Annotated in this window: 50 protein-coding genes (1 of these 50 running past the window's edge); 31 read left to right on the top strand and 19 right to left on the bottom strand. The window is 54.7% G+C overall.

The window, feature by feature from the left end; all coding sequences use genetic code 11:
• From cra to mutT, 20 genes are all read left to right on the top strand, one after another.
• Positions 1-850, top strand: partial view of a catabolite repressor/activator gene (gene cra, locus PUZ33_RS11055; protein ID WP_013095565.1) — the 3' portion only. It extends 155 nt beyond the left edge of the window; 850 of the gene's 1,005 nt are visible here — the last part of the coding sequence; the start codon falls outside the window, past its left edge; it ends in the stop codon at positions 848-850.
• Positions 851-1,454: 604 nt separating this feature from the next.
• Positions 1,455-1,913 carry a division/cell wall cluster transcriptional repressor MraZ gene (gene mraZ / locus PUZ33_RS11050; RefSeq protein ID WP_014830641.1) on the top strand — a complete coding sequence of 153 codons (459 nt, stop codon included), beginning with the start codon at positions 1,455-1,457 and terminating at the stop codon, positions 1,911-1,913.
• Between the two features lie 2 nt (positions 1,914-1,915).
• Positions 1,916-2,857 carry a 16S rRNA (cytosine(1402)-N(4))-methyltransferase RsmH gene (gene rsmH / locus PUZ33_RS11045; RefSeq protein WP_013095568.1) on the top strand — a complete coding sequence of 314 codons (942 nt, stop codon included), beginning with the start codon at positions 1,916-1,918 and terminating at the stop codon, positions 2,855-2,857.
• Positions 2,854-3,219 (top strand): cell division protein FtsL, encoded by a 366-nt coding sequence (gene ftsL / locus PUZ33_RS11040; RefSeq protein ID WP_008501989.1) that lies wholly within the window; start codon positions 2,854-2,856, stop codon positions 3,217-3,219. Before rsmH ends, ftsL begins: the two co-directional genes overlap by 4 nt.
• A 15-nt stretch (positions 3,220-3,234) precedes the next feature.
• Positions 3,235-5,001, top strand: a complete 1,767-nt coding sequence (locus PUZ33_RS11035; protein WP_023620014.1) for a peptidoglycan glycosyltransferase FtsI — start codon at positions 3,235-3,237, stop codon at positions 4,999-5,001.
• Positions 4,988-6,475, top strand: a complete 1,488-nt coding sequence (gene murE, locus PUZ33_RS11030; RefSeq protein ID WP_013095570.1) for a UDP-N-acetylmuramoyl-L-alanyl-D-glutamate--2,6-diaminopimelate ligase — start codon at positions 4,988-4,990, stop codon at positions 6,473-6,475. Before PUZ33_RS11035 ends, murE begins: the two co-directional genes overlap by 14 nt.
• Positions 6,472-7,830 carry a UDP-N-acetylmuramoyl-tripeptide--D-alanyl-D-alanine ligase gene (gene murF, locus PUZ33_RS11025; protein ID WP_058681534.1) on the top strand — a complete coding sequence of 453 codons (1,359 nt, stop codon included), beginning with the start codon at positions 6,472-6,474 and terminating at the stop codon, positions 7,828-7,830. Before murE ends, murF begins: the two co-directional genes overlap by 4 nt.
• Positions 7,824-8,906: a phospho-N-acetylmuramoyl-pentapeptide-transferase gene (gene mraY / locus PUZ33_RS11020; RefSeq protein ID WP_008501985.1), complete on the top strand. Its 1,083-nt coding sequence runs from the start codon at positions 7,824-7,826 to the stop codon at positions 8,904-8,906. The genes murF and mraY overlap by 7 nt, the downstream gene beginning before the upstream one ends.
• Before the next feature lie 2 nt (positions 8,907-8,908).
• Positions 8,909-10,225 (top strand): UDP-N-acetylmuramoyl-L-alanine--D-glutamate ligase, encoded by a 1,317-nt coding sequence (gene murD / locus PUZ33_RS11015; protein ID WP_058681535.1) that lies wholly within the window; start codon positions 8,909-8,911, stop codon positions 10,223-10,225.
• Positions 10,225-11,469, top strand: coding sequence for a cell division protein FtsW (gene ftsW / locus PUZ33_RS11010; RefSeq protein ID WP_013095573.1), 1,245 nt, complete (start codon positions 10,225-10,227; stop codon positions 11,467-11,469). Before murD ends, ftsW begins: the two co-directional genes overlap by 1 nt.
• Positions 11,466-12,530, top strand: coding sequence for an undecaprenyldiphospho-muramoylpentapeptide beta-N-acetylglucosaminyltransferase (gene murG / locus PUZ33_RS11005; RefSeq protein WP_058681536.1), 1,065 nt, complete (start codon positions 11,466-11,468; stop codon positions 12,528-12,530). The genes ftsW and murG overlap by 4 nt, the downstream gene beginning before the upstream one ends.
• Before the next feature lie 58 nt (positions 12,531-12,588).
• Positions 12,589-14,064 carry a UDP-N-acetylmuramate--L-alanine ligase gene (gene murC / locus PUZ33_RS11000; protein ID WP_013095575.1) on the top strand — a complete coding sequence of 492 codons (1,476 nt, stop codon included), beginning with the start codon at positions 12,589-12,591 and terminating at the stop codon, positions 14,062-14,064.
• Positions 14,057-14,977 carry a D-alanine--D-alanine ligase gene (locus tag PUZ33_RS10995; RefSeq protein ID WP_058681537.1) on the top strand — a complete coding sequence of 307 codons (921 nt, stop codon included), beginning with the start codon at positions 14,057-14,059 and terminating at the stop codon, positions 14,975-14,977. The genes murC and PUZ33_RS10995 overlap by 8 nt, the downstream gene beginning before the upstream one ends.
• A gap of 1 nt (position 14,978) precedes the next feature.
• Complete coding sequence (gene ftsQ, locus PUZ33_RS10990) at positions 14,979-15,821, top strand: cell division protein FtsQ (RefSeq protein ID WP_013095577.1); 843 nt, start codon at positions 14,979-14,981, stop codon at positions 15,819-15,821.
• Positions 15,818-17,074, top strand: coding sequence for a cell division protein FtsA (gene ftsA / locus PUZ33_RS10985; protein ID WP_006173845.1), 1,257 nt, complete (start codon positions 15,818-15,820; stop codon positions 17,072-17,074). The genes ftsQ and ftsA overlap by 4 nt, the downstream gene beginning before the upstream one ends.
• Before the next feature lie 63 nt (positions 17,075-17,137).
• Positions 17,138-18,289 carry a cell division protein FtsZ gene (gene ftsZ / locus PUZ33_RS10980; RefSeq protein ID WP_008501978.1) on the top strand — a complete coding sequence of 384 codons (1,152 nt, stop codon included), beginning with the start codon at positions 17,138-17,140 and terminating at the stop codon, positions 18,287-18,289.
• A 101-nt stretch (positions 18,290-18,390) separates the two neighbouring features.
• Complete coding sequence (lpxC, locus tag PUZ33_RS10975; RefSeq protein ID WP_013095578.1) at positions 18,391-19,308, top strand: UDP-3-O-acyl-N-acetylglucosamine deacetylase; 918 nt, start codon at positions 18,391-18,393, stop codon at positions 19,306-19,308.
• 280 nt (positions 19,309-19,588) lie between these two features.
• A complete protein-coding gene (gene secM, locus PUZ33_RS10970; protein ID WP_029882703.1) occupies positions 19,589-20,092 on the top strand; it encodes a secA translation cis-regulator SecM in 504 nt (167 codons plus the stop codon).
• Positions 20,093-20,151: 59 nt separating this feature from the next.
• The gene (gene secA / locus PUZ33_RS10965) at positions 20,152-22,857 is read left to right on the top strand and encodes a preprotein translocase subunit SecA (RefSeq protein WP_013095581.1); all 2,706 of its coding nucleotides are present in this window, start codon (positions 20,152-20,154) and stop codon (positions 22,855-22,857) included.
• 56 nt (positions 22,858-22,913) lie between these two features.
• Complete coding sequence (gene mutT, locus PUZ33_RS10960; RefSeq protein WP_013095582.1) at positions 22,914-23,306, top strand: 8-oxo-dGTP diphosphatase MutT; 393 nt, start codon at positions 22,914-22,916, stop codon at positions 23,304-23,306.
• A 34-nt stretch (positions 23,307-23,340) separates the two neighbouring features.
• On the opposite strand, the gene yacG is transcribed toward mutT, so the two are convergent.
• From yacG to coaE, 3 genes are read right to left on the bottom strand one after another with little or no spacing between them, the layout of a single operon-like run.
• Positions 23,341-23,535 (bottom strand): DNA gyrase inhibitor YacG, encoded by a 195-nt coding sequence (gene yacG, locus PUZ33_RS10955; protein WP_003856332.1) that lies wholly within the window; start codon positions 23,533-23,535, stop codon positions 23,341-23,343.
• A gap of 9 nt (positions 23,536-23,544) precedes the next feature.
• Positions 23,545-24,288 carry a cell division protein ZapD gene (gene zapD, locus PUZ33_RS10950; RefSeq protein WP_013095583.1) on the bottom strand — a complete coding sequence of 248 codons (744 nt, stop codon included), beginning with the start codon at positions 24,286-24,288 and terminating at the stop codon, positions 23,545-23,547.
• Positions 24,288-24,908 carry a dephospho-CoA kinase gene (gene coaE / locus PUZ33_RS10945; protein ID WP_058681539.1) on the bottom strand — a complete coding sequence of 207 codons (621 nt, stop codon included), beginning with the start codon at positions 24,906-24,908 and terminating at the stop codon, positions 24,288-24,290. Before coaE ends, zapD begins: the two co-directional genes overlap by 1 nt.
• A gap of 228 nt (positions 24,909-25,136) precedes the next feature.
• Between coaE and PUZ33_RS10940 the strand changes: the two genes are divergently transcribed.
• Positions 25,137-26,180: a GMP reductase gene (locus PUZ33_RS10940; RefSeq protein WP_023620004.1), complete on the top strand. Its 1,044-nt coding sequence runs from the start codon at positions 25,137-25,139 to the stop codon at positions 26,178-26,180.
• Positions 26,181-26,212: 32 nt separating this feature from the next.
• Here PUZ33_RS10940 and hofC read toward each other — a convergent pair whose 3' ends face one another.
• From hofC to nadC, 4 genes are all read right to left on the bottom strand, one after another.
• Complete coding sequence (hofC, locus tag PUZ33_RS10935; protein ID WP_058681540.1) at positions 26,213-27,397, bottom strand: protein transport protein HofC; 1,185 nt, start codon at positions 27,395-27,397, stop codon at positions 26,213-26,215.
• Complete coding sequence (gene gspE, locus PUZ33_RS10930) at positions 27,387-28,769, bottom strand: type II secretion system protein GspE (protein WP_058681541.1); 1,383 nt, start codon at positions 28,767-28,769, stop codon at positions 27,387-27,389. The genes hofC and gspE overlap by 11 nt, the downstream gene beginning before the upstream one ends.
• 12 nt (positions 28,770-28,781) lie before the next feature.
• On the bottom strand, positions 28,782-29,219 hold the full coding sequence (gene ppdD, locus PUZ33_RS10925; RefSeq protein ID WP_023620000.1) for a prepilin peptidase-dependent pilin: 438 nt from the start codon (positions 29,217-29,219) through the stop codon (positions 28,782-28,784).
• Between the two features lie 175 nt (positions 29,220-29,394).
• On the bottom strand, positions 29,395-30,288 hold the full coding sequence (nadC, locus tag PUZ33_RS10920) for a carboxylating nicotinate-nucleotide diphosphorylase (RefSeq protein WP_058681542.1): 894 nt from the start codon (positions 30,286-30,288) through the stop codon (positions 29,395-29,397).
• A gap of 87 nt (positions 30,289-30,375) precedes the next feature.
• On the opposite strand from nadC, the gene ampD reads away from it, so the two are divergent.
• Positions 30,376-30,927 carry a 1,6-anhydro-N-acetylmuramyl-L-alanine amidase AmpD gene (gene ampD / locus PUZ33_RS10915; RefSeq protein ID WP_047352025.1) on the top strand — a complete coding sequence of 184 codons (552 nt, stop codon included), beginning with the start codon at positions 30,376-30,378 and terminating at the stop codon, positions 30,925-30,927.
• Positions 30,928-30,936: 9 nt separating this feature from the next.
• Entirely contained in the window at positions 30,937-31,791 is an 855-nt protein-coding gene (ampE, locus tag PUZ33_RS10910) for a beta-lactamase regulator AmpE (RefSeq protein ID WP_020688508.1), read from the top strand.
• An 18-nt stretch (positions 31,792-31,809) separates the two neighbouring features.
• Here ampE and PUZ33_RS10905 read toward each other — a convergent pair whose 3' ends face one another.
• The 3 genes from PUZ33_RS10905 to aroP form a co-directional block, all read right to left on the bottom strand.
• Positions 31,810-32,760 (bottom strand): glycoside hydrolase family 43 protein, encoded by a 951-nt coding sequence (locus PUZ33_RS10905; protein WP_058681543.1) that lies wholly within the window; start codon positions 32,758-32,760, stop codon positions 31,810-31,812.
• Positions 32,753-34,165, bottom strand: coding sequence for a glycoside-pentoside-hexuronide (GPH):cation symporter (locus PUZ33_RS10900; protein WP_058681544.1), 1,413 nt, complete (start codon positions 34,163-34,165; stop codon positions 32,753-32,755). The genes PUZ33_RS10905 and PUZ33_RS10900 overlap by 8 nt, the downstream gene beginning before the upstream one ends.
• A gap of 166 nt (positions 34,166-34,331) precedes the next feature.
• Positions 34,332-35,702 carry an aromatic amino acid transporter AroP gene (gene aroP / locus PUZ33_RS10895; RefSeq protein ID WP_013095594.1) on the bottom strand — a complete coding sequence of 457 codons (1,371 nt, stop codon included), beginning with the start codon at positions 35,700-35,702 and terminating at the stop codon, positions 34,332-34,334.
• Positions 35,703-36,239: 537 nt separating this feature from the next.
• On the opposite strand from aroP, the gene pdhR reads away from it, so the two are divergent.
• The 4 genes from pdhR (at position 36,240) to lpdA (ending at position 43,320) form a co-directional block, all read left to right on the top strand.
• Entirely contained in the window at positions 36,240-37,004 is a 765-nt protein-coding gene (pdhR, locus tag PUZ33_RS10890; protein ID WP_013095596.1) for a pyruvate dehydrogenase complex transcriptional repressor PdhR, read from the top strand.
• A gap of 123 nt (positions 37,005-37,127) precedes the next feature.
• A complete protein-coding gene (gene aceE, locus PUZ33_RS10885) occupies positions 37,128-39,791 on the top strand; it encodes a pyruvate dehydrogenase (acetyl-transferring), homodimeric type (RefSeq protein ID WP_013095597.1) in 2,664 nt (887 codons plus the stop codon).
• A 14-nt stretch (positions 39,792-39,805) separates the two neighbouring features.
• Positions 39,806-41,698 carry a pyruvate dehydrogenase complex dihydrolipoyllysine-residue acetyltransferase gene (aceF, locus tag PUZ33_RS10880; protein ID WP_023620930.1) on the top strand — a complete coding sequence of 631 codons (1,893 nt, stop codon included), beginning with the start codon at positions 39,806-39,808 and terminating at the stop codon, positions 41,696-41,698.
• A gap of 197 nt (positions 41,699-41,895) precedes the next feature.
• The gene (lpdA, locus tag PUZ33_RS10875; RefSeq protein WP_014830669.1) at positions 41,896-43,320 is read left to right on the top strand and encodes a dihydrolipoyl dehydrogenase; all 1,425 of its coding nucleotides are present in this window, start codon (positions 41,896-41,898) and stop codon (positions 43,318-43,320) included.
• A 52-nt stretch (positions 43,321-43,372) separates the two neighbouring features.
• Here the strand turns inward: lpdA and PUZ33_RS10870 are convergent, their stop codons facing one another.
• Both PUZ33_RS10870 and PUZ33_RS10865 read right to left on the bottom strand, forming a co-directional pair.
• Entirely contained in the window at positions 43,373-44,164 is a 792-nt protein-coding gene (locus PUZ33_RS10870) for a DUF2950 family protein (RefSeq protein WP_058681545.1), read from the bottom strand.
• Between the two features lie 10 nt (positions 44,165-44,174).
• Positions 44,175-45,719 (bottom strand): DUF3300 domain-containing protein, encoded by a 1,545-nt coding sequence (locus tag PUZ33_RS10865; protein WP_058681546.1) that lies wholly within the window; start codon positions 45,717-45,719, stop codon positions 44,175-44,177.
• A gap of 890 nt (positions 45,720-46,609) precedes the next feature.
• Here PUZ33_RS10865 and acnB point away from each other — a divergent pair.
• Entirely contained in the window at positions 46,610-49,207 is a 2,598-nt protein-coding gene (acnB, locus tag PUZ33_RS10860; RefSeq protein ID WP_013095602.1) for a bifunctional aconitate hydratase 2/2-methylisocitrate dehydratase, read from the top strand.
• 189 nt (positions 49,208-49,396) lie between these two features.
• On the top strand, positions 49,397-49,759 hold the full coding sequence (gene yacL, locus PUZ33_RS10855) for a protein YacL (RefSeq protein WP_057071081.1): 363 nt from the start codon (positions 49,397-49,399) through the stop codon (positions 49,757-49,759).
• Positions 49,760-49,806: 47 nt separating this feature from the next.
• On the opposite strand, the gene PUZ33_RS10850 is transcribed toward yacL, so the two are convergent.
• The 4 genes from PUZ33_RS10850 to PUZ33_RS10835 form a co-directional block, all read right to left on the bottom strand.
• Positions 49,807-50,778, bottom strand: coding sequence for a hypothetical protein (locus PUZ33_RS10850; protein WP_058681547.1), 972 nt, complete (start codon positions 50,776-50,778; stop codon positions 49,807-49,809).
• Between the two features lie 18 nt (positions 50,779-50,796).
• A complete protein-coding gene (locus PUZ33_RS10845; RefSeq protein WP_013095605.1) occupies positions 50,797-51,246 on the bottom strand; it encodes a lysozyme in 450 nt (149 codons plus the stop codon).
• A complete protein-coding gene (locus PUZ33_RS10840) occupies positions 51,239-51,946 on the bottom strand; it encodes a DUF2589 domain-containing protein (protein ID WP_045902556.1) in 708 nt (235 codons plus the stop codon). Before PUZ33_RS10840 ends, PUZ33_RS10845 begins: the two co-directional genes overlap by 8 nt.
• A gap of 79 nt (positions 51,947-52,025) precedes the next feature.
• A complete protein-coding gene (locus tag PUZ33_RS10835) occupies positions 52,026-52,691 on the bottom strand; it encodes a DUF2589 domain-containing protein (RefSeq protein WP_058681548.1) in 666 nt (221 codons plus the stop codon).
• Positions 52,692-53,001: 310 nt separating this feature from the next.
• Here PUZ33_RS10835 and PUZ33_RS10830 point away from each other — a divergent pair, with 310 nt between their 5' ends.
• Entirely contained in the window at positions 53,002-53,622 is a 621-nt protein-coding gene (locus PUZ33_RS10830) for a LuxR C-terminal-related transcriptional regulator (RefSeq protein ID WP_013095608.1), read from the top strand.
• Between the two features lie 67 nt (positions 53,623-53,689).
• On the opposite strand, the gene speD is transcribed toward PUZ33_RS10830, so the two are convergent.
• The 3 genes from speD to PUZ33_RS10815 form a co-directional block, all read right to left on the bottom strand.
• The gene (gene speD / locus PUZ33_RS10825) at positions 53,690-54,484 is read right to left on the bottom strand and encodes an adenosylmethionine decarboxylase (protein WP_058681549.1); all 795 of its coding nucleotides are present in this window, start codon (positions 54,482-54,484) and stop codon (positions 53,690-53,692) included.
• Positions 54,485-55,354: a polyamine aminopropyltransferase gene (gene speE / locus PUZ33_RS10820; protein ID WP_058681550.1), complete on the bottom strand. Its 870-nt coding sequence runs from the start codon at positions 55,352-55,354 to the stop codon at positions 54,485-54,487.
• Positions 55,355-55,468: 114 nt separating this feature from the next.
• The gene (locus tag PUZ33_RS10815; RefSeq protein ID WP_014830675.1) at positions 55,469-55,816 is read right to left on the bottom strand and encodes a YacC family pilotin-like protein; all 348 of its coding nucleotides are present in this window, start codon (positions 55,814-55,816) and stop codon (positions 55,469-55,471) included.
• A gap of 145 nt (positions 55,817-55,961) precedes the next feature.
• On the opposite strand from PUZ33_RS10815, the gene cueO reads away from it, so the two are divergent.
• Positions 55,962-57,521: a multicopper oxidase CueO gene (gene cueO / locus PUZ33_RS10810; protein ID WP_058681551.1), complete on the top strand. Its 1,560-nt coding sequence runs from the start codon at positions 55,962-55,964 to the stop codon at positions 57,519-57,521.
• The last annotated feature ends 150 nt before the right edge of the window (positions 57,522-57,671 follow it).

Below are 57,671 nucleotides of genomic sequence, written 5' to 3'. Positions count from 1 at the left end.
CGCAGCGGGCTTACGTGCCGGGCGCACCCGATCGATTGGTCTGGTGATCCCCGATCTGGAAAACACCAGCTACACCCGCATCGCTAACTATCTTGAACGTCAGGCTCGCCAGCGGGGCTATCAGCTCCTGATTGCCTGCTCTGAAGATCAGCCTGATAACGAAATGCGCTGTATTGAGCATCTGCTCCAGCGTCAGGTTGATGCGATCATCGTTTCGACCTCCTTGCCACCCGAGCATCCCTTCTATCAACGCTGGGCGAACGATCCGTTCCCAATCGTTGCACTGGATCGCGCCCTGGACAGAGAGCATTTTACCAGTGTCGTCGGTGCCGATCAGGATGACGCGGAAATGCTGGCCGCGGAGCTGAGAACCTTTCCGGCTGAAACCGTGCTCTATCTTGGGGCGTTGCCTGAGCTTTCTGTGAGTTTCCTGCGTGAGCAAGGCTTCAGAACGGCGTGGAAAGACGACCCGCGCGAGGTTCACTACCTTTATGCCAACAGTTATGAACGCGAAGCCGCTGCGCAGCTGTTCGAGAAATGGCTGGAGACGCACCCGATGCCTCAGGCGCTGTTCACCACTTCATTTGCGTTGCTGCAGGGGGTGATGGATGTCACTTTGCGTCGTGATGGTAAGCTGCCTTCCGATCTCGCTATCGCCACCTTCGGTGATAACGAACTGCTCGACTTCCTGCAATGTCCGGTCCTGGCCGTCGCGCAGCGCCATCGTGATGTGGCGGAGCGCGTGCTGGAGATCGTTCTCGCGAGCCTTGATGAACCACGTAAACCGAAGCCGGGGCTGACGCGCATCAAACGTAATCTCTACCGTCGCGGAATTTTAAGCCGCCATTAATGAAATGAGAGGGGGCAGCGAAAACTGTCCCCTCTTTTTTCTGGATAATTCTGTCAAATAATTCCCGGAGAAAAATTAGGACGATTCCTTAGGAATCAGAACCTGCTATTTTTTTTATTCTTTCAGGCTTTTTAAAATGCCTTTGAAAGAACATTTATACGATTTATAAAGCCTGTCTTTGTATTGTTTTGTTACAAAGCTGCCCGGTCGATGAATATTCAGACGTTTTTCCCCTGCTCCAGCGTGCTCGCCTGCCAGTCGGTTCGTTCATTGCGCATTGTGGTGAATGTGGCGCTGTTATCCCCTGTGAATATGTCTTAAAATGCTGCCCGCGTCGCAAACTGACACTTTATATTTCGATGCGATGATATTGAGTGAGCCTTAACGCTAGTGTGCATATTCGGTTTTTTTCTTACAAATATTCATAACGTTAATTTTGCCTCGCCAGTTGTGCAGTTATTAACCAGGACTGTTTATCTCTGTAAATAGAGCCCTTTCGGGTTCGTATAGAGAGAGTCCTGGCTTGACAAGCTTTTCCCTCGCTCCGTAAACTCCTTTAGGTGGGAATTTGTGGGTTAAAGTGGTGAGGAGGGGTGAGACTGGCATGTTCCGTGGAGCAACGTTAGTCAATCTCGACAGTAAGGGGCGTTTATCGGTACCAACCCGATACCGCGACCAGCTGATCGAGAACGCTTCGGGTCAACTGGTTTGCACCATTGACATCAACTCCCCCTGCCTGCTGCTTTATCCTTTACCTGAATGGGAAATTATTGAGCAAAAGCTGTCGCGACTGTCGAGTATGAACCCACAGGAACGCCGCGTGCAGCGGTTGTTATTGGGGCATGCCAGTGAGTGTCAGATGGATAGTGCTGGGCGATTACTGATTGCGCCTGTGCTGCGGCAGCATGCCGGTCTGACCAAAGAAGTGATGCTGGTCGGTCAGTTCAACAAGTTTGAACTGTGGGACGAAACGACATGGTATCAACAGGTCAAGGAAGATATCGACGCTGAGCAGTCTGATTCCGCTACCTTGTCGGAACGGCTGCAGGACTTGTCTCTATAAATATGATGGAAAATTATAAACATACAACGGTGTTGCTGGATGAGGCCGTCAACGGCCTGAATATTCGTCCGGACGGCATCTACATTGATGGCACTTTTGGTCGCGGTGGCCACTCGCGTTTGATCCTCTCCCAGCTTGGAGCGGAAGGACGTCTGCTGGCAATTGATCGCGATCCGCAGGCGATTGCTGTTGCGCAAACCATCGATGACCCACGCTTTTCCATCGTGCATGGACCTTTCTCTGCGCTGGCGGATTACGTTGCTGAGCGCGGCCTGACGGGCAAGATCGACGGGATTCTTCTCGATCTTGGCGTCTCTTCACCCCAACTTGATGATGCTGAACGCGGCTTCTCCTTTATGCGTGACGGCCCGCTGGACATGCGCATGGATCCCACGCGCGGTCAGTCTGCCGCCGAGTGGTTACAGACCGCAGATGAAGCCGATATCGCCTGGGTGATCAAAACCTTTGGCGAAGAACGTTTTGGCAAGCGCATCGCGCGCGCCATTGTTGAGCGCAATCGTATTGAGCCGATGACCCGCACGAAAGAGCTGGCCGAGGTGATTGCGGCGGCAACACCGGTGAAGGATAAACACAAACACCCCGCGACCCGTACCTTCCAGGCGGTTCGCATCTGGGTAAACAGTGAACTGGAGGAAATAGAGCTGGCGCTAAAAAGCTCGCTCGACGTGTTGGCCCCGGGAGGGCGGTTGTCCATCATCAGCTTCCATTCGCTGGAGGACCGTATTGTGAAACGCTTTATGCGTGAACAAAGCCGCGGTCCACAGGTGCCAGCAGGGCTGCCGATGACGGAAGAACAACTCAGGAAGCTGGGTGGCCGTCAGTTGCGAGCATTAGGCAAGTTGATGCCGGGCGAAGAAGAGGTGGCAGAGAATCCACGCGCCCGTAGTTCAGTGCTGCGTATTGCAGAGAGGACGAACGCATGATCGGCAGAGTGACAGAGACCCTAAGCAAAGTTAAGGATTCGTTAGGAAGCAACGAGCGCCATGCCTTGCCTGGCGTGATCGGCGACGATCTTTTGCGGTTTGGGAAGCTGCCACTCTGCTTGTTCATTTGCATCATTGTGACGGCAGTAACGGTGGTGACGACAGCCCACCACACACGTTTATTGACTGCGCAACGCGAGCAGATGGTACTGGAACGCGATGCGCTGGATATTGAATGGCGAAACCTGATCCTTGAAGAAAACGCGCTCGGCGATCACAGCCGGGTCGAGCGGATCGCAACAGAAAAGCTGCAATTGCAGCATGTTGATCCTTCCCAGGAAAATATCGTAGTACAAAAATAAGGGAAAACGCGACGCATGAGAGCAGCGGCAAAAACGCTAAAACCAAAACGTCAGGAAGAACAGGCCAACTTTATCAGTTGGCGTTTTGCGTTGCTTTGCGGCTGCATTTTACTCGCGCTGGGCTTCCTGCTGGGACGTGTGGCGTGGCTACAAATCATCGCGCCTGACATGCTGGTGCGCCAGGGCGATATGCGCTCTCTGCGCGTACAGGAAGTCTCCACATCTCGCGGGATGATCACCGATCGTTCCGGTCGTCCGCTGGCGGTGAGCGTACCGGTGAAGGCGATCTGGGCCGATCCGAAAGAGCTGCACGATGCCGGTGGTATCACGCTCGACAACCGCTGGAAAGCGCTGTCTGACGCCCTGAAAATGCCGCTGGATCAGCTTGCCTCCCGCGTTAACGCCAACCCGAAAGGGCGCTTTATCTATCTGGCGCGTCAGGTTAACCCTGACATGGCCGATTACATCAGAAAACTGAAGCTCCCGGGTATCCATCTTCGCGAAGAGTCTCGCCGTTACTATCCTTCCGGCGAAGTAACCGCTCACCTCATTGGTTTTACCAACGTCGACAGCCAGGGGATTGAAGGGGTTGAAAAAAGTTTCGATAAGTGGCTTACCGGCCAGCCGGGTGAGCGAATCGTGCGTAAAGACCGCTATGGTCGCGTGATTGAAGATATCTCTTCCACAGACAGCCAGGCCGCGCATAACCTGGCGTTGAGCATTGATGAACGCCTGCAGGCGCTGGTGTATCGCGAACTGAACAATGCCGTGGCCTTTAACAAGGCGGAGTCGGGCAGCGCCGTGCTGGTGGATGTCAGCACTGGTGAAGTGCTGGCGATGGCCAACAGCCCGTCCTACAACCCGAACAACTTTACCGGTACTGCCAAAGATGCGATGCGCAACCGGGCTATTACCGACGTGTTCGAACCTGGCTCCACGGTGAAGCCGATGGTGGTGATGACGGCGCTGCAACGCGGCATCGTCAATGAGAACACGGTTCTGAACACGATCCCTTACCGAATCAACGGCCACGAGATTAAAGACGTGGCGCGCTACAGCGAATTGACCCTGACCGGGGTATTACAGAAGTCGAGTAACGTCGGTGTTTCAAAGCTGGCGTTAGCGATGCCGTCCTCAGCGTTAGTAGAGACTTACTCACGTTTTGGGCTAGGAAAGGCGACCAATTTGGGGTTGGTCGGAGAACGCAGTGGCTTATATCCTCAAAAACAACGGTGGTCTGACATAGAGAGGGCCACCTTCTCTTTCGGCTACGGGCTAATGGTAACCCCGTTACAGTTAGCGCGAGTCTACGCAACGATTGGCAGCTATGGCGTCTATCGCCCACTGTCGATTACCAAAGTTGATCCACCGGTTCCGGGCGAGCGTATCTTCCCGGAATCTATCGTTCGTACCGTTGTGCATATGATGGAAAGCGTGGCGCTACCTGGCGGTGGCGGCGTGAAGGCGGCGATCAAAGGCTATCGCATCGCCATTAAAACCGGTACGGCGAAAAAAGTGGGGCCAGATGGCCGCTACATCAACAAATACATTGCCTATACCGCAGGCGTTGCGCCTGCAAGCAATCCGCGTTTTGCGCTGGTGGTCGTCATTAACGATCCACAGGCGGGTAAATACTACGGCGGCGCCGTTTCAGCGCCTGTGTTCGGCGCCATCATGGGCGGCGTATTACGCACCATGAACGTTGAACCGGACGCGCTGGCAACGGGCGAAAAAAGTGAATTTGTAATTAATCAAGGCGAGGGTACAGGTGGCAGATCGTAATTTGCGCGACCTTCTCGCTCCGTGGGTGCCAAACGCACCTGAGCGAGCGCTACGGGAGATGGTACTGGACAGCCGTGTGGCTGCTTCCGGCGATCTTTTTGTGGCTGTAGTTGGTCATCAGGCGGACGGGCGTCGATATATCCCGCAGGCGATTGCGCAAGGTGTAGCTGCCATTATTGCTGAGGCTAAAGATGAGGCAACCGACGGTGAAATCCGTGAAATGCACGGTGTGCCGGTTATCTACCTTAGCCAGTTGAATGAGCGACTCTCCGCACTGGCGGGACGTTTTTATAACGAGCCTTCAGACCAGCTGCGTCTGGTGGGCGTGACGGGTACTAACGGAAAAACGACGACCACCCAATTGATGGCGCAATGGGCGCAGCTGCTGGGAGAAACCGGCGCCGTAATGGGCACCGTGGGGAATGGGCTGCTGGGTAAAGTGAGCCCGACGGAAAACACCACCGGCTCCGCGGTTGACGTACAACATGTGATTGCCGGTCTGGCAGGGCAGGGTGCGACCTTTGCCGCGATGGAAGTCTCCTCTCATGGTCTGGTACAGCATCGTGTGGCGGCGTTGAAATTTGCCGCCTCCGTGTTCACGAACCTGAGTCGCGATCATCTTGATTACCATGGTGATATGGAGCATTACGAGGCCGCGAAATGGCTGCTCTTCTCCACGCATCACTATGGACAGGCCATTATCAACGCTGATGACGAAGTGGGGCGCCGCTGGCTTGCGAAGCTGCCGGATGCGGTTGCGGTGTCGATGGAAGACCATATCAATCCGAACTGCCATGGCCGCTGGCTGAAGGCGGTTGAGGTTAATTATCACGACAGTGGCGCGACGATTCGCTTTGCTTCTTCCTGGGGTGAAGGCGAAATTGAAAGCCGCCTGATGGGGGCGTTTAACGTCAGCAACCTCCTGCTGGCGCTGGCAACGCTGCTGGCGTTGGGCTATCCGATGGCCGAACTGCTCAACACCGCAGAGCGTCTGCAGCCCGTCTGTGGCCGTATGGAAGTGTTTAGTGCACCAGGTAAACCGACCGTTGTTGTCGATTATGCCCACACGCCGGATGCGCTGGAAAAAGCGCTTGAAGCGGCACGTCTGCACTGCGCCGGTAAGCTCTGGTGTGTGTTTGGCTGTGGGGGCGATCGTGACAAGGGCAAGCGTCCGTTGATGGGTGCCATCGCCGAACAGTTCGCGGATATTCCGGTTGTGACCGATGACAACCCGCGTACTGAAGAGCCGCGCGCCATTATCAACGATATCCTGGCCGGTATGCTGGACGCAGGACGTGCCCGCGTGGTGGAAGGCCGTGCGGAAGCCGTGACCAACGCCATCATGCAGGCGCAGGAGAACGACGTCGTGCTCCTGGCGGGTAAAGGCCATGAAGATTATCAGATTGTTGGCAATCGTCGTCTGGACTATTCGGACCGTGTAACGGCAGCGCGTCTGTTGGGAGTGGTGGCATGATCAGCTTAACGCTCGGCAAGGCGGCAACCCTCCTGCAGGGTACGTTACATGGTCAGGATCTGACCATCGACGCCGTGACGACAGATACCCGTAAAGTGACCGCCGGGTGCCTGTTTGTGGCGCTGAAGGGCGAACGTTTTGACGCCCACGATTTTGCTGAACAGGCGAAAGAGAATGGTGCGGGTGCGCTGCTGGTGAACCGCAAACTCGATATCGATTTACCGCAGATTGTGGTGAAGGATACGCGCCTTGCCTTCGGTGAGCTGGCAGCATGGGTTCGTCAGCAGGTGCCAGCTCGCGTTGTTGCTCTGACGGGGTCTTCGGGCAAAACATCAGTAAAAGAGATGACGGCGGCGATCCTCAGTCAGTGCGGTAACACGCTTTACACCGCAGGCAATCTAAATAATGACATCGGCGTGCCGATGACATTGCTTCGCCTCACCAAAGAGCATGACTTTGCGGTGATTGAATTAGGGGCAAACCACCAGGGTGAAATTGCCTGGACGGTCAGCCTGACGCGTCCGGAGGCTGCGCTGGTGAACAACCTGGCCGCCGCGCATCTGGAAGGTTTCGGTTCACTTGAAGGCGTGGCGAAAGCCAAAGGTGAGATCTATACCGGCCTGCCGGATAACGGTATTGCCATTATGAATGCCGATAATAACGACTGGTTGAACTGGCAGAGCATCATCGGTTCACGTAAGACATGGCGCTTCTCGCCTAATGCGGCAGACAGTGATTTTACCGCGACCCAGATCCATGTGACTTCGCATGGCACGGAATTCACGCTCAATACCCCAACGGGAGGCATTGAGGTTCTGCTGCCGCTGCCGGGTCGCCATAACATCGCTAATGCGCTTGCTGCCGCGGCGCTGTCGATGGCCGTCGGCGCAACACATGACGCGATCAAAACTGGCCTTGCGAATTTAAAAGCCGTACCGGGACGTCTGTTCCCAGTCCAGCTTGCAGAAAACAAACTGCTGCTGGATGACTCCTACAACGCGAACGTCGGTTCGATGACGGCAGCCGTACAGGTGTTGTCCGAAATGCCAGGCTATCGCGTGATGGTGGTTGGCGATATGGCCGAGTTGGGCGATGAGAGCGAAGCCTGTCATATCCAGGTGGGTGAAGCCGCGAAAGCGGCCGGGCTGGATTGCGTACTGAGCGCAGGAAAACTGAGCCAGGCGATTAGCCATGCCAGCGGTGTTGGCGAACATTTTGCCGATAAAGCCGCACTGATTGAACGTCTGAAGACGTTGATTACTGAAAAACAAATTGTGACTGTGTTAGTGAAAGGTTCACGTAGTGCCGCCATGGAAGAGGTAGTGCACGCATTACAGGAGAACGGGACATGTTAGTTTGGCTGGCCGAACATTTGGTCAAATATTACTCAGGCTTTAACGTCTTTTCCTATCTGACGTTTCGCGCCATTGTCAGCCTGCTGACTGCGCTGTTCATCTCGTTGTGGATGGGCCCGCGCATGATTGCCCGTCTGCAAAAACTCTCTTTCGGCCAGGTTGTGCGTAACGATGGTCCGGAATCGCACTTCAGCAAGCGCGGTACGCCAACCATGGGCGGGATTATGATCCTGACCGCGATCGTGGTTTCCGTGCTGCTGTGGGCCTATCCATCCAACCCGTACGTCTGGTGTGTGCTGACTGTGCTGGTGGGCTACGGAATCATTGGGTTTGTTGATGATTACCGCAAAGTGGTACGTAAAGACACGAAAGGTCTGATCGCCCGCTGGAAATATTTCTGGATGTCGGTGATTGCGCTGGGCGTGGCCTTCGCGCTGTATCTGGCCGGAAAAGACACTCCCGCTACCGAGCTGGTGGTGCCGTTCTTTAAAGACGTCATGCCGCAACTGGGGCTGTTCTACATTCTTCTGGCGTACTTCGTGATTGTGGGCACCGGTAACGCGGTGAACCTGACCGATGGTCTGGATGGCCTGGCCATTATGCCGACGGTGTTCGTGGCCGCAGGTTTCGCGCTGGTGGCGTGGGCGACCGGCAACATGAACTTTGCCAACTATTTGCACATTCCTTATCTGCGTCACGCGGGCGAGCTGGTGATCGTCTGTACGGCCATTGTCGGGGCGGGGCTGGGCTTCCTGTGGTTCAACACCTATCCGGCCCAGGTCTTTATGGGTGACGTCGGTTCACTGGCTCTGGGCGGCGCGCTGGGCATTATTGCCGTGCTGCTGCGCCAGGAGTTCCTGCTGGTCATCATGGGCGGGGTATTTGTGGTTGAGACCCTGTCGGTGATCCTGCAGGTCGGTTCCTTTAAGCTGCGCGGCCAGCGCATCTTCCGTATGGCACCGATTCACCATCACTATGAACTGAAAGGCTGGCCAGAGCCGCGCGTCATCGTGCGCTTCTGGATTATTTCGCTGATGCTGGTGCTGATTGGCCTGGCAACGCTGAAGGTACGTTAATCATGGCAGATTACCAGGGCAAAAAAGTCGTTATCATCGGGTTGGGCCTTACTGGCCTGTCCTGCGTGGACTTTTTCCTTGCGCGCGGCGTGACGCCGCGGGTGATGGATACGCGTGTTTCTCCGCCGGGTCTGGACAAACTGCCGGAACAGGTTGAACGCCACCTTGGTGGTCTGAATGATGACTGGCTGCTGGCAGCCGATCTGATTGTGGCCAGCCCCGGTATGGCGCTGGCGCACCCTTCACTGAGCGCCGCAGCCGATGCGGGCGTTGAGATTGTCGGTGATATCGAGCTGTTCTGCCGCGAAGCGCAGGCGCCTGTTATCGCCATTACCGGCTCTAACGGAAAAAGCACCGTCACTACCCTGGTGGGTGAGATGGCGAAAGCGGCGGGCAAAAATGTCGGCGTTGGCGGCAACATTGGTTTGCCCGCGCTGATGCTGCTGGACAAAGGCTGCGAGCTGTACGTGCTGGAACTCTCCAGCTTCCAGCTGGAAACCACCTCCAGCCTGCATGCTGCCGCGGCCACAATCCTGAACGTGACCGAAGATCATATGGACAGGTATCCGTTTGGTCTACAGCAGTATCGCGCAGCCAAACTGCGTATATATGAAAATGCCAAAGTCTGCGTCGTTAACGCCGATGATGCCCTGACCATGCCAGTACGCGGCGCCGATGACCGCTGCATCAGCTTTGGTATCACCATGGGTGATTATCATCTGAACCGTCAGCTAGGTGAAACCTGGCTGCGGGTGAAAGGTGAGAAAGTGCTGAACGTGAAGGAGATGAAGCTTTCCGGTCAGCATAACTACACCAATGCGCTGGCGGCGCTGGCGCTGGCGGATGCCGTCGGTCTGCCACGCTCCTCCAGCCTGCAGGCGCTAACCACCTTTACCGGTCTGGCGCACCGTTTCCAGCTGGCGCTGGAGCATAACGGCGTACGCTGGATCAATGATTCCAAAGCCACCAACGTAGGCAGTACAGAGGCCGCGCTGAATGGTTTGCAGGTGGAAGGTACTCTGCATCTGCTGCTGGGTGGCGACGGTAAGTCCGCCGATTTCACCTCCCTGAAGCAGTATCTCTCCGGCGATAACATCCGTCTCTACTGCTTTGGTCGTGATGGCAGGGAACTGGCGGAATTGCGTCCTGAGATCGCCGAGCAGACCGAAACCATGGAACAGGCAATGCGCCTGATTGCTCCTCGCGTGAAGCCGGGCGATATGGTGCTGCTCTCTCCGGCATGCGCCAGCCTTGATCAATTCAATAATTTCGAACAGCGTGGTGATCTCTTTACCCGCCTGGCGAAGGAGTTAGGCTGATGCGTTTATCTCTCCCTCGCCTGAAAATGCCGCGCTTCCCAGGATTTGGTGTCCTGGTGTGGTTGTTTGCGGCACTGAAAGGCTGGGTGATGGGCTCTCGTCAGAAAGATAACGACAGCCTGATCATGTACGATCGCACGCTCTTCTGGCTCACCCTGGGGCTGGCGGCGGTCGGCTTTATTATGGTGACGTCAGCATCAATGCCCGTCGGGCAGCGACTGGCGAACGATCCTTTCCTGTTTGCCAAGCGTGATGGTCTGTACATCATCCTGGCGTTCTGTCTTGCGCTGATAACCTTACGTCTGCCAATGGCGTTCTGGCAGCGACACAGTACCGCGATGCTGATCGCCTCGATCATCATGCTGCTGATCGTGCTGGTGGTGGGGAGTTCCGTAAACGGGGCATCGCGCTGGATCGCCTTTGGTCCGCTGCGTATTCAGCCTGCAGAATTTACCAAACTGTCCCTGTTCTGCTACCTGGCGAACTACCTGGTGCGCAAAGTAGATGAAGTGCGTAATAACCTTCGCGGCTTCCTGAAACCGATGGGCGTGATTCTGGTGCTGGCGGTCTTACTGCTGGCGCAGCCTGACCTTGGTACCGTGGTGGTACTGTTTGTGACGACGCTGGCGATGCTGTTCCTGGCGGGGGCGAAACTGTGGCAGTTCATCGCCATTATCGGGATGGGTATTTCAGCGGTTGTCCTGCTGATCCTTGCTGAACCATACCGTATCCGCCGTGTGACCTCGTTCTGGAACCCGTGGGAAGATCCGTTTGGCAGTGGCTATCAGCTGACGCAGTCACTCATGGCGTTTGGCCGCGGTGAAGTCTGGGGACAAGGCCTGGGCAACTCGGTTCAGAAACTGGAGTATTTACCCGAAGCGCATACTGACTTCATCTTCTCCATTATTGCAGAAGAACTGGGTTATATCGGTGTGGTATTAGCGCTATTAATGGTATTCTTCGTCGCTTTCCGCGCCATGTCGATTGGGCGGAAAGCGCTGGAGATCGATCACCGCTTCTCAGGTTTCTTAGCCTGTTCAATTGGTATCTGGTTTAGCTTCCAGGCATTGGTTAACGTCGGGGCCGCAGCGGGTATGCTGCCGACCAAGGGCCTGACATTGCCGTTGATCAGTTATGGTGGTTCCAGTCTGTTGATCATGTCGACGGCCATCATGATGTTGTTACGTATAGATTATGAAACGCGTCTGGAAAAAGCCCAGGCGTTTACACGAGGTTCACGATGAATCAACCGAAGCGGTTAATGGTGATGGCAGGCGGTACCGGTGGACATGTGTTCCCGGGGCTGGCGGTTGCGCACCATTTAATGGATCAGGGTTGGCAGGTACGCTGGCTGGGAACCGCAGACCGCATGGAGGCCGACCTGGTACCGAAGCACGGTATTGAGATCGACTTTATTCGTATTTCTGGCCTTCGTGGCAAAGGCATTAAGGCCCAGCTTCTGGCGCCGGTGCGCATTTTCAACGCATGGCGTCAGGCGCGCAGCATCATGAAGCGCTTTCAGCCGGATGTGGTGCTGGGCATGGGCGGTTATGTTTCCGGTCCGGGTGGTCTTGCCGCGTGGTCGTTGGGCATTCCCGTTGTACTGCATGAGCAGAATGGTATTGCCGGACTGACCAATAAGTGGCTGGCGAAAATCGCCACCAAAGTGATGCAGGCATTTCCTGGTGCGTTCCCGAAAGCGGACGTCGTCGGGAACCCGGTGCGTGTGGATGTGCTGGCGCTGCCGTTGCCGGATACCCGCATGGCTGGCCGTGAAGGCCCTGTTCGCGTGCTGGTCGTCGGCGGATCGCAGGGCGCACGCATCCTGAACCAGACGATGCCGCAGGTTGCCGCAAAGCTGGGTGATGCCGTGACCATCTGGCATCAAAGCGGAAAAGGCGCTCAGCAGACCGTTGAGCAGGCTTATGCGGCAGAAGGTCAGCGGCAGCACAAAGTGACGGAATTTATCGACGATATGGCGGCAGCGTACGCCTGGGCCGATGTCGTGGTCTGTCGCTCCGGTGCATTAACGGTGAGTGAAATTGCCGCCGCGGGTTTACCGGCTCTGTTTGTGCCGTTCCAGCACAAAGATCGTCAGCAGTACTGGAATGCGCTGCCGCTTGAAAAAGCCGGTGCCGCGAAAATATTCGAGCAGCCACAATTTACCGCCGATGCGGTCGCCACCACCCTGGCGGGCTGGAACCGGGAAACATTAATGGAGATGGCGCAACGCGCACGTGCGGCGGCCATTCCTGATGCAACGGAACGGGTGGCAAAAGAAGTGAGCCTGGCAGCCCAGGCTTAACCCTCGCAGCGCGTGAAGCGCGGCACGAATTTTTTAAGTAGTCGATGGCGTTTAGAGAATGAATACACAACAACTGGCAAAACTGCGTTCAATCGTGCCCGAGATGCGTCGCGTCCGGCACATTCACTTTGTTGGCATCGGTGGTGCTGGCATGGGCGGTATTGCCGAAGTGTTAGCTAACGAAGGCTATCAGATCAGCGGGTCTGACCTGGCGCCAAACCCTGTTACGCAGCAACTGGCGTCGCTTGGGGCGACTATCTATTTCAACCATCGCCCGGAAAACGTGCGCGATGCGAGTGTGGTGGTGGTATCCAGCGCCATCTCCTCTGATAACCCGGAAATCGTGGCCGCGCATGAAGCGCGTATTCCGGTGATCCGCCGCGCGGAAATGCTGGCAGAGCTGATGCGTTTTCGTCACGGGATTGCGATTGCCGGGACGCACGGTAAAACCACGACCACGGCGATGGTTTCCAGTATTTATGCCGAAGCGGGTCTCGACCCGACGTTCGTCAACGGCGGCCTGGTAAAAGCAGCAGGTGTGCATGCGCGTCTGGGCCACAGCCGTTATCTGATTGCGGAAGCGGATGAGAGCGATGCGTCGTTCCTGCATCTGCAGCCGATGGTGGCGATTGTCACTAACATCGAAGCTGACCACATGGATACATACCAGGGCGACTTCGAGAACTTAAAGCAGACCTTTATCAACTTCCTGCACAACCTGCCGTTCTATGGACGCGCGGTAATGTGTGTGGACGATCCGGTCATTCGCGAGTTGCTGCCGCGGGTTGGTCGTCAGATCACCACCTATGGCTTCAGCGAAGACGCGGATGTCCGCGTGGAAGAGTACAAACAGATTGGTGCGCAGGGGCATTTCACCCTGGCGCGTCAGGACAAAGAACTCCTGCACGTGACGCTGAACGCTCCAGGACGTCATAACGCCCTGAACGCAGCCGCGGCGGTGGCCGTCGCGACGGAAGAAGGCATTGATGACGATGCGATCCTGCGTGCGCTGGAAAGCTTCCAGGGAACCGGGCGTCGTTTCGACTTCCTGGGTGAGTTCCCGCTGGATGCCGTGAACGGCAAACCGGGCACAGCCATGCTGGTGGACGACTATGGCCACCATCCGACCGAAGTGGACGCGACCATCAAGGCGGCGCGTGCGGGCTGGCCAGAGAAGAACCTGGTGATGATCTTCCAGCCGCACCGTTTTACGCGTACGCGCGATCTGTACGACGATTTCGCCAGCGTGCTGTCGCAGGTGGACACATTGCTGATGCTGGATGTTTATTCTGCGGGCGAAACGCCGATCCCGGGTGCGGACAGCCGTTCTCTGTGTCGAACCATTCGCGGACGCGGCAAAGTAGACCCTATTCTGGTTTCTGATCCTGCTCAGGTCGCCGAAATTCTGGCGCCGGTACTGACAGGTAACGATTTGATTCTGATTCAGGGTGCGGGAAATATCGGCAAAATCGCCCGTACCTTAGCTGAAATCAAACTGAAGCCGCAAACGCAGGAGGATGAGCATCATGGCTGATAAGATTGCTGTCCTGTCTGGCGGCACCTCCGCTGAGCGCGAGGTTTCCCTGAATTCAGGCGCTGCTGTACTGGCGGGCCTGCGTGAAGGGGGCGTTAATGCTCATCTGGTCGATCCGAAAGAGGTCGATGTGACGCAACTGAAAGCCATGGGCTTCGATAAAGTCTTTATTGCTTTGCACGGTCGTGGCGGTGAAGACGGTACCCTGCAAGGGTTGCTGGATCTCATCGGTATGCCCTACACCGGCAGCGGCGTGATGGCCTCCGCCATCTCAATGGATAAACTGCGCAGTAAGCTGCTGTGGCAGGGAGCGGGTTTGCCGGTTGCGCCGTGGGTTGCGTTGACGCGCCGCGAATTTGAAATGGGCCTTCAGGATAGCGTTAATGCACGCATTGCTGAGCTGGGCTTACCGGTTATTGTAAAGCCCAGCCGTGAAGGGTCGAGCGTTGGGATGTCCAAAGTTGATAAAGCTGACGATTTATCGTCTGCTTTAGCGCTGGCATTTCAACACGATGAAGAAGTTCTGATTGAAAAATGGCTCAGCGGACCGGAATTTACCGTGGCGATGCTTGGTGAAGAAATTTTACCGTCGATTCGCATCCAACCTGCTGGCGTCTTCTATGATTATGAGGCGAAGTATCTCTCTGACGAGACGCAATATTTCTGCCCAGCAGGTCTTGAAGCAGAACGTGAAGCGGATTTACAGTCCCTGGTGCTTAAAGCCTGGCATGTTCTGGGTTGCAGTGGCTGGGGACGCATTGATGTGATGCTCGACAGCGATGGGCAATTTTATTTGCTGGAAGCGAATACTTCTCCAGGCATGACCAGCCACAGCCTTGTGCCGATGGCCGCGCGTCAGGCGGGGATGAGCTTCTCGCAGTTAGTCGTACGTATTCTGGACCAGGCGGGCTGATATGTCTCAGGCTGCATTGAACACGCGCAACCGCGATGACGAGGAAGAATATTCTTCTTCACGCCGGAGTAATGGAACGCGTCTTGCAGGGATTATTTTCCTGCTCGGGGTGCTGTGCACCGTGTTTATCAGCGGCTGGATGGTACTGGGCTGGATGGAAGATGCGCAGCGGTTGCCGCTGTCGAAGCTGGTGGTCACCGGTGAACGCCACTACACGCGTAACGATGATATTCGCCAGTCGATTCTGGCACTGGGGTCGCCTGGCACCTTTATGACGCAGGATGTCAACATTATCCAGAGTCAGATTGAACGTCTGCCCTGGATAAAACAGGCGAGTGTAAGAAAGCAATGGCCTGATGAATTGAAGATTCATCTGGTTGAATATGTGCCCATTGCGCGTTGGAATGATCAGCACATGGTTGACGTAGACGGAAATTCCTTCAGCGTCCCGGCCGATCGTGTCAACAAGCAAAATTTACCGATGTTGTATGGTCCTGAAGGCAGCGAAAACGAAGTATTACAGGGTTTTCGCGAGATGGGGCAAGTGCTGGCGAAGGACAGGTTTACGTTAAAAGAAGCTGCGATGACGGCGCGCCGTTCGTGGCAGCTCACCTTAACGAATGGCATTAAGCTCAACCTTGGCCGCGGCGACACGATGAAGCGTCTGGCGCGTTTTGTAGAACTTTACCCGGTTTTACAGCAGCAGGCACAGACTGACGGCAAACGGATAAGCTACGTTGATTTGCGCTATGACTCAGGCGCAGCAGTCGGTTGGGTACCGGCTCCGGTCGAGGAACCTAATCAGCAACAGAATCAGGCACAGGTACAGGCAGAACAACAATGATCAAGGCGACGGACAGAAAACTGGTAGTTGGACTGGAGATTGGCACCGCGAAGGTTGCCGCTTTAGTAGGGGAAGTTCTGCCCGACGGTATGGTCAATATCATTGGCGTGGGCAGTTGCCCGTCCCGTGGTATGGATAAAGGTGGGGTAAACGATCTTGAGTCGGTGGTGAAATGCGTGCAGCGAGCCATCGATCAGGCTGAATTAATGGCAGATTGCCAGATTTCCTCTGTCTATCTGGCCCTCTCTGGTAAGCATATCAGCTGCCAGAACGAAATCGGCATGGTGCCCATTTCTGAAGAAGAAGTGACGCAGGAAGACGTTGAAAACGTTGTGCATACGGCGAAGTCCGTGCGCGTGCGCGATGAGCATCGCGTGCTGCACGTGATCCCGCAGGAATATGCGATCGACTACCAGGAAGGGATCAAGAACCCGGTTGGTCTGTCTGGCGTGCGTATGCAGGCAAAAGTGCACCTGATCACATGTCATAACGATATGGCGAAGAACATCGTAAAAGCCGTTGAACGTTGTGGCCTGAAAGTTGACCAACTTATTTTCGCCGGTCTGGCGGCAAGCTATTCCGTGCTGACCGAAGATGAACGTGAACTGGGCGTCTGTGTGGTCGATATTGGTGGTGGTACAATGGATATGGCCGTGTATACCGGCGGTGCCCTGCGCCACACCAAAGTGATCCCTTACGCGGGGAACGTGGTTACCAGCGATATTGCCTACGCGTTTGGTACGCCGCCAAGCGATGCAGAAGCGATTAAAGTGCGCCACGGTTGTGCGCTGGGGTCTATCGTTGGCAAAGATGAGAGCGTTGAAGTGCCAAGCGTGGGCGGCCGTCCGCCGCGTAGCCTGCAGCGCCAGACGTTGGCAGAGGTGATTGAGCCGCGCTATACCGAGCTGCTCAACCTGGTCAACGAAGAGATTTTGCAATTACAGGAACAGCTTCGCCAGCAGGGCGTAAAACATCATCTTGCGGCGGGGATTGTATTAACCGGCGGTGCAGCGCAAATTGAAGGTCTTGCGGCCTGTGCGCAGCGTGTGTTCCATACGCAGGTGCGTATTGGCGCACCGCTGAATATTACCGGTTTAACGGATTATGCCCAGGAGCCTTACTATTCAACGGCTGTGGGCCTGCTCCACTACGGGAAAGAATCCCATCTCAGTGGTGAAGCAGAAGTGGAAAAACGCGTCTCAGTGGGGTCGTGGGTCAAACGACTGAACAACTGGCTGCGAAAAGAGTTTTAATTTTTTTAAGAGACCGGAGAGAATTAACGGTCTCGGGCGACAGGCACAACGGAGAGAGAAATTATGTTTGAACCTATGGAACTGACCAACGACGCGGTGATTAAAGTCATCGGCGTCGGTGGCGGCGGCGGTAACGCCGTAGAGCATATGGTGCGCGAGCGCATTGAAGGTGTTGAATTCTTTGCGGTTAACACCGATGCACAGGCACTGCGTAAGACGGCAGTTGGCCAGACTATCCAGATTGGTGGTGGCATCACCAAAGGTCTGGGCGCAGGGGCTAACCCGGAAGTGGGTCGCAATGCGGCTGAAGAAGATCGTGAAGCGCTGCGTGCTGCATTGGAAGGTGCGGACATGGTCTTCATCGCAGCAGGAATGGGTGGCGGTACAGGTACCGGCGCAGCACCTGTTGTGGCTGAAGTGGCTAAAGATTTAGGTATCCTGACCGTTGCTGTCGTGACCAAGCCTTTCAATTTTGAAGGCAAGAAACGTATGGCCTTCGCGGAGCAGGGTATCACCGAGCTGTCCAAGCATGTGGACTCGCTGATCACCATCCCGAACGACAAGCTGCTGAAAGTGCTGGGTCGCGGTATCTCTCTGCTGGATGCCTTTGGCGCAGCAAACGACGTGCTGAAAGGCGCGGTTCAGGGTATCGCTGAACTGATTACCCGTCCTGGCCTGATGAACGTTGACTTTGCTGACGTTCGCACCGTGATGTCCGAAATGGGCTACGCGATGATGGGCTCCGGCGTGGCGAGCGGTGAAGACCGTGCGGAAGAAGCGGCTGAAATGGCTATCTCTTCTCCGCTGCTGGAAGATATCGATCTGTCGGGTGCGCGTGGCGTGCTGGTCAACATCACCGCTGGCTTTGACCTGCGTCTGGATGAGTTCGAAACCGTGGGTAACACCATCCGTGCGTTCGCCTCTGACAACGCGACCGTGGTAATCGGTACCTCCCTTGACCCGGAAATGAACGACGAGCTGCGTGTAACGGTTGTTGCTACCGGTATCGGTATGGACAAGCGCCCTGAAATCACTCTGGTGACGAACAAGCAGACTCAGCAACCGGTAATGGATCGTTACCAGCAGCACGGTATGTCTCCTCTGACTCAGGAGCAAAAACCGGCCGCGAAAGTGGTTAATGACCCAACGCCGCAAACGGCGAAAGAGCCAGATTATCTGGATATCCCGGCGTTCCTGCGTAAGCAAGCTGACTAAGAATTGGCTGGAATTTGGGGATTTCCGCTCTTTGTGCTAAACTGGCCCACCGTTAGTGATATACACTCTCGGTTGGATAGTTAATTTGGCGAGATTATACGATGATCAAACAAAGGACACTTAAACGTATCGTTCAGGCGACGGGTGTCGGTTTACATACCGGCAAGAAAGTCACCCTGACGTTACGCCCTGCGCCGGCCAATACCGGGGTCATCTATCGTCGCACCGACTTGAATCCACCGGTAGATTTTCCGGCCGATGCCAAATCTGTGCGTGATACTATGCTCTGTACTTGTCTGGTGAACGAGCATGACGTGCGGATTTCTACCGTAGAGCACCTGAACGCCGCCCTGGCGGGTCTGGGTATCGACAACATTATTGTTGAAGTCGATGCGCCAGAAATCCCGATCATGGATGGTAGTGCTGCTCCGTTCGTTTATCTGTTGCTGGATGCCGGCATCGAAGAACTGAACTGCGCGAAGAAATTTGTTCGCATCAAAGAGACCGTTCGCGTCGAAGATGGCGACAAGTGGGCTGAATTCAAACCGTACAATGGTTTCTCGTTGGACTTCACCATCGATTTTAACCATCCGGCGATTGATGCCAGTACCCAGCGCTATGCGATGAACTTCTCTGCTGATGCGTTTATGCGCCAGATCAGCCGTGCTCGTACTTTCGGCTTCATGCGTGATATCGAATATCTGCAGTCCCGCGGCCTGTGCCTGGGCGGCAGCTTCGATTGTGCCATCGTTGTTGACGATTATCGCGTACTGAACGAAGACGGTCTGCGTTTCGAAGATGAATTCGTTCGCCACAAAATGCTTGATGCAATTGGCGACTTGTTCATGTGTGGTCACAACATTATTGGTGCATTTACCGCGTTCAAATCCGGTCATGCGCTGAATAACAAACTCTTGCAGGCCGTCCTGGCAAAACAGGAAGCCTGGGAGTATGTGACCTTCGAAGACGAAGCTGAACTGCCGCTGGCCTTCAAAGCCCCTGGCCTGGTTCTGGCGTAACGGTTCAAGCCGTTTCGTAAAAAAATCGACTGGTTAACCTGGTACTCTCTCCGACCAGGGAAACCAGTCGTTTTTATTTTTACCTTTCTTCATTTTGCCCCAGCTTCCCCTTTCGCTTAGCAAGCGTAGAAAATCTGTGCGTTAGCTGCATTCTTGACCGTTTTTCCCCGCTGCAGTACGTCATTCCTGCTGCTGTGTATTGGCTTTAGTGGTAATATCTGGGCGCTTAAAAGAATAACTGAACTCAGCCTGTGTAAGACGGGCTTATGTGGTGGAGCAAGTGAGCGGAATTCTGACGCGCTGGCGACAATTTGGCAGACGTTACTTCTGGCCGCATCTCTTATTAGGGATGGTCGCGGCGAGTTTCGGCTTGCCTGCGCTCAGCAACAGCGCTGAAGCTGCCACACCGGCAAAGACGTCAACCACCAAACACGATCTCACCGCGCGCGTTAACTTCACCAATCTTGCGTGGCTTGAAGCCAGCCGCCGTCCTAACTTTTCGGTAGATTACTGGCAGCAGCACGCCATCCGCACGGTTATTCGCCATCTGTCATTTGCAATGGCGCCGCAGGCCATACCGGTTGCTGAAGAGACGCTGCCGGTTCAGGCGCAACACCTTGCGCTGCTGGATACGCTCAACGCGCTGTTGACGCAGGACAGCCAGCCAGCTGTTAGCGTTCCGCAGACAGCGCAATCCGTCGTTGTTTCACCCGCCACATTCTCTGTCTCGACGTGGATAAGCCAGGTTCACGGCATCCGCGCCGGGCCTCAGCGCCTCAGTTAAATTAACCGTTTTCAATACCTTAATTTATCTGCCCGTTATGGGGCGTTTGAGAATTTATTATGCTAATCAAATTATTAACCAAAGTTTTTGGTAGTCGTAACGATCGTACCCTGCGCCGTATGCGCAAAGCTGTCGCTGTCATCAACGGTATGGAACCGGCGATGGAGAAGCTGTCTGATGACGAGCTGAAAGCGAAAACCGCAGAATTCCGCGCACGCCTGGAAAAAGGCGAAACCTTAGAAAGCCTGATCCCGGAAGCCTTCGCGGTTGTGCGTGAAGCGAGTAAACGTGTATTCGGCATGCGTCACTTCGACGTGCAGCTGCTGGGCGGTATGGTGCTTAACGAGCGCTGCATCGCGGAAATGCGTACCGGTGAAGGTAAAACCCTGACCGCGACGCTGCCTGCCTACCTGAACGCACTGACCGGTAAAGGCGTGCACGTCGTGACCGTCAACGACTATCTGGCACAGCGTGACGCCGAAAATAACCGTCCATTGTTCGAATTCCTGGGGATGACCGTCGGCATCAACATGTCCGGTCTCCCTGCGCCAGCCAAGCGCGAAGCGTATAACGCCGATATCACCTACGGTACCAACAACGAATACGGCTTCGACTACCTGCGTGACAACATGGCGTTCAGCCCTGAAGAACGTGTGCAGCGTAAATTGCACTATGCGCTGGTGGATGAGGTGGACTCCATTCTGATCGATGAAGCGCGTACCCCGCTGATCATCTCCGGCCCGGCCGAAGACAGCTCTGATATGTACCGTAAAGTCGACAAAATCATTCCACACCTGCTGCGTCAGGAGAAAGAAGACTCCGATACCTTCCAGGGTGAAGGCCACTTCTCCGTTGATGAAAAAGCGCGCCAGGTGAATCTGACCGAACGTGGTCTGGTTAAAATTGAAGAGCTGTTAGTGGCTGAAGGCATCATGGAAGAGGGTGAGTCTCTTTACTCCCCGAGCAATATCATGCTGATGCACCACGTGACTGCCGCACTGCGCGCCCATGCGCTGTTCACTCGCGACGTCGACTACATCGTCAAAGACGGCGAAGTCATCATCGTTGATGAGCACACCGGCCGTACCATGCAGGGTCGTCGCTGGTCTGACGGTCTGCACCAGGCCGTTGAAGCCAAAGAAGGCGTGGATATTCAAAACGAAAACCAGACGCTGGCGTCTATTACCTTCCAGAACTACTTCCGTCTGTACGAGAAGCTGGCAGGGATGACCGGTACAGCAGATACCGAAGCGTTTGAATTCAGCTCCATCTACAAACTGGATACCGTTGTCGTTCCAACCAACCGTCCAATGATCCGTAAGGACATGCCGGACCTGGTCTACATGACCGAAGCGGAAAAAATTCAGGCAATCATCGAAGATATTCGCGAGCGTACTGCTAAAGGCCAGCCGGTTCTGGTGGGGACCATCTCCATCGAGAAATCCGAAGTGGTGTCTAATGAGCTGACCAAAGCGGGTATCAAGCACAACGTACTGAACGCCAAATTCCACGCCAAAGAAGCAGATATCGTTGCGCAGGCAGGTTATCCGGCGGCCGTGACCATCGCCACCAACATGGCGGGTCGTGGTACCGATATTATGCTGGGCGGTAGCTGGCAGGCCGAAGTGGCTGAGCTGGAAAACCCAACGCCGGAACAGATTGCGCAGATCAAAGCCGACTGGCAGGTGCGTCATGACGCGGTTCTGGCATCTGGTGGTCTGCACATCATTGGTACCGAGCGTCACGAATCACGTCGTATCGATAACCAGCTGCGTGGTCGTGCAGGTCGTCAGGGTGATGCCGGTTCTTCCCGCTTCTACCTGTCGATGGAAGATGCGCTGATGCGTATCTTCGCCTCTGACCGTGTTTCCGGCATGATGCGTAAGCTGGGGATGAAACCAGGTGAAGCCATTGAGCACCCATGGGTGACCAAAGCGATTGCCAACGCGCAGCGTAAAGTGGAAAGCCGCAACTTCGATATTCGTAAGCAGCTGCTGGAATATGATGACGTCGCCAACGATCAGCGTCGTGCTATCTATACCCAGCGTAACGAACTGCTGGACGTATCCGACGTGAGCGAAACCATCAACAGCATTCGTGAAGATGTGTTCAAAGCGACTATCGATGCGCACATTCCGCCTCAGTCTCTGGAAGAGATGTGGGATATCGAAGGCCTTCAGGAGCGCCTGAAAAACGACTTCGACCTCGACCTGCCAATCAAAGAGTGGCTGGATAAAGAGCCTGAGCTGCACGAAGAGACCCTGCGCGAACGTATTTACGAAACCGCGCTGGAAGTATACAAGCGTAAGGAAGAGGTTGTGGGCGCTGAGATGATGCGTCACTTCGAAAAAGGGGTGATGCTGCAGACGCTGGACTCACTGTGGAAAGAGCACCTGGCGGCGATGGACTACCTGCGTCAGGGGATCCACCTGCGTGGCTATGCGCAGAAAGATCCTAAGCAGGAGTACAAGCGCGAATCCTTCTCGATGTTTGCCTCCATGCTGGAGTCGCTGAAATATGAAGTTATCAGCACCCTGAGCAAAGTGCAGGTGCGTATGCCGGAAGAAGTGGAAGCGATGGAGCAACAGCGTCGTGAGGAAGCCGAGCGTCTGGCACAGATGCAGCAGCTCAGCCACCAGACTGACGATAGCGAAGCCGCTGCGGCGATCGCCGCACAAACTGGCGATCGCAAAGTGGGGCGTAACGATCCGTGCCCATGCGGTTCCGGTAAAAAATATAAGGCGTGCCACGGCCGTCTGAGCTAAGTTCATAAAAAACGAAAAGGCGCAGAAATCTGCGCCTTTTTTATGGAAGTGACAATATGAAAATACTGCAAATTGCTGTCGGGATTATTCGCAACCCGCAAAACCAAATCTTCATTACGCAACGTGCCGCTGACGCCCATATGGCAAACAAGTGGGAGTTTCCTGGCGGGAAAATCGAGTCCGGTGAAACGCCGGAGCAGGCGCTGGTGCGTGAGCTTCAGGAAGAGGTCGGCATTACTCCGATTGGCGCAACGCTGTTTGATAAGCTGGAATACCAGTTTCCGGATCGTCACATCACGCTGTGGTTCTGGCTTGTGGAAAGCTGGGAGGGGGAACCCTGGGGGAAAGAGGGTCAACCGGGTGGCTGGGTTTCGCTTCACGCGAGTGATGCCGAAAAATTTCCTCCGGCAAATGCGCCCGTTATATCCCGGCTAACGGGCAACCTGTAGGCCTGCTAAGCGAAGCGCCAGCAGGCTTTGAACTCTACTGCTGGTTCTCGCTCCAGTCATCGCTGTCCGAGAGATCGCCTTCACTTGGAATGCGTTTCTCTTCCGCCGCCCATTCGCCCAGGTCAATTAACTGACAGCGCTTACAGCAGAATGGGCGAAACGGACTCACCTCTCCCCAGACAACAGTTTTGCCACAGGTTGGGCAGTTTACGGTGGTTACATCAGACATAGGCACTCCTTAACAACAGGCCAGTTCAAAATCGAGGCGTTCCGGCACGGTGCCATTTTCACTATCCAGCGGCATAAAGCGAATCGCAAAACGACTCTTATGCCCGGAGATTTGCGGGTAAAGCTGTTCACCTAAAGAGAGGTTCAGACGCAGCAGATCCGCATCATCACCGTTGTCCTGGTAGAAACCGTTCAGGCTGGTTTGCTTGCGGAATGGCGCCGAGTTACGGATGAGATCGAGGATCAGGGATAACGTCTGATGCATTGGCTCCAGGCTGTCCAGCCAACTTTTCACCTGTGCATCACGCTGGACCTGCGGCATATGCAGCCACATATGCAGTGTCGGCAGGTCAAAGCTGCAGCAGCCGCCCGGGATACTCAGGCGCTGGCGCACCAGCCCGATTAAGCGGTCTTCACGCAAAAACTGCCCAACGCGGGGAGCGGCCATCAGCGTACTGCTGCTGTTTTTAAGCTGTTGACGGAGTGAATCAATGCGGCTCTGGTCAACGCCCGGTACTTCGGCCCAGGCCTGTAATTTACGCTGCTGGCGCTCCAGCTCTTTCAGTAGCTCGGTGCGAACGTCGCCTCGTTCAATTACATCCAGAAGATCGCCCACATTGCGGAAGAAGTGCAGCGCCGTCGCATGATCGTTGATGGGCAAATGTTGTGAGAGTTGTTGAATCAGAAATTCGATACGCAGCCAGGTACGCATTTTTTCGTTGAGCGGATGCTCAAAAAGGATGTGGGTCGACATTATGGTTTTTCCTGTGCAACGGCCTGCGCGGCATACGTCAGATACTGCGCGTGCAGGCGGGCAACATCCGATGCAATGGCATCTGGTGCGCCGTTATTATCAATAACATCATCCGCAACGGCAAGGCGCTGAGCGCGCGTGGCCTGAGCGGCAAGAATTTGTTCAGCCTGTTCGCGCGAGACATGGTCGCGCGCCACGGTGCGCTGGATTTGCGTTTCGGGTGAGACATCAATGACCAGTACCCGGTCGGCTTTATTGTGCAGTTGATTCTCTACCAGCAGCGGAACCACCCACAGAACATACGGCGAGCGGGCTGCGGCAATCTGACGCTGGGTTTCCTGGTGGATCATGGGGTGGAGCAGAGCATTAAGCCAGGCCTTTTCTGAAGAATCAGAAAAAATGCACTCACGAAGCTTGCGGCGATTTAGCGTGCCATCCGCGTTGATAATTGCCTGACCAAAATGTGCCTTAATGGCGTTTAGTGCGGGTGTATCTGGCTCTACCACCTGACGGGCAATGATATCGGCATCGATTATGGTGATACCCAGACGAGAAAATGCGTCCGCAACGGTACTTTTCCCGCTACCGATGCCGCCGGTTAATGCGACGATATACCCCATTAAATCAAATCCTGGGAATTATTCATTATTAAAATCAGTTGGTTAAAATTCAAACGTGCGCCAGCCACTGTTTGGCTCTCTTTACCGGCTTTTTACCAGGTAAATTTATAGGATTGTAGCGTAAAAAAAGAGAATTTCGCAGTCTTGCGGAGCAGGTATTAGTGCGTATGATAACGTCACTGGAGTTGTGCTTTTAACATATTTGCCTCTAACCCCAGGAATCCGCACATGCGTATCGAAGAAGATCTGAAGTTAGGTTTCAAAGACGTTCTTATCCGCCCTAAACGCTCTACACTGAAAAGTCGCTCAGACGTTGAACTCGAACGTCAATTCACCTTTAAACATTCCGGTCAGACCTGGTCTGGCGTGCCGATCATCGCAGCCAATATGGATACGGTGGGAACCTTCGAGATGGCGACCGCGCTGGCGAAATTCGATATCCTTACCGCTGTGCATAAGCACTACAGCCCGGAAGAGTGGAATGCCTTTATCGCCTCTGCATCGGACGATGTGGTGAAGCATGTCATGGTTTCCACCGGTACCTCCGATGCCGATTTCGAGAAGACCAAACAGATTCTTAACGCTAACCCGGCGCTCAATTTTGTCTGTATTGATGTGGCAAATGGTTACTCCGAGCACTTCGTGCAGTTTGTCAGCAAGGCGCGTGAGGCCTGGCCCAGCAAAACCATTATCGCGGGCAACGTGGTAACCGGTGAAATGTGTGAAGAGCTGATCCTTTCCGGTGCAGACATCGTAAAAGTGGGCATTGGCCCGGGTTCCGTGTGTACCACGCGTGTGAAGACCGGTGTGGGTTACCCGCAACTTTCTGCGGTGATTGAGTGTGCTGATGCCGCGCACGGTCTGGGCGGCCAGATCATCAGCGACGGCGGTTGCACCATGCCGGGTGATGTCGCGAAAGCCTTTGGCGGCGGCGCGGATTTCGTGATGCTTGGCGGCATGCTGGCGGGTCATGAAGAGAGCGGCGGTACCGTGGTTGAAGAGAACGGCGAGAAGTTCATGCTGTTCTACGGCATGAGCTCAGAATCAGCAATGACCCGTCACGTAGGTGGCGTGGCAAAATACCGTGCTGCGGAAGGCAAAACCGTGAAGCTGCCCCTGCGTGGCCCGGTCGAAAACACGGCTCGTGACATCCTGGGCGGCCTGCGTTCCGCATGTACCTACGTTGGGGCATCCCGTCTGAAAGAGCTGACAAAACGTACGACGTTTATCCGCGTTCAGGAGCAGGAAAACCGCGTTTTCAATAGCCTGTAATGTTTCCGCTGGCGTATGTCCGTACGCCAGCGTTATCCCGCGCTCATTGCATCCCCGAGATGGAAAATGGGCTGATACATCGCCACCACCAGCGTACCGATAATCACCCCCGTCACAATCAGAAGCACTGGCTCCAGAAGCGCGGCCAGATTATCTGCCAGTTGAAAGGTTTGCTCCGTATGATGGCGGGCAAGGTTTTCCAGCATAATATCGAGTGACCCAGAGACCTCTCCGGTGCGTATGAGTTGAATGCACAGCGGGGTAAAGACGGCCGCTTTCTGAAATGAAGACCAGACGGTAAAGCCTTGTTCAATGTCCCCACGAACGCTGCGCAATATGCCTTGCCAGTACCGGCTATCAACAGTTTCTTCTGCGCTCTGTAATCCCTGTAAAAAGGGGATGCCCGCCTGCTGGGTGAGTGACAGTACGGTAAAGATCTGCCCCAGTTTTTGCCCTCTAGCCAGCCTTCCCGTCACGGGAATATGCATCAGGATACGTTGCCAGCGCGGATCCTGTCGCAGCGCCCAGGCGATGGTCACGGGAATAAGCAACAGCACGAACAGGGCGATGGCGTATGTCTGGATAAACGCCGACAGGCCCATGACCATCTGTGTCAGCAGCGGCAGGGGAGTATTAAACGTTTTGTAGATGGCCGCGAACTCCGGCAAGACCAGGGTGACCATGGCCAGAACGACCAGAACGGCCAGCGCCAGGATGATCGTCGGATAGCGCAACGCCTTCTTCACTTTTGCCGTGAGTTGCTGCTGGGATTGTTGCTGCTGAGCGAGCTGGCGGCAGCACGTTTCCAGCTTTCCCGTTAGCTCCCCTGTTTTTACCATCGAGACATACAGCGGGCTAAATACCGCAGGCCATCGCTTCAGCGCCTCTGAAAAGGCGCATCCCTCGCTCAGATCATCATTCATGTTTTCCAGCAGCGCCTGCCAGTGTTTGACAGGATGCTGCTCGGCCAGCATTTGCAGACTTTGCGATAACGTCAGGCCAGCCTGCAACAGCGTGGCAAGCTGGCGAAACATCTCATAGCAATGCTGGGGTCGCCAGCGGTGCGTCAGCGAGCATCGGGTGAGCGAAAGTGGGTGTAACTCTTTACGCATCAGCCTGACGAAGGCCGTTTCGCGATCTGGCGCCCACAGCACCCCACACAGAGATTCGCCTTCACTGGATAGCGCCCGCCAGCGCCAGAGATGATTAACACTCATTGGGCATTCCCAGCACGCGCAGCAACTCTTCGAGCGTGGTGAGTCCTTGCTCAACGGCCAGACAACCCTGCTCAAATAACGATGTCATTCCCGCCTGACGGGCGCTGGCTTCGATGACCTCTATCGAGGCGCCACTGGCGATGGCCTGCCGGAGCGTGGTGTCGATGGCGAGGACTTCAAAAATGGCGACGCGGCCATAAAAGCCGTGATAGCAGCGATCGCAGCCGCCAGGTTGCCAGCGAGGAAGCGGCCGGGGCCATACGGTGCGCGGTAATTCTGCGCGGCTGTTGGCTTCCTGCCGACAGTGAGGACACAGACGACGCACCAGTCGCTGGGCAATCACCAGCGAAAGTGCAGAGGAGATCATCCAGCGTGCGACCCCCATCTGCTGCAGGCGAATGACGGTTTCCGTCGTGGAGTTGGTGTGCAGTGTCGACAGCACCAGATGCCCGGTCTGTGCGGCGTTAATGGCGATCTCTGCCGTTTCACTATCGCGGATTTCGCCTACCATAATGATGTCCGGATCCTGGCGCAGGAGCGCCCGCAGAACGCTCTGAAAGGTTAAGCCCGCACGGGGATTAATCTGCGTTTGGTTCAGCCCCGCAAGCGGGATCTCGATCGGATCTTCCACGCTGCAGATGTTAACGTCAGGGGTATTACGCGCCTGCAATGCGCTATAGAGCGTGACCGTTTTTCCGCTGCCAGTGGGGCCCGTGACCAAAATCAGCCCCTGCGGTTGATGAAGGATCTCGTTAAAGCGGGCCAGCTGTTTCGCACTCATTCCCAGTTTTTCGGGTTCCAGCGCCTGATGAACCTGATGCAGCAGGCGCAGCACAATTTTCTCTCCGCCGCTGCAGGGAAGCGTGGCGATGCGAAAAGAGACCGGCTCGCTTGCCAGTTCAATCGTAAATTGACCATCCTGCGGTAAACGGCGCTCCGCAATATCCAGTTGGCCCAGCACTTTTAAGCGAGCGGTGAGGGTATTTGCCACCGCTGCAGAAAGCGGAGGCAGCGGACAAAGCACACCGTCAATACGCAAGCGGACCTGACAGATATCCCCCATCGGTTCGATATGAATGTCAGATGCGCGCTGGTTGATCGCCTGCTGCAGGGTGTGGTTGAGAATATCCACCGTGTTATGCGGCGTTAAAACAACCGGGAGGTGTGATTGCGCGGTTAACTGCCGGTGTTTTTCCATGCGCTCCGCTGTCCAGCATTCAATATCAATACGTTTTTGCGTGGCGAAACGCAGCGCTTCCATCATTTCAGCGGCGGGATTTCCCACGACGGCGATGCTAATCATGTCGGCGTCGCTGGTCAGCAGCAAAGCATGGTGGCGCTGGCACAGGGTGACGAGTTGATCTGAATTCATTATCCGCTCCTGTCAGTTACTGTCGAAACGGAAAACATCTTCGCAGGCCTCTTTGAGCGCACCGTCATTGCTGATATTGCAGCTACGTTTCCAGCCCGTCATACCGTTGCCACTACTCCATTGCGGCGTCACCACCACCTCAAGTCCGTTAAGGCTCTCCTGCCCGGTTAACGACACGACGCCCTGCGTCACGCTCATTCCCGAGACATAGCGTGTTGTTGTTGGAGAAGGGATACCGTTACTGCCGCCGTCGCAGCTCGTTACGCCGCCATGTTCCAGGGCACAAAGCTCAATCGCCGTGCGATAGGGCACGAACGTTTGTAGCATGTCGGTCAGGGCCGCTTTTCGCAGGTAGTTCTGGTAGGCGGGAATACCAATGGCGCTCAGGATGGCAATAATGCCGATTACCACCATCAGCTCAATGAGCGTGAAGCCTTGTTGTCTGTTCATATCTGCTCCTCAGGGTTAAGTGGCGCTACTCTGACAGCGGGGAAAAAAGCAGACGAGGGGCAAAAAATAGAACGTGAAGCGGCGTTCAGGGAATTTGCGCGTACTTGCAGAGAAGAACAGAGAGATTGCGAGGAGGGCTGAAATTTCCCCTCTCCAGCAGAGAGGGGAAACGACGTTATTTGAAGCGCATGGAGAGATCGAGGGCGCGAACGTGCTTGGTCAGCGCCCCGACAGAAATGTAGTCCACACCGGTTTCGGCGAATTCACGGATCGTTTCGAAGGTGACGTTCCCTGAAACTTCGAGCTGTGCCTGGCCGTTGGTGAGCTTCACCGCCTCGCGCATCTGTGCTGTTTCAAAGTTATCGAGCATGATGATATCGGCACCGGCCTTGATGGCCTGCTCCAGCTCTTCGAGGTTTTCAACTTCCACTTCAACCGGCACATCCGGGTGCAGCCAGAAGGCTTTCTCCACCGCCTGACGCACGGAGCCAGAGGCAATAATGTGGTTCTCTTTAATCAGGAAGGCGTCGGACAACCCCAGACGGTGGTTGGCTCCCCCGCCACAAAGCACCGCGTACTTTAATGCCGTGCGCAGACCTGGCAGCGTTTTACGGGTGTCCAGCAGTTGCGTATGGGTACCGGCCAGCAGGTCAACGTAACGACGCACTTCACTTGCCACCCCTGACAGGGTCTGCACAAAGTTAAGCGCGGTACGTTCACCGGTCAGCAGCACGCGGGACGGGCCTTCAAGCTCAAACAGCGGCTGGTTTGCGGTAATGGCGTCACCGTCTTCAACATGCCAGGTGATTTGCACCTCATCGCCGGCCAGTTGAGTAAAGACCTCTTCAACCCAGCGCTTGCCGCAAAACACGCCATCTTCACGGGTGATGATCACGGCGTGTGAGCGTGTCTCTTTCGGCAATAATTGTGCGGTAATATCGTTGTCCGCGCTGACGTCACCGCCCAGATCTTCTTTCAAAGCATGGGCAACGCTTGCCGGAATATCCATATTAATACGTTCCAGAAGCGCTTCACGTCGGTGGTCGGGGTTGTAGCGGCGAGACGGCATGATAAAACTCCAAATTGGTAACGAATCATAATATTGAAACATGCTACTCTGAACCGAGTAACAGCACCATACATAAGGAGTTCCAGCATGTTGTTAGAAGACGGATGGCTGGTGGATGCGCGGCGTGTACCCTCGCCGCACCACGATGGCCGCCCGGAGGATGAAAAGCCCACACTGCTGGTGGTTCATAACATTAGTCTCCCGCCGGGTGAGTTTGGCGGTCCGTGGATCGATGCGTTATTCACGGGAACGATAGATCCCGATGCCCATCCTTTCTTTGCTGAGATTGCGCATCTGCGCGTATCGGCGCACTGCCTGATCCGTCGCGATGGCGAAGTGGTTCAGTATGTTCCTTTTGATAAGCGCGCCTGGCATGCGGGTGTCTCGATGTATCAGGGGCGCGAGCGTTGCAATGACTTCTCTATTGGGATTGAACTGGAAGGCACGGACACCACCCCTTATACCGATGCACAGTACCAGCGGTTGGTGGATATCACCCAAACGCTTATCAGGCTTTACCCTGCGATTGCAGAGAACATGACGGGACACTGTGATATCGCCCCGGCGCGAAAAACCGATCCTGGCCCTGCATTTGACTGGCCCCGGTTTCGCGCCATGCTTACCGCGTCGTCAGAATAAGGAGATAACATGACGTTGTTTACCATGCTGCTGGTCATCATCGCAGAACGCTTGTTCAAACTCGGTGAGCACTGGCATCTGGATCACCGGCTGGAGGTGCTTTTCCGCCGGATTAACCATTTTTCCATGCTGCGTACGCTGCTGATGACCGCGGGCGTGATGGTGATTACGTTCTTGCTGCTGCGCTCGTTATACGGCCTCTTTTTCAACGTGCCGCTACTGGTGGTGTGGATCCTGCTCGGCGTGCTGTGCATTGGCGCAGGCAAAGTGCGTATGCACTATCACGCTTATCTGAAAGCCGCTTCCCGTGATGATGCGCATGCACGTAGCGCCATGGCCAGCGAGCTGACGATGATCCACGGCGTGCCGCCGGATTGCGATGAACGCGAGTTCCTGCGTGAACTGCAAAACGCGCTGCTGTGGATTAACTTCCGCTACTACCTGGCGCCGCTGTTCTGGTTTGTGGTGGGGGGCCCGTGGGGGCCGGTACTGCTGATGGGATATGCGTTCCTGCGCGCCTGGCAGACCTGGCTTGCCCGCTATCTCACCCCGCATGAACGTTTGCTCTCCGGCATTGATGCGATCCTGCACGTGCTCGACTGGCTTCCGGTTCGTCTGGTGGGTGTGGTCTACGCGCTTATTGGCCACGGCGAAAAAGCGCTCCCGGCGTGGTTCGCGTCGCTTGGCGACCGTCATACCTCGCAGTACCAGGTGCTGACACGCCTGGCGCAGTTCTCTCTGGCGCGTGAGCCGCATACCGACAAGATAGAAACGCCTAAAGCGGCGGTCTCGATGGCGAAGAAAACGTCGTTTGTGGTGGTCGTTATCGTAGCGTTGCTAACCATTTACGGCACGCTGGTCTGAACCCGCGTGCCGTAGCGGTTAAGGCGTATCTGCAGGCGGGATGCCAAAATCTGGCATCCCGTTTTCGTGCCAGCGGACGAGCTTCAGGCGGGTATGACGATTGGGGTCATAAAGCGGATCGCCTTCAATTTCGGTGTAATTTCGCGCGTGATACACCAGCACATCTTCTCCTTCCGGCGTTTGTGTAAAGCTGTTATGGCCTGGCCCATACTGGCGGTTTTCGTAGCTGGTGACGAAGACCGGGCGCGAGGCCTTGTGCCAGTTGGCAGGATTTTGCGGATCGGCATTGATCTCTGTCCACAGCAGTCCCATGCAGTAGTTCTCGTCGGTCGCGCTGGCGGAATAGCTGATAAACAACTTGTCGCCGTGGAACAGCACCGCCGGGCCTTCGTTGACCCAGAAGCCCCGGCACTCCCAGTCATATTCCGGTTTACTGAGCATCACCGGCTCGCCTTTCAGCGTCCACGGGTTCTCCATTTCACATAAATAGAGATTGGAGTTGCCGGAGATATCCGGGGCTTTTTGCGCCCACAGATACCAGCGTTTCCCCTGATGCACGAACGTGGTCGCGTCCAGCGCAAAGGTGTCGAACGGCGTTTTTACCTGGCCTTTTTCAGTCCACGTGCCGGTTAGCGGGTCGCGGTCGGCACACTCCAGCACAAACATGCGGTGCTGGAACATGCCCAGACCATCCAGCGCCTGGGTGTGCGCGGCGGCAAAATAGATGTACCACTTACCGTCGATATGATGCAGTTCCGGTGCCCAGATAAGCTGGCTCATTGGGCCGGTCTGCGGTTTGCGCCATACGACCACCTCGTCGGCACTGCGCAGCCCTTCCAGCGACGCTGCCCGGCGGATCGCCAGCCTGTCGTATTGCGGCACGGAGGCGATAAAATAATATTGCCCTTCATGGCGCAGAATGTACGGGTCGGCGCGTTGTTCAATAAACGGGTTAGGCCAGTTATGCATGCGGCGTTCCTTCTTTTGTTTCGACTCTCGTTTCCTGCCAGGCGTTCAGTTCGCTGTAGTTGGCGCGGCGTTTCTCCAGGTCGAGCTGGATCTGTTTCATGGTTTCCCGATCCACTTTCAGCAGTCGCACTACGCCGGCAGTGATCAAATAACCTACGCCCGGGATCACCGTAAACAGCAGGACGATCCCGTTAATAGCATCCGCGCTTTGTGCTTTCGCGCCGGCGTCGTAGCCATACCAGGAGAGCAGGAAGCCCACCATCGCGCCGGCAATCGCCAGCCCCAGCTTGAGGAAGAAGATATTGCCCGAGAAGCTGATCCCGGTGATGCGTTTACCGGTTTTCCATTCGCCATAGTCGTCCACATCAGCCATCAGCGACCAGTGCAGTGGCGACGGGATCTGGTGAAGAATGTTAAGCAGGAAGTAGAGCACCACGATGGTGACGGTCGCTTTCGGGTCGAAGAAATAGAACGCGCAGGAGAAAAGCGCCAGCACGATGTTGGTCCAGAAGAACACTTTCAGTTTACACCAGCGGTCGGTCAGCACTTTCGCCAGCATACTGCCGAGCATCATTCCCACCACGCCCAGGCTGATAAACAGGGTGGCAAAGTGAGTGCTCTGGCCCATTACCCAGGTGACGTAATACATGGTGGCCGCCATGCGGATAAAGCCCGGGCAGACGTTGCAGAGGGTCAGCAGCAGAATGCGTACCCACTGGTCGTTTTTCCATACGTCCTTCAGATCGTTTTTCAGCTCATCATGGGTCTGCACCGCCGGACGTACGCGCTCGCGCACGGTGGCGAAGCAGAACAGGAACATACAGGTACCAATCAGCGCCAGCACGGTCATCGCCATCTGGTAGCCTTTGGCTTTGTTATCGCCACCAAACCAGTCCGCCATCGGCAGGAGCGTGAGCGACAGTAAAAGCGTGGCAATACCCACCATCACAAAGCGATAGGACTGGCAGGCCACGCGCTCTTTTGGGTCATTGGTGATCACGCCGCCCAACGAGCAGTAGGGAATGTTGATGGCCGTATAGGTTAACGAGAGCAGGAAGTAGGTCACAAAGGCATAGATAACTTTGCTGTTATAGCTCCAGTCTGGCGTGGTGAACATCAGGATACTGAATAGCGCATAGGGGAACGCAATCCACAAAAGCCATGGACGAAACCGCCCATATTTACTGCGGGTACGGTCCGCGATGGCCCCCATGATCGGGTCCGTAACGGCATCAATGACGCGCACGGACAGCAGCAACACGCCGACCAGTGCAGGTGCCAGACCGAAAATATCGGTATAAAAATAATTAACAAACAACATGATGGCGCCGAAGATGATATTGCATCCTGCATCGCCCATCCCATAGCCGATCTTCTCTTTTACTGACAGTTTATTGTTATCCATTGACTGCTCTCCGGGTGACGGTATGGAGAGAATTATTTGCTGGCTAATCGATATATGCGTTGCAGTATCAGGGCGGTGATATGGATAAAGCGGCTGACGAGGTGAATTTGTGAGGAAGGTAACAAACGCTCAGCACCCGCGAAACGAGTGCTGAGCTGAAGGGCTATTAATGTGCTTTTACGGTTTTACCGTTTTTCTGTTTTACCAGATACCCCACGCCGAGGATCGCAATCCAGACCGGGATCAGGTAAACGGAAATTGCCATGCCTGGGGTGAGTAGCATAATCACCAGCACGCCCGCCATAAATAGCAGGCAAACCCAGTTACCCAGCGGATAGAGCAGGGCAGGGAAGCGGGTGGTTACGCCCTGCTGCTGTTTAGCGCGGCGGAACTTGATGTGCGCCAGGCTGATCATCGCCCAGTTAATCACCAGAGCCGAGACCACCAGGGCCATCAGCAGGCCAAACGCCGATTCGGGGGCCATGTAGTTAATCAGCACGCAAAGCGCCGTCACGATAGCCGAAACAATGATGGTATTGACCGGCACGCCGCGCTTATCGACGTTCAGCAGGGCTTTTGGTGCGTTACCCTGCTGCGCAAGGCCGAACAGCATGCGGCTGTTGCAGTACACGCAGCTGTTGTAGACGGAAAGCGCCGCCGTCAGCACGACGATATTGAGCGCATTCGCCACGAAGGTATCGCCCAGTTCGTGGAAGATAAGGACGAACGGGCTGGTGTCGGCCGTGACGCGTGTCCACGGCAGCAGCGAGAGCAGAACGGCCAGTGAACCCACATAGAAGATCAGAATTCGGTAGATAACCTGATTCGTCGCTTTCGGGATGCTTTGCTCCGGGTTGTCGGCTTCAGCGGCGGTGATCCCCACCAGCTCCAGCCCCCCGAAGGAAAACATAATAATGGCCATCATCATCACCAGACCGGTCATCCCGTGAGGCAGGAATCCACCTTGCTCCCAGAGGTTACGCACCGTGGCCTGTGGGCCACCGTTGCCGCTGAACAGCAGCCAGCCGCCAAAGATAATCATCGCCACCACGGCAATGACTTTGATGATGGCAAACCAGAACTCCATCTCACCGAACACTTTTACGTTGGTCAGGTTGATGGCGTTGATAATGACGAAGAACGCTGCCGCAGAAACCCAGGTTGGGATCTCGGGATACCAGAACTGAATGTATTTCCCCACGGCGGTCAGTTCTGCCATGGCCACCAGAACGTAAAGCACCCAGTAGTTCCAGCCGGAAGCGAAACCGGCAAAACTGCCCCAGTATTTGTAGGCAAAGTGACTGAACGAGCCTGCAACCGGCTCTTCAACGACCATTTCACCTAACTGGCGCATGATCAAAAACGCAATAAAACCTGCGATAGCGTAACCCAAAATAATGCCTGGACCGGCCGACTGGATGACGGATGCGCTTCCCAGAAACAGGCCAGTGCCGATAGCACCACCCAATGCGATGAGCTGTATATGGCGGTTTTTAAGGCCGCGCTTTAGCTGATCGCCGTGCTGTTGAGCTTCCATTTGAAACCTCGTGTGTGGTTGTTATGTTCACGCTGTGCGTGTGTAATTATGAATATCCGTTTTCTGTATTTATTTCTTTACGGTTAATAAGACCGAAAAAAGCGGAGATGTCTTCCGTAAGCGCAAGAATAGTGGTAAGCGCCTGTGAATGCACCTGCTTTATGAAGGGCTGATGACGAGTTGAATAAAAAGAAAGCATTTGTAAATCGCACCGTTAATTCTTACTACCCCAACCTATAGAATAGAAATGCCTTAAAAGCGGGCGAATTTTCATTTTTTGCGTTGTTGAATCGCTTCAGATTGCAAAAACCCTCGTTTCATTATGGTTAAAACTCCCTCTTTGGTAGTAATCAGCTCATTTGTGCAAAGTTACATTTCTGAAACGTTATTTCTGTAAGGTTGTTAAAATGTGCAGGGTTTACTGATTTCAATCAAAACCAATATGGACAGAAGGTGAATACTTTGTTACTTTAGCGATACGAACTTGAAATTGGTAAGACCAATTGACTCCGGGCAAAAAGGCGTAAGACAGGGAATATGGCCTACAGCAAAATTCGCCAACCAAAACTATCCGATGTGATTGAGCAGCAGCTGGAGTTTTTAATCCTCGAGGGGACACTGCGCCCGGGTGAGAAACTTCCGCCAGAACGCGAGCTGGCTAAACAGTTCGACGTATCCCGCCCCTCTCTGCGTGAGGCGATTCAACGCCTCGAAGCAAAGGGCTTGCTGCTTCGTCGCCAGGGCGGCGGAACCTTTGTTCAAAACAGCCTGTGGCAGAGCTTCAGCGATCCGCTGGTAGAACTTCTCTCTGACCACCCAGAATCCCAGTTTGATCTGCTTGAGACCCGTCACGCGCTTGAAGGTATCGCGGCCTATTACGCCGCCCTTCGCAGCACTGATGAAGATCGCGTGCGTATCCGCGAACTGCATCAGGCCATTGAACGGGCACAGCAGTCCGGCGACTTAGACGCCGAGTCCAATGCCGTCGTCCAGTATCAGATTGCCGTCACCGAAGCGGCACACAACGTAGTGCTCCTCCATCTGCTACGCTGCATGGAGCCGATGCTGGCCCAGAACGTTCGTCAAAATTTTGAATTGTTGTATGCCCGTCGGGACATGCTCCCGCTGGTAAGCAACCATCGCACCCGAGTATTCGAGGCGATAATGGCCGGGGAACCGGAGCAGGCGCGCGAAGCGTCGCACCGACATCTGGCTTTCATTGAGGAAATCTTGCTGGACCGCAGCCGAGAACAATCGCGTCGCGAACGTTCATTACGCCGCATACAGCAACGAAAGGATTAAGCGCCAGGTACTTTTAGAGCGCGGCAACTAAACGCAGAACCTGTCTTATTGTGTTTTCTGACGAAAATACAATGGGACAGGTTCCAGACAAATCAACGTATTAGATAGATAAGGAATACCCCCATGTCAGAACGTCTCCAAAATGACGTGGATCCGATTGAAACTCGCGACTGGCTACAGGCGATCGAATCGGTCATCCGTGAAGAAGGTGTTGAGCGCGCTCAGTATCTGATTGATCAGCTGCTTTCTGAAGCCCGCAAAGGCGGCGTGAAGGTTGCTTCAGGTGCAGGGGCTAGCAACTACGTAAACACGATTGCCGTTGAAGACGAACCGGAATACCCGGGCAATCTGGATCTGGAACGCCGTATCCGTTCTGCCATCCGCTGGAACGCCATCATGACCGTTCTGCGTGCGTCCAAGAAAGATCTGGAGCTGGGTGGCCACATGGCGTCCTTCCAGTCCTCTGCGACCGTTTACGAAGTGTGCTTCAACCACTTCTTCCGTGCTGCTAACGAGAAAGACGGCGGCGACCTGGTGTACTTCCAGGGCCACATCTCTCCGGGCATCTATGCACGTGCATTCCTGGAAGGTCGTCTGACTGAAGAGCAGATGAACAACTTCCGTCAGGAAGTTCACGGTAAAGGTCTGTCTTCTTACCCGCACCCTAAACTGATGCCTGAATTCTGGCAGTTCCCGACCGTATCCATGGGTCTGGGCCCAATTGGTGCAATCTATCAGGCGAAATTCCTGAAGTACCTGGAACACCGCGGTCTGAAAGATACCTCTGAGCAAACCGTTTACGCCTTCCTGGGCGACGGTGAGATGGATGAGCCAGAATCTAAAGGTGCGATCACCATCGCTACCCGTGAGAAGCTGGACAACCTGTGCTTCATCATCAACTGTAACCTGCAGCGTCTGGATGGTCCGGTAACCGGTAACGGTAAGATCATCAACGAACTGGAAGGCATCTTCGCAGGTGCTGGCTGGAACGTTATCAAAGTAATGTGGGGTTCCCGTTGGGACGAACTGCTGCGTAAAGACACCAGCGGTAAACTGATCCAGCTGATGAACGAAACCGTTGACGGTGACTACCAGACCTTCAAATCCAAAGACGGTGCCTACGTTCGTGAGCACTTCTTCGGCAAATATCCTGAAACCGCCGCACTGGTTGCAGACTGGACTGACGAGCAGATCTGGGCGCTGAACCGTGGTGGTCACGATCCGAAGAAAATCTACGCAGCACTGAAAAAAGCGCGCGAAACCAAAGGTAAAGCGACTGTAATCCTGGCCCACACCATCAAAGGTTACGGCATGGGTGATACCGCAGAAGGTAAAAACATCGCTCACCAGGTTAAGAAAATGAACATGGACGGCGTGCGCTATATTCGCGACCGCTTCAACGTGCCAGTGACCGATGAGCAGGTAGAAAACCTGTCTTACATCACCTTCCCGGAAGGTTCTGAAGAGTACAAGTACCTGCACGAACGTCGTCAGGCGCTGAAAGGCTACCTGCCAGCTCGTCAGCCTAACTTCACCGAGAAACTGGAACTGCCAGCGCTGGAAGACTTCTCTCAGCTGCTGGAAGAGCAGAACAAAGAGATCTCCACCACTATCGCTTTCGTTCGTGCCCTGAACGTGATGCTGAAGAACAAGTCGATCAAAGATCGTCTGGTGCCAATCATCGCTGACGAAGCGCGTACTTTCGGTATGGAAGGTCTGTTCCGTCAGATCGGTATCTACAGCCCGAACGGCCAGCAGTACACCCCGCAGGACCGTGAGCAGGTTGCATACTACAAAGAAGACGAGAAAGGTCAGATCCTGCAGGAAGGTATCAACGAGCTGGGCGCAGGCGCATCCTGGCTGGCTGCTGCGACCTCCTACAGCACCAACAACCTGCCGATGATCCCGTTCTACATTTACTACTCCATGTTCGGGTTCCAGCGTATCGGTGACCTGTGCTGGCAGGCAGGCGACCAGCAGGCTCGCGGCTTCCTGATTGGTGGTACTTCCGGTCGTACGACCCTGAACGGTGAAGGTCTGCAGCACGAAGATGGCCACAGCCACATTCAGTCTCTGACTATCCCTAACTGTATCTCTTACGACCCGTCTTACGCGTACGAAGTGGCAGTCATCATGCATGACGGTCTGCAGCGCATGTACGGCGAAGCGCAAGAGAACATTTACTACTACATCACCACCCTGAACGAAAACTACCACATGCCGGCAATGCCAGCAGGTGCCGAGGAAGGTATCCGTAAAGGTATCTACAAACTCGAAACCATCGAAGGTAGCAAAGGTAAAGTTCAGCTGCTGGGCTCTGGTTCTATTCTGCGTCACGTTCGTGAAGCAGCGCAGATCCTGGCGAAAGACTACGGTGTGGGTTCCGACGTGTACAGCGTGACCTCCTTCACTGAACTGGCGCGTGATGGTCAGGATTGTGAGCGCTGGAACATGCTGCACCCAATGGAAACCCCACGCGTTCCGTACATCGCTCAGGTGATGAACGACGCGCCAGCGGTGGCGTCTACTGACTATATGAAACTGTTCGCTGAGCAGGTTCGTACTTACGTTCCAGCTGATGATTATCGCGTACTGGGTACTGACGGCTTCGGTCGTTCTGACAGCCGCGAAAACCTGCGTCACCACTTCGAAGTTGATGCTTCTTACGTGGTTGTAGCAGCACTGGGCGAACTGGCTAAACGTGGCGAAATCGATAAGAAAGTGGTTGCGGACGCAATTACCAAATTCAACATCGATGCAGAAAAAGTTAACCCGCGTCTGGCGTAAGAGGTAAAAGAATAATGGCTATCGAAATCAATGTACCGGACATCGGGGCTGATGAAGTTGAAATCACCGAAATCCTGGTCAAAGTAGGCGACAAAGTTGAAGCTGAACAGTCGCTGATCACCGTAGAAGGCGACAAAGCCTCTATGGAAGTCCCGTCTCCTCAGGCTGGCATCGTTAAAGAGATCAAAGTCTCTGTTGGCGATAAAACCGAGACTGGCAAACTGATCATGATTTTCGATTCCGCCGACGGTGCAGCAGCTGCTGCACCTGCGCAGGAAGAGAAGAAAGAAGCTCCGGCCGCCGCTGCTCCAGCAGCTGCCGCGGCAGCGAAAGAAGTTAACGTGCCTGACATCGGCGGTGACGAAGTTGAAGTCACTGAAATCCTGGTGAAAGTGGGCGATACCGTTGCGGCTGAGCAGTCTCTGATCACCGTAGAAGGCGATAAAGCGTCTATGGAAGTGCCGGCGCCGTTCGCGGGCACCGTTAAAGAGATCAAGATCAACACCGGTGACAAAGTGTCTACCGGCTCTCTGATCATGATCTTCGAAGTGGCGGGTGCTGCACCTGCCGCTGCGCCAGCTCAGGCTGCTGCTCCGGCTCCAGCGGCTGCACCAGCAGCAGGCGGTGTGAAAGACGTTAACGTTCCTGACATCGGCGGTGACGAAGTCGAAGTGACCGAAGTGATGGTGAAAGTGGGCGACAAAGTTGCCGCTGAACAGTCACTGATCACCGTTGAAGGCGACAAAGCCTCTATGGAAGTGCCTGCGCCGTTCGCGGGTACCGTTAAAGAGATCAAAATCAGCACCGGCGACAAAGTCTCTACCGGCTCTCTGATCATGGTCTTCGAAGTGGAAGGCGCTGCGCCTGCAGCCGCTCCGGCTGCCGCGGCTGCTCCAGCACCGGCTGCTGCACCGGCTCAGGCTGCTAAACCAGCGGCACCTGCTGCAAAAGCGGAAAGCAAATCTGAGTTCGCTGAAAACGACGCTTACGTCCACGCGACCCCGCTGATTCGTCGCCTGGCGCGCGAATTCGGCGTGAACCTGGCGAAAGTGAAAGGGACTGGCCGTAAAGGTCGTATCCTGCGCGAAGACGTTCAGGCTTATGTGAAAGACGCGGTGAAACGCGCTGAAGCTGCACCAGCTGCAGCCGCAGGCGGCGGTATCCCTGGCATGCTGCCATGGCCGAAAGTGGACTTCAGCAAGTTCGGTGAAATTGAAGAAGTGGAACTGGGCCGCATCCAGAAAATCTCTGGTGCTAACCTGAGCCGTAACTGGGTCATGATCCCGCACGTTACGCACTTCGACAAAACCGATATCACCGATCTGGAAGCGTTCCGTAAACAGCAGAACGCCGAAGCTGAGAAGCGTAAACTGGACGTGAAATTCACCCCAGTGGTCTTCATCATGAAAGCCGTTGCCGCTGCCCTGGAGCAGATGCCACGCTTCAACAGCTCCCTGTCCGAAGATGGCCAGAAGCTGACGCTGAAGAAATACATCAACATCGGTGTTGCGGTTGATACGCCAAATGGTCTGGTTGTTCCGGTCTTCAAAGACGTGAACAAGAAGAGCATCACTGAGCTGTCCCGTGAACTGACCACCATCTCCAAAAAAGCGCGTGATGGTAAGCTGACTGCCGGCGAAATGCAGGGCGGCTGCTTCACTATCTCCAGCATCGGCGGCCTAGGTACTACCCACTTCGCACCGATTGTTAACGCGCCGGAAGTGGCTATTCTCGGTGTGTCCAAGTCCGCGATGGAGCCGGTGTGGAATGGCAAAGAGTTCGTGCCGCGTCTGATGATGCCAATCTCTCTGTCCTTCGACCACCGCGTGATCGACGGTGCTGATGGTGCGCGTTTCATCACCATCATCAACAACATGCTGAGCGACATTCGCCGCCTGGTGATGTAAGTGAAAAGCCGGCCAGTCGGCCGGCTTTTTTCTGTTAATCTCATGTGGTTTGTGAGGTTATTGGCGAAAGCGACAATTCGTGAGCCGTTTGTTGTTTCAAAATTGTTAACAATTTTGTAAACTGCGGGCGGATAGAACGTCCCGGTGGATGAAGGGCGACAAGTACCTGGACCGCCGGAAATCAATAAGAGGTCATGATGAGTACTGAAATCAAAACTCAGGTCGTGGTACTTGGGGCAGGTCCCGCAGGTTACTCTGCAGCCTTCCGTTGCGCTGATTTAGGTCTGGAAACCGTCATCGTAGAACGTTACAACACCCTTGGTGGTGTTTGTCTGAACGTAGGTTGTATCCCTTCTAAAGCGCTGCTGCACGTAGCGAAAGTTATCGAAGAAGCCAAAGCGCTGGCTGAACACGGTATCGTCTTCGGCGAGCCGAAAACCGATATCGATAAAATCCGTACCTGGAAAGAGAAAGTTATCACTCAGCTGACCGGTGGTCTGGCTGGCATGGCGAAAGGCCGTAAAGTGAAAGTGGTTAACGGTCTGGGTAAATTCACCGGCGCGAACACCCTTGAAGTGGAAGGCGAAAACGGCAAAACCGTAATCAACTTCGACAACGCGATCATCGCGGCGGGCTCTCGTCCAATCGAACTGCCATTCATTCCACATGAAGATCCACGCGTGTGGGATTCCACCGATGCCCTGGAACTGAAAACCGTTCCAAAACGTCTGCTGGTTATGGGCGGCGGTATCATCGGTCTGGAAATGGGTACCGTGTACCATGCACTGGGTTCAGACATTGACGTGGTTGAAATGTTCGACCAGGTTATCCCGGCTGCGGATAAAGACATCGTTAAAGTCTTCACCAAGCGTATCAGCAAGAAATTCAACCTGATGCTGGAAACCAAAGTGACTGCCGTTGAAGCGAAAGAAGACGGTATTTACGTTTCCATGGAAGGTAAAAAAGCGCCATCCGAACCACAGCGTTACGACGCCGTGCTGGTGGCGATCGGCCGTGTGCCGAACGGTAAGAACCTCGACGCGGGCAAAGCTGGCGTGGAAGTGGACGACCGTGGCTTCATCCGCGTTGACAAACAGCTGCGCACTAACGTGCCGCACATCTTTGCTATCGGCGATATCGTCGGTCAGCCAATGCTGGCGCACAAAGGTGTTCACGAAGGTCACGTTGCCGCTGAAGTTATCGCCGGCATGAAACACTACTTCGATCCGAAAGTGATCCCATCTATCGCGTACACCGAGCCAGAAGTGGCATGGGTCGGTCTGACCGAGAAAGAAGCGAAAGAGAAAGGCATCAGCTACGAAACCGCCACCTTCCCGTGGGCTGCTTCTGGCCGTGCTATCGCTTCCGATTGCGCAGACGGTATGACCAAACTGATCTTCGACAAAGAGACTCACCGCGTTATCGGTGGTGCGATTGTCGGTACCAACGGCGGCGAGCTGCTGGGTGAAATCGGTCTGGCGATCGAAATGGGTTGCGACGCGGAAGACATCGCGCTGACCATCCACGCTCACCCAACTCTGCACGAGTCCGTGGGCCTGGCGGCAGAAGTGTTTGAAGGTAGCATCACCGACCTGCCAAACGCGAAAGCGAAGAAGAAATAAGTTTCTTCAGACAAAAAAAGCGGCCTGTGGCCGCTTTTTTTATGTGCTGGATTCAGGGAGCCACAGGCTGCCAGGTTTTATCCGGGTTATAGGCGGTTAACGCCTGGGCTTTCTGCTCAGAGTCATTGCCGAGATCGGCCTGGTACACTTTGTCATCCTGGTTTATGACAAAGCTCATGACGCCTGTCTGGCCATAGCTGACGGGCCATGCCACCATCGCAAAGCCTTTCTCATAAGGCAGGATACGGAACCGATAGCCGTGATAGCCTGCACCGGGCTCTTTGGGGCTGAAGGCCGGCCCCAGCGGGCTGGGGGCTTCACCCGGCGAAACGGGCCAGTAGAGACCATCTTTTTTCCCTTCAGAGCTGACAATTTTCTGCGCGTATTTTTGATTCATGGCGAAATAGCTCTGCTGGGCATCCACATAGGCATGTAATGCTTCGATGGCGGCAAGCTCGTTACGCCCGATCTCGCGGGTCAGGATCTCCTCGGCGCCCTCCTTGATATCGAATTGCCATCCGGCAGCGGTTTTGACAACCGGGATGGGCAACTGCCAGTCGTTATTTCCGACGACCAGATGCGCCGTATTACCGTCGATAACCGTGTTGTGCCGCACCTTCCAGTCGCGCAGGAAACGATCGACGGCATCAGGATCGACCCCTTCAGGCGGCAGAAAATCGCGCCAGTTCTCTCCAAGCAGATTGTTCATTGCCGTTTCATTCTGCTCACTGATGGCATGCGCCAGCGCATCGGTCGCCTGAACGGGCGTGCTGAAGGATTGCTGTGCCATCGCAGCGGTGGACATCATGAACAACACCATTCCACAGACAAGATTCTTTTTCATGTTGGCTCCCTTAACGATGACGGAATTCACGGTGTTCAGCACGTCCGGCAGGGGCCTGACGCGGCTGCTGATGACGGGCAGCCAGTTGTCTGCTTTGCGCCCCCCGTTGCTGCTGGGCTTGCCAGTTGGCAGAGCGGCTGTCGTTGCCGCTCAAGGCATTTGCGCGAGACTGGCTGGTTCGCTGCGGGATATGGCGTTGCTGGGCTGGCTGCGCGATCCGTTTCTCCTGTCGCTGGGTTACGGCAGGGTGATTATCACGCTGCTGCGAGGTGGTTCGCTTTGCCGTTTGCGGTCTGGTGTCGTAGCCACGGTAGTTGTTGCGCTGGGATATCTGCTTCAGCTGTTCGCCTGAAGCCTGGCGCTGTGCATCTCTGGTTCCCGGACGCGCGGTTTGCGGGAAGGTTTTGCCTGTCGATTTCTCCATCTGGCTCAGGGCCGCCTGACGCTGGCTGTCGCGGTTAATCGGTTTTTGCTGCGTAGAACTGAGCCCCGTTACCGTGTCAGTGGAATGGAAGCGGTTATTGAGCTGGCTGGTGGGGTAGGGCACACCTTCCCGATATGCCGGGTTATGCTGCCAGGTGCGGTTGGCATCCGTTAGGCGTTGGCCACTGATTTTATTGAAGTTCTCAACGTTGATATTGATATTGTTATCACCGTTGCGGTTATAGCCGCCGTGATTCCAGTCATCGTCATGATGGTGGTCCCAGTCGTCGTCATCATCCCAGTCGATGTTGCTGAAGATGGCGTAGGTTGTCGCCACGCCCAGGCTGAAGCCTAAGCCTTTGACCAGACTATCCGTAAACTGCTCTCCCGGAGAAGGAGGAAGATAGGTTGGCGGGTAAGCCGTGTTTGGCCAGGTACCGTAAACGGTATTGGGGTTATAGGTGGGGACGTATACGACCTGCGGATCCGCGGATTCAATTTTGATCACCGTCGGGGCAGGCGTGGTGGAAGTCGTCGATTCGCTGGTGGCCGATTTGGCCGGGGCAGGTTTCGTCACGGTGGTGACCGTCTGCTGAGGCGTTGATTGTAAGGCGCCGGTCTTTTGAGCCAGCGCGCGCAGGCGTTGGACGGAATCCATGACATCCTTCGGTTGCGCGAGAAACGCATCCCCCAGATTTTGTACCCACGGCGGGTTTTCACCCATCAGCGACATCAGTTGAGGAAACGCGACCAACGATTTTACGCTGGGATCCCAGGGCTGGCTGGCAACGGCCTGGATAGCGGCGTCTCCTTCCATTTTAGGGTTGTCTTTGGACCACTGCGCCGCCTGGATGACGTTGGCCGGGTAGGTCGAGGCCATTAAAATTTGTGACAGCAGGGCATCCGGATAGAGCGCGATGGGAGCAACCCACTGATCGATTTGCGCGGCCGTATAGGCTGGGGCGACGACAGAGGCGGGTTGCGCTGCTGCGGGGGTTACCGGTTGTTGTGCGACGGGAGCGGGGGCGACAGGCTCTGTCGCCCGACTTTTGACAAACATGACGCCTGAGGCGGCAAACAGCCCGGCACTGCACAGAAGAACAAGCAGATGTGGTTTAAAGGGCAACTTCATAAAATGACTCCAACGAGACAAGCGCTGTGCCGTGAGGCGTTACGGTTGGCGTGAGTATTATTCACTCGCCTTTTACTGTTTTGACTTTTGTTGGGGAACTGCCGGTACGTCCGGATAAAGAGTGTGAGTATTTATTACACAATTATATGTGATAGCTGAAAAGCCGCTGGATTTCAGAAGGCCGCTCTTGCGAGCGGCCAGCAGCTAGTTGCCGAGGTTGACAACAAACAGCACCGTGATGTCGGATATGTTCCAGCCACCGTGCAGTGCCGTAAGCAGTAAACCGAGCGCAACGATCAGCGCAGTGATTCGCATCTCCATTGCGTGCGTTCCTGTACAGGCTACGCGGGTTCATTCTTCACCGGGAAAGGCAGAACCTGGCAAGTTGATGTTGCCGCGTAGATGAAGGAACTGCTCCCGGGCCCGGTGACTGGTTGCTACACCAGCGGAGCAGGCCGCGGAGAAGAATAGTCAATTCAATGGATCTGAAGAAGGCAAAAAATGCAATTACATGGGCTTTCATACGAAATGGGAAGGCGCTACGCAAAATCGTGATAGCAGCTTGCAAGCCCACAGGGAGTGATGCACAATATTTCACGTTGGTGTTGCCGCAAATCTGCCAACCCGGTGTGCTACCATCGCAAGGCAACAAATAAACCGCTTTCAGGCGGTTTTTTTGTTGCCAAAATTCCCCCCGTCAGCCCTCTACACCATGCTTAACGATTCAGCAAATTTTTTAATGTTGCTTTTTTGTAAACGGATTAACACTGTGCAGAAATCCTGCTATGCTGCCCGACGCGGTATCGGGCATTTACCCTACAAACTGCTGTCTCACAGGAGCGTGAAGAGAACGCCCGCCGCATATGACAATGAGAGCGAGGAGAACCGTCGTGCTAGAAGAATACCGTAAGCACGTAGCAGAACGTGCCGCCGAGGGAATTGTACCCAAACCGTTAGATGCAACCCAAATGGCCGCGCTCGTCGAGCTGCTGAAGAACCCGCCTAAGGGCGAAGAAGAATTCCTGTTAGATCTGCTGATCAACCGCGTACCGCCTGGCGTAGATGAAGCTGCCTACGTAAAAGCCGGATTCCTTGCTGCTATCGCCAAAGGCGAAGCCACCTCCCCACTGGTTACTCCTGAAAAAGCCATTGAACTGCTCGGCACCATGCAGGGTGGTTATAACATTCATCCGCTGATTGACGCGCTGGATAACGACAAGCTGGCACCGATTGCCGCTAAAGCGCTCTCTTCAACGCTGCTGATGTTCGATAACTTCTACGATGTGGAAGAAAAAGCCAAAGCAGGCAACGTCTATGCGAAGCAGGTGATGCAGTCCTGGGCCGATGCCGAATGGTTCCTGAACCGTCCTGCGCTGGCTGAAAAAATTACCGTTACCGTATTCAAAGTCACCGGTGAAACCAACACTGATGACCTCTCTCCGGCACCGGATGCATGGTCTCGCCCGGATATCCCGCTGCACGCTCTGGCGATGCTGAAAAACGCCCGTGAAGGCATTGAGCCGGATCAGCCAGGCGTTGTCGGCCCGATCAAACAGATCGAAGCGTTGCAGAAAAAAGGGTTCCCGCTGGCTTACGTCGGTGACGTAGTCGGTACCGGTTCTTCCCGTAAATCCGCCACTAACTCCGTCCTGTGGTTTATGGGTGACGATATTCCGCATGTGCCGAACAAACGCGGTGGCGGCCTGTGCCTGGGCGGTAAGATTGCCCCAATCTTCTTCAACACCATGGAAGATGCTGGCGCACTGCCAATTGAAGTGGATGTCTCTAACCTGAACATGGGCGACGTGATTGACGTTTACCCGTATAAAGGTGAAGTCCGTAACCACGACACCAACGAGCTGCTGGCGAGCTTCGAGCTGAAAACCGACGTACTGATCGACGAAGTGCGTGCCGGTGGCCGTATCCCGCTGATCATCGGTCGTGGCCTGACCACCAAAGCGCGTGAAGCGCTGGGTCTGCCGCACTCAGACGTGTTCCGTCATGCGAAAGACGTAGCAGAAAGCAATCGTGGCTTCTCGCTGGCGCAGAAAATGGTTGGCCGCGCGTGCGGCGTGGCCGGTATCCGTCCTGGCGCTTACTGCGAGCCGAAGATGACCTCTGTGGGCTCTCAGGACACCACTGGCCCAATGACCCGTGACGAGCTGAAAGACCTGGCGTGCCTGGGCTTCTCGTCCGATCTGGTCATGCAGTCCTTCTGTCACACGGCGGCGTATCCGAAGCCGGTTGACGTAACCACGCACCACACGCTGCCAGACTTCATCATGAACCGTGGCGGCGTCTCTCTGCGTCCGGGCGACGGCGTTATCCACTCCTGGCTGAACCGTATGCTGCTGCCGGATACCGTGGGTACCGGCGGTGACTCCCATACCCGTTTCCCGATTGGTATCTCCTTCCCGGCGGGCTCCGGTCTGGTGGCGTTTGCCGCAGCGACCGGCGTGATGCCGCTGGATATGCCGGAATCGGTACTGGTGCGCTTCAAAGGTAAAATGCAGCCGGGTATCACCCTGCGCGACCTGGTTCACGCTATCCCGCTGTATGCCATCAAACAGGGCCTGCTGACCGTTGAGAAGAAAGGTAAGAAAAACATCTTCTCTGGCCGCATCCTGGAAATTGAAGGGCTGCCGGATCTCAAAGTTGAGCAGGCATTCGAGCTGACCGATGCGTCTGCAGAGCGTTCCGCCGCGGGTTGTACCATCAAGCTGAACAAAGAGCCGATCATTGAGTATCTGAACTCTAACATCGTCCTGCTGAAGTGGATGATTGCGGAAGGCTACGGCGACCGTCGTACGCTGGAGCGTCGTATTCAGGGGATGGAGAAATGGCTGGCGGATCCGCAGCTGCTGGAAGCCGATGCTGACGCAGAATATGCGGCGGTGATCGACATCGATCTGGCAGACATTAAAGAGCCAATTCTCTGTGCACCGAACGATCCTGACGATGCGCGTCTGCTGTCTGACGTGCAGGGCGATAAGATCGACGAAGTGTTCATCGGTTCCTGTATGACTAACATCGGTCACTTCCGTGCTGCCGGTAAACTGCTGGATACTCATAAAGGCCAACTGCCAACCCGCCTTTGGGTAGCGCCACCAACCCGTATGGATGCGGCGCAGCTGACTGAAGAGGGTTACTACAGCGTGTTTGGTAAGAGCGGTGCGCGCATCGAAATCCCGGGCTGTTCCCTGTGTATGGGTAACCAGGCGCGCGTGGCAGACGGTGCGACGGTGGTTTCCACCTCTACCCGTAACTTCCCGAACCGTTTAGGTACCGGTGCGAACGTCTACCTGGCGTCTGCTGAGCTGGCGGCGGTTGCGGCGCTGATTGGCAAACTGCCAACGCCGGAAGAGTACCAGACCTTCGTTGCTCAGGTTGATAAGACGGCGGTGGATACCTATCGCTATCTGAACTTCGACCAGCTCTCTCAGTACACCGAGAAAGCTGACGGGGTGATCTTCCAGACGGCGGTATAAAAGCAAAACCGTCTCCACGAGACGGTTTTTAGTGTTTGCACCCTCTCCCGTGGGAGAGGGCCGGGGTGAGGGCATCAGGCCGCAGGGCCTTGCTCTCACCTTTTTATTTTCATTCCTCCCACCTCACACGCTTTTTTTCTGCCTCTCTGCTGCGATAATTACCGTAATGGCTTTGCAGAGGAAAACACTATGGATTACGAATTTCTGCGCGACATCACCGGGGTGGTGAAAGTGCGTATGTCGATGGGCCACGAAGCCGTTGGACACTGGTTTAACGAAGAAGTGAAAGAAAATCTAGCGCTTCTTGATGAAGTTGAACAGGCGGCGAATACGATAAAAGGCAGTGAACGCTCCTGGCAACGTGCGGGTCATGAATACACGCTGTGGATGGATGGCGAAGAGGTGATGGTGCGGGCCAACCAGCTGGAATTCTCGGGCGACGAGATGGAAGAGGGGATGAGCTACTACGACGAAGAGAGCCTGTCGCTGTGCGGCGTGGAGGACTTTCTGCAGGTCGTGTCGGCGTACCGGGAGTTTATGAAACAGAAATAAATGAAATTCCCTCCGAAGCGTGTCGGAGGGAATCCGCTGGTTTCGCTCTACAGCAAAAATCTCACAAAATTAGCGGTCGGGTTGGTCGCCGCAACGGGTGACGCCCCCTTGGCGCTGAATGACCACGCCTGACATTGGGAAACGCCTGGCATACCATCGTTGCGTACAAGGAATTGCACGCCGCCAGGGTTTTGCGGCGGATCGCCAGCCGGCATTCCGCAGGCTATCAGGAAATCAATGTCACTGTGTTTACTCCGCAGCTCCGCTACCCGCTGTTCCCAGCCCGCCGGGCGAACACCGTTCTGCGTAAAATAATCCAGGCAGATATCAATGCTAAATGGCTTATCGTCAGCATAAGTATTGGTGAAGTAATCGGTGATGACGATCCCATGCACTGATTCTGCCGACACTTCACTGCTGCTGCCAATATGAATGATTTGACCATTCGGCAATTGGGCTGAAATATGACCTGGGATCGCGTGACCGTTCACCTGAGGAAAGAAATCAATTGTGGAAACGTAGCGTTTTGGCCACATCGTCAGAGATTTATCGCTACGGGTATTCTGCCCGCACAGCAGCCAATTCACAGCGTGAAAAACGGGATCGTGGCAGGGCGTCTTCTCACTCTCTTTATCGTCGCGGTAGAGGATGGCACATGTTCCCGCCAGAAACGTGATGGCAGAAGAGGGATCCCCGGAACGGGCCGGGAAGGCATCAATCAGCCTGTTAACGTAGTCGCTGACATGGTCCATGTAGAAGTCACCGAGTTGCATGAGTTCATCTTCACTGAGCACATTACTCCAGCGGGTATTCCAGAAAAATTCCGGAAGTGTGACAAAGGTATGGTCCCAGTTACCGGTGTCAGTTTCCAGCACCGCTTTGAGCTCAGCAATAACCTGGCTCAGACGAAACTCCATCCGCTCTTTGGCGTGAGTCAGAAGATCGTTATCCGCACTTCGCAGGTCGTCTGCCTCGTGCGTAAAGGAGTCAGCACGCCAGGAAAGAATTCGAATTGTCATTTTACACCTCGTGATTGATCAGGATAAAAAAAGAGTTTTTTCAGCGTTACGACGTGCTGTCAGGCCCGCCAGGACCTGACCACCCGCATGGTTCCATTTCAGAAATTCGTCGGCGGCGCCGTTAACGTCTCCGCTGTTCACTTTGCGTAACAGGGTTGAACTCTTCAGATTGGCCGGGCCCAGATTGAAGGCGAAGCTCACCAGAGCATCGAACTGGTTCTGAGTCACCTCCACAGTCAGCATGTTGTTAACCTCGTGCTCAAAACGCTGCAGGTCATCACGAAGGAGCTGTTCTGCGGCTTCTGCGGTGATGGTCCGCGTGCCGCCTGGCGGGATCGGGTTTTCGACGTGACCATAACCGATAGTCGGAATACCGACTGCGTCTTTGTAGGTGGTTAAACGCAGGCCTTCGTACTGTTTGATAAGGGCAATGCCGCCATTGCCGGTTGTTTTCAAAGCATTACTCATGGCTATTCTCCTTTACGGGGACGGGGGTCATACGGTGGATAAATTCATCAAGCAGGCGCAGCACCGCTTCCGGCGGTTCCTGAGCGACAAAATCAATTTCAATATCAATGTTCTGGCTGTCCGTTTTGCCCTCATGGGGCTGGGGCGCCATCGTGACGTGGAAGTGACCCCGCTCTCCCTGTCCTGTCAGCGTGCTGATGGCTTCTGTGGCATCACCGCGAACGGTCAGGCGCATCTTCATTCTCTCCATTGACAGATTGCGCGGTGGAGCAAGTGTCACCAGCGGTACGTTCAATCGATGCCCGTCATCCAGCTGAAGCTCGGCATAGTCGGGTTTGTAGCTGCCGTCCGGGGCCTGCTCAAATAGCTGCGAGAGCACGGCAACGTACTGATGGGCCATATACTGGTTGGCGCTAAAGGCGGCGTGCTGGAGCCCTTGTACCAGGGCATCTAATCCCATCGCGTGGTTGCCCTTGTTGCCGGCAGGGGGCGGCGGCGTTCCGTCATCGCCCCCGCCGCCACCTCCGTCATTGCTTCCGGCGTTCTCCTCCTCCCCGGCGGGAGAAGGAGACGGAGTTGCGGCAGAGGGGGGATCTGACGATACCGTCGTCGGTTTATCTGCCGGGGGTTCGGTACTGGCTTCAGGCTTTACATCGCCGGGCGTTTTACGGCTGAACCAGAATCGACGTGAATCAGGCATATTTTTTCTCCATCAGGCAGGTGCCCGTTAACCGGACACCTGTAAGGGGTAATAAATGCGTTTAAATGCGTTGTACGGGTTAGCCGTTACCCCCCTGAGCAGGCGCGGCTGGGGCTGGTGCTGGTGTAATCAGACCTGAACTGTTGGTTGCAGGCAGCTCAGCGGGTTGATCTCCAGCGCGTTGTGCCGGTTTGGTAGCAGCATTGGTCAGATAATCGACCACGCGGCTAAGTGCTTCCGGCATCGGCTGACGTTTAACGGAGGTGTGGATGGAGTATTTGGCACGGGTATCGGTCGAACGGGTCTGTTCTGACTTATGGCTCACGCTGCCCTTGACGCTAACGGAGAATGGACCCCAGCCGATTTTGCCCTCCAGGGAGCCTTCCTGGCTGCTGCTTTCATTGCTGGCTGCGCTCTGATGGATCTCAAGCTCGAAGTCGATGGTCCCTTCTTCGATACAGATGATGGGGTGCACCACTGCCGCCAGCAGAGGAATACGCATGACTTTGGTTTGCGTACCGGTCGTCACGCCTTTCTCATCGACGAGGGTCTCCTCATAATCAAACTGTACCGAAACGGCTTTGCCATCTTTAATACAGACGCTTAATAAGAAATCGGTATAACTTTTGGCTGCCTGGGTTTGGGCTTTAATCATTGCCTGTAATGGCGCGGAAATCATACTGTCTAGCGGCAATGAACTAATAACTGAACCAATAAATCCGGTATCAACATTTGCATCTGGCATAATTCATTCCTCGATGTTTGGGGGGAGCAGAATATGTCTGCCCATTAATCATGGATATCGATTAAAAAAGCATCTATGCGCTTAAAGTTATGTTTTCGGAAATCATTGTGTCTGTATGGAATGGTCTGTATCGAAAGTTACATGGCGAAATGAGACGGGCTGTGCTTAATAAATTAAACCGGCATTACTCCTGCAATTGAAAGTTTCTCCTGGTGTTATTACTTTTCATCCCGCAGCAACCGTTGTTTTAGGTTTGTTTGAAGGGTTTAAGTGCCGCTAACAAGATAACGATTATTTAAGTGGGACGACAATGAATATACTTATTTATGATGAATTGCCGCTGTTCATTCATGGCATCCGATGCCGTTGGGCGGAACTTGCGCCCGCATTACACATCACAGCAGCACATACCGAAGATGAGGTCTGGAAAGGTTTAATAAAAGTCAGGACGGATGTTGTTATTCTGGATGCGGATTATGAAATAGAGAAAAAAAGAGCGTTATTAACCCAGTTAAAATCGCAGGCGGACACTATTTTAGTGTTGATGAATTTTTCACGGCTGGATAATGTCAACCCGATTTATTTTCTGGAATGTGGTGCGGCAGGGATTTTAACCAAGAAAATGGAGTCGGAAGAGTTATTGCAGGCAATTGAATGGGTGCGGCAAGGGAGAATATATTTACCGGATAGTTGCCTGCGCGAACATAAATTAATACGCATGCAGAATTATCCATCCCCGCTGTGCACACTATCACCCCGACAACGTGAGATTCTGCATCTTGTTGTTCAGGGAAATAGCAATAAGCAAATTTGTCGTGTACTCGGGATTGCGGAAGGGACGGTTAAAAATCACCTTCACGCCCTGTTTCGTCAACTGGGAGTCAGAAACCGCACGGAAGCGGCGATGATACTGGCCCAAACGACTGTTTAGGAAAATAACCAGCATGATAAAGAAGGAAAAATCATCACTTTTCCTTCTTTGTCTGCTTACCTGCGTCTTACACGGCCGGAATATTGCGGCCGTAGTAGATTTCGCGCATCTCTTTCCAGAGCAGGTCGGTAATGACCTTACGTTCTTCTTCGTTTAAATCTTCTGGCTTTGTGTGGAACATGTAGTGCTTAAGGTCAAACTCCTTAAGCAGCATCTTGGTGTGGAAGATGTTCTCCTGATACACGTTCACATCCATCATGTCGTACAGCGATTTCATGTCCTCGGACATAAAGTTCTGAATGGAGTTGATCTCGTGATCGATAAAGTGCTTCATGCCATTGATATCGCGCGTAAAACCACGCACACGATAATCAATGGTGACGATATCGGATTCCAGCTGGTGAATTAAATAGTTCAGCGCGTTTAGCGGGGAGATCACGCCGCAGGTGGATACTTCGATATCGGCGCGGAACGTGCACAGGCCGCCTTCCGGGTGGCTCTCCGGGTAGGTGTGCACGCAGATATGGCTTTTATCAAGGTGGGCGACAACCACTTCAGGCAGCGGGCCCGGGTGCTCGGTTTTGTCGATAAGCTTAGGATCGACCGGCTCTTCGCTGACCAGAATGGTCACGCTGGCGCCCTGAGGTTCATAATCCTGGCGGGCGATGTTCAGAATATTTGCGCCGATAATAGAGCAGGTTTCCGACAGGATCTCGGTCAGTCGGTTGGCATTGTAGAGTTCATCGATATAGGCGATGTAGCCATCGCGCTCTTCCGCTGTTTTGGCATAGCAGATATCGTAAATACAAAAACTCAGGCTTTTGGTCAGGTTGTTAAAGCCATGCAGTTTAAGCTTTTTCAATTAGTTCACCCCCTGGGAGGACAGTGCATCTTGCAGGTACTGCGGCAAGGCAAAGGCTGCGGTATGGACCGCCGGATTGTAGTAACGGCACTGGAGACCTGCCTGATGGAAGCGCGCCTGGATAATCTCCGTGGAGAGATGACGCAGGACGTCGTTATCCGTCGCCCAGGCAAAGGTCATGATCCCGCCGTAGTAGGTCGGAATGGCAGCCTGATAAAAGCTAACATCGCCAAAATAGGTGCTCAGTTTGCGGTGGCTGTCGAGCGCTTCATCCTGCTGCAGGAAGCAGACGCCATTTTGCGCCACGAAGATACCGCCAGGGTTCAGACAACGCTTGCAACCCTCGTAGAACGATGAGGTAAACAGCGAGGCGCCCGGGCCGATAGGGTCGGTACAGTCGGAGATAATGACGTCAAACATCTGATTCGTCTGGTTGACGAAGTTCACGCCATCGTCAATCACCAGCTTAAAGCGCGGATCGTCGTAGCTACCCGCGTTATGGTTAGGCAGGTACTGACGACAGAATGAGACCACGCCCGCGTCGATCTCTACCATGGTGATGGTTTCAATGGACTGGTGGCGGGAGACTTCGCGCAGCATCGCCCCGTCGCCGCCGCCGATAATCAGCACGTGCTTCGCGTGGCCATGGGCCAGCAGCGGGACGTGGGTCATCATCTCATGATAGATAAACTCATCTCGCTCGGTGGTTTGCACCACGCCGTCCAGCGCCATTACGCGGCCAAAAGCGGCATTCTCGAAGATGATCAGATCCTGATGATCGGTTTTCTCATGATATAGCACGTTATCAACGGCAAAGTACTGACCAAACTGGTCATGCAGTGTTTCATGCCACAACGTGTGGTCGGCCATACGCGGACTCCTCTTCGTTAACATCCGTTACACTCACGAAAAATGAGCGAAACATGATAGCTAACTATAACCGTGGTTGCACGGTTCCAGGCGAAACAAGAGGCGCCGGGAAGGTTATTTCACGTAGGCGAGCAGGCTAAGCGAATCGCGGGCCAGCGCTTTGCATTTTTTTGCCGTTGGGATGCCAATACCGCTTAAATCACGGTAACTGTCTTCACCGAGCGCTTTCATGTCGAAGCTGTCGTAGTTGCTGAGGTCCCATTGGTTCTGCTGGGCAAAAAAGACCAGTGCGCGACGAATTTGCCCGTTGGGTAAATTCTGGTAGCCACAATCATTTTTCAGGAACACAAAAACCGCCGTCAGATCGGCCATATCTTCCGCTTCATTTTCACTGAGCGCATAGCTGTTCGCACACATTGCCATCAGGCTGGTGAACAAAATTGTCCTGAAAAACGTCTTCATTGCTTCTACCACTGCATCACGGAAAATCAACGTTAGCATATTTGGTGCCAGTGCGACGATCTTTATTATTGCCGCGTTACTTGACCTTCCGGTAAGGGGAGGGTTTATGCTCAAAAGATCGTCTGCACGAAATAAGGAAATGAATATGCAACGTCGTGAATTTCTAAAATATTCCGTTGCGTTGGGGGTTGCCAGCGCATTACCACTGTGGAGTCGCGCGGTTCTGGCGGCTGACAGACCTGCCTTACCCATTCCTGATTTATTGACCGCCGATGCCCGTGGCCGTATCCAGCTGGTGGTTCAGTCCGGTAAAATGGCCTTTGGCAAATATAACGCCACCACCTGGGGCTATAACGGCAATGTGCTTGGCCCGGCGTTGCAACTGCGCAGAGGAAAAGCCGTCACCGTTGATATTCACAACACGCTGGCAGAAGAGACGACGCTGCACTGGCACGGGCTGGAAGTGCCGGGCGAGGTCGACGGCGGCCCGCAAGGGATTATAAAAGCGGGCGGGAAGCGCACCGTGACCTTTACCCCCGAGCAGCGGGCGGCAACTTGCTGGTTCCACCCGCATCAGCATGGCAAAACGGGCCATCAGGTGGCCATGGGGCTGGCAGGCCTGGTGCTGATTGAAGATGACGAAAGTCGCTTGCTGCGTCTGCCCAAACAGTGGGGTATCGACGATGTGCCGGTCATTGTGCAGGACAAAAAATTCTCCACAGACGGTCAGATTGATTATCAGCTGGATGTGATGACCGCGGCGGTAGGCTGGTTTGGCGATACGCTGCTGACCAATGGCGCGATCTACCCCCAGCACGCTGCACCAAAAGGCTGGCTGCGGTTACGTCTGCTCAACGGATGCAACGCGCGCTCGCTGAACTTTGCCACCAGCGATAATCGTCCGTTGTACGTCGTGGCGAGCGACGGAGGACTGCTGCCTGAGCCGGTCAAAGTGAATGAACTCCCTGTGCTGATGGGCGAGCGCTTTGAGGTGTTGGTGGACATCAGCGACGGTAAGTCATTTGACCTGGTGACGCTCCCGGTCAGCCAGATGGGGATGGCCGTTGCGCCATTCGATAAGCCGCACCCGGTTTTACGTATTCAGCCGCTGCAGATCACCGCCTCCGGTACGCTGCCGGACACCCTAACCACGCTGCCGGCGCTTCCATCGTTGGCTGGGCTTACGCAACGTAAGCTGCAGCTCTCCATGGATCCGATGCTCGACATGATGGGCATGCAGGCGCTGATGAAAAAGTATGGCGATCAGGCGATGGCGGGGATGCACCACGGGCAGATGATGGGCCATATGAACATGGATCACGGCAAGATGGGCGGTATGAATCACGGCGGTCACGGGTTTGATTTCCACAATGCCAACATGATCAACGGCCAGGCGTTCGATATGAACACGCCAATGTTTGCTGCTACAAAAGGGCAGTTTGAGCGCTGGGTGATTTCAGGCGAAGGCGACATGATGCTGCATCCGTTCCATATTCACGGCACCCAGTTCCGTATTCTTTCAGAGAACGGCAAAGCGCCGGATGCGCATCGCGCGGGCTGGAAAGATACAGTGAGAGTGGAAGGCGGCGTCAGCGAGGTGCTGGTGAAGTTTGACCACGAGGCGCCGAAGGAGTTTGCCTATATGGCGCACTGTCATCTGCTGGAGCATGAAGATACGGGGATGATGCTGGGTTTTACCGTATAAAAAAAGCCGGGTGGCGGCTTCGCCTTACCCGGCCTTGTATTATCCTCCCGTACAGAAAGAACCGGCCAGTTCTTTCTGTCAGGCAGTCCACATGCCGTACCCGGCCTTAGGCCACGAACCTGTATCGTAGATCCCTGCAGTGGACTGCCC

The sequence above is a fragment of the Enterobacter cloacae complex sp. 2022EL-00981 genome (assembly GCF_028737495.1).
Classification (GTDB): domain Bacteria; phylum Pseudomonadota; class Gammaproteobacteria; order Enterobacterales; family Enterobacteriaceae; genus Enterobacter; species Enterobacter cloacae.
Note: the sequence above shows the minus strand (reverse complement) of the source record. Positions and strands in the feature narration are given on the sequence as shown.

Excerpts from the sequence above, each read along its gene's own strand:
- ftsQ (WP_013095577.1), top strand. The coding sequence starts at position 14,979 with ATGTCTCAGGCTGCATTGAACACGCGCAACCGCGATGACGAGGAAGAA.
- aceF (WP_023620930.1), top strand. The coding sequence starts at position 39,806 with ATGGCTATCGAAATCAATGTACCGGACATCGGGGCTGATGAAGTTGAA.
- PUZ33_RS10940 (WP_023620004.1), top strand. The coding sequence starts at position 25,137 with ATGCGTATCGAAGAAGATCTGAAGTTAGGTTTCAAAGACGTTCTTATC.
- ampE (WP_020688508.1), top strand. The coding sequence starts at position 30,937 with ATGACGTTGTTTACCATGCTGCTGGTCATCATCGCAGAACGCTTGTTC.
- PUZ33_RS11035 (WP_023620014.1), top strand. The coding sequence starts at position 3,235 with ATGAGAGCAGCGGCAAAAACGCTAAAACCAAAACGTCAGGAAGAACAG.
- gspE (WP_058681541.1), bottom strand. The coding sequence starts at position 28,769 with ATGAATTCAGATCAACTCGTCACCCTGTGCCAGCGCCACCATGCTTTG.
- murF (WP_058681534.1), top strand. The coding sequence starts at position 6,472 with ATGATCAGCTTAACGCTCGGCAAGGCGGCAACCCTCCTGCAGGGTACG.
- murC (WP_013095575.1), top strand. The coding sequence starts at position 12,589 with ATGAATACACAACAACTGGCAAAACTGCGTTCAATCGTGCCCGAGATG.
- coaE (WP_058681539.1), bottom strand. The coding sequence starts at position 24,908 with ATGGGGTATATCGTCGCATTAACCGGCGGCATCGGTAGCGGGAAAAGT.
- ampD (WP_047352025.1), top strand. The coding sequence starts at position 30,376 with ATGTTGTTAGAAGACGGATGGCTGGTGGATGCGCGGCGTGTACCCTCG.
- PUZ33_RS10830 (WP_013095608.1), top strand. The coding sequence starts at position 53,002 with ATGAATATACTTATTTATGATGAATTGCCGCTGTTCATTCATGGCATC.
- PUZ33_RS10905 (WP_058681543.1), bottom strand. The coding sequence starts at position 32,760 with ATGCATAACTGGCCTAACCCGTTTATTGAACAACGCGCCGACCCGTAC.
- PUZ33_RS10835 (WP_058681548.1), bottom strand. The coding sequence starts at position 52,691 with ATGCCAGATGCAAATGTTGATACCGGATTTATTGGTTCAGTTATTAGT.
- PUZ33_RS10850 (WP_058681547.1), bottom strand. The coding sequence starts at position 50,778 with ATGACAATTCGAATTCTTTCCTGGCGTGCTGACTCCTTTACGCACGAG.
- pdhR (WP_013095596.1), top strand. The coding sequence starts at position 36,240 with ATGGCCTACAGCAAAATTCGCCAACCAAAACTATCCGATGTGATTGAG.
- aroP (WP_013095594.1), bottom strand. The coding sequence starts at position 35,702 with ATGGAAGCTCAACAGCACGGCGATCAGCTAAAGCGCGGCCTTAAAAAC.
- PUZ33_RS10870 (WP_058681545.1), bottom strand. The coding sequence starts at position 44,164 with ATGAAAAAGAATCTTGTCTGTGGAATGGTGTTGTTCATGATGTCCACC.
- PUZ33_RS10900 (WP_058681544.1), bottom strand. The coding sequence starts at position 34,165 with ATGGATAACAATAAACTGTCAGTAAAAGAGAAGATCGGCTATGGGATG.
- nadC (WP_058681542.1), bottom strand. The coding sequence starts at position 30,288 with ATGCCGTCTCGCCGCTACAACCCCGACCACCGACGTGAAGCGCTTCTG.
- PUZ33_RS10840 (WP_045902556.1), bottom strand. The coding sequence starts at position 51,946 with ATGCCTGATTCACGTCGATTCTGGTTCAGCCGTAAAACGCCCGGCGAT.
- ftsA (WP_006173845.1), top strand. The coding sequence starts at position 15,818 with ATGATCAAGGCGACGGACAGAAAACTGGTAGTTGGACTGGAGATTGGC.
- murG (WP_058681536.1), top strand. The coding sequence starts at position 11,466 with ATGAATCAACCGAAGCGGTTAATGGTGATGGCAGGCGGTACCGGTGGA.
- secA (WP_013095581.1), top strand. The coding sequence starts at position 20,152 with ATGCTAATCAAATTATTAACCAAAGTTTTTGGTAGTCGTAACGATCGT.
- yacL (WP_057071081.1), top strand. The coding sequence starts at position 49,397 with ATGGATTACGAATTTCTGCGCGACATCACCGGGGTGGTGAAAGTGCGT.
- ftsW (WP_013095573.1), top strand. The coding sequence starts at position 10,225 with ATGCGTTTATCTCTCCCTCGCCTGAAAATGCCGCGCTTCCCAGGATTT.
- zapD (WP_013095583.1), bottom strand. The coding sequence starts at position 24,288 with ATGTCGACCCACATCCTTTTTGAGCATCCGCTCAACGAAAAAATGCGT.
- mraY (WP_008501985.1), top strand. The coding sequence starts at position 7,824 with ATGTTAGTTTGGCTGGCCGAACATTTGGTCAAATATTACTCAGGCTTT.
- PUZ33_RS10845 (WP_013095605.1), bottom strand. The coding sequence starts at position 51,246 with ATGAGTAATGCTTTGAAAACAACCGGCAATGGCGGCATTGCCCTTATC.
- rsmH (WP_013095568.1), top strand. The coding sequence starts at position 1,916 with ATGATGGAAAATTATAAACATACAACGGTGTTGCTGGATGAGGCCGTC.
- hofC (WP_058681540.1), bottom strand. The coding sequence starts at position 27,397 with ATGAGTGTTAATCATCTCTGGCGCTGGCGGGCGCTATCCAGTGAAGGC.
- lpdA (WP_014830669.1), top strand. The coding sequence starts at position 41,896 with ATGAGTACTGAAATCAAAACTCAGGTCGTGGTACTTGGGGCAGGTCCC.
- ppdD (WP_023620000.1), bottom strand. The coding sequence starts at position 29,219 with ATGAACAGACAACAAGGCTTCACGCTCATTGAGCTGATGGTGGTAATC.
- ftsL (WP_008501989.1), top strand. The coding sequence starts at position 2,854 with ATGATCGGCAGAGTGACAGAGACCCTAAGCAAAGTTAAGGATTCGTTA.
- cueO (WP_058681551.1), top strand. The coding sequence starts at position 55,962 with ATGCAACGTCGTGAATTTCTAAAATATTCCGTTGCGTTGGGGGTTGCC.
- aceE (WP_013095597.1), top strand. The coding sequence starts at position 37,128 with ATGTCAGAACGTCTCCAAAATGACGTGGATCCGATTGAAACTCGCGAC.
- ftsZ (WP_008501978.1), top strand. The coding sequence starts at position 17,138 with ATGTTTGAACCTATGGAACTGACCAACGACGCGGTGATTAAAGTCATC.
- lpxC (WP_013095578.1), top strand. The coding sequence starts at position 18,391 with ATGATCAAACAAAGGACACTTAAACGTATCGTTCAGGCGACGGGTGTC.
- PUZ33_RS10995 (WP_058681537.1), top strand. The coding sequence starts at position 14,057 with ATGGCTGATAAGATTGCTGTCCTGTCTGGCGGCACCTCCGCTGAGCGC.
- PUZ33_RS10865 (WP_058681546.1), bottom strand. The coding sequence starts at position 45,719 with ATGAAGTTGCCCTTTAAACCACATCTGCTTGTTCTTCTGTGCAGTGCC.
- mraZ (WP_014830641.1), top strand. The coding sequence starts at position 1,455 with ATGTTCCGTGGAGCAACGTTAGTCAATCTCGACAGTAAGGGGCGTTTA.
- yacG (WP_003856332.1), bottom strand. The coding sequence starts at position 23,535 with ATGTCTGATGTAACCACCGTAAACTGCCCAACCTGTGGCAAAACTGTT.
- mutT (WP_013095582.1), top strand. The coding sequence starts at position 22,914 with ATGAAAATACTGCAAATTGCTGTCGGGATTATTCGCAACCCGCAAAAC.
- murD (WP_058681535.1), top strand. The coding sequence starts at position 8,909 with ATGGCAGATTACCAGGGCAAAAAAGTCGTTATCATCGGGTTGGGCCTT.
- speE (WP_058681550.1), bottom strand. The coding sequence starts at position 55,354 with ATGGCCGACCACACGTTGTGGCATGAAACACTGCATGACCAGTTTGGT.
- PUZ33_RS10815 (WP_014830675.1), bottom strand. The coding sequence starts at position 55,816 with ATGAAGACGTTTTTCAGGACAATTTTGTTCACCAGCCTGATGGCAATG.